At 71.2% G+C, this 56,195-nt stretch carries 54 protein-coding genes and 1 tRNA gene (2 of these 55 running past the window's edge); 34 read left to right on the forward strand and 21 right to left on the reverse strand.

Features of this window, described 5'->3' with window-relative positions; all coding sequences use genetic code 11:
• Positions 1-1,156, forward strand: partial view of a helicase-associated domain-containing protein gene (locus ACIA8L_RS05500; RefSeq protein WP_395900690.1) — the 3' portion only. Its footprint begins 719 nt before the window's first position; the window shows 1,156 of its 1,875 coding nt (coding positions 720-1,875); its start codon lies beyond the left edge, outside the window; its stop codon occupies positions 1,154-1,156.
• A gap of 100 nt (positions 1,157-1,256) precedes the next feature.
• On the opposite strand, the gene ACIA8L_RS05505 is transcribed toward ACIA8L_RS05500, so the two are convergent.
• Complete coding sequence (locus ACIA8L_RS05505) at positions 1,257-2,066, reverse strand: alpha/beta hydrolase family protein (RefSeq protein ID WP_395900692.1); 810 nt, start codon at positions 2,064-2,066, stop codon at positions 1,257-1,259.
• 48 nt (positions 2,067-2,114) lie between these two features.
• Between ACIA8L_RS05505 and ACIA8L_RS05510 the strand changes: the two genes are divergently transcribed.
• Together ACIA8L_RS05510 and ACIA8L_RS05515 are read left to right on the forward strand one after the other, a co-directional pair.
• The gene (locus tag ACIA8L_RS05510; RefSeq protein WP_395900694.1) at positions 2,115-2,510 is read left to right on the forward strand and encodes a cupin domain-containing protein; all 396 of its coding nucleotides are present in this window, start codon (positions 2,115-2,117) and stop codon (positions 2,508-2,510) included.
• Complete coding sequence (locus ACIA8L_RS05515) at positions 2,507-3,622, forward strand: epoxide hydrolase family protein (protein ID WP_395900696.1); 1,116 nt, start codon at positions 2,507-2,509, stop codon at positions 3,620-3,622. The genes ACIA8L_RS05510 and ACIA8L_RS05515 overlap by 4 nt, the downstream gene beginning before the upstream one ends.
• A 100-nt stretch (positions 3,623-3,722) precedes the next feature.
• Here ACIA8L_RS05515 and surE read toward each other — a convergent pair whose 3' ends face one another.
• Positions 3,723-4,511 carry a 5'/3'-nucleotidase SurE gene (gene surE, locus ACIA8L_RS05520; protein ID WP_395900698.1) on the reverse strand — a complete coding sequence of 263 codons (789 nt, stop codon included), beginning with the start codon at positions 4,509-4,511 and terminating at the stop codon, positions 3,723-3,725.
• Between the two features lie 18 nt (positions 4,512-4,529).
• Here surE and ACIA8L_RS05525 point away from each other — a divergent pair, with 18 nt between their 5' ends.
• Entirely contained in the window at positions 4,530-4,832 is a 303-nt protein-coding gene (locus ACIA8L_RS05525; RefSeq protein ID WP_395900700.1) for an MTH1187 family thiamine-binding protein, read from the forward strand.
• A gap of 27 nt (positions 4,833-4,859) precedes the next feature.
• Here ACIA8L_RS05525 and ACIA8L_RS05530 read toward each other — a convergent pair whose 3' ends face one another.
• The 4 genes from ACIA8L_RS05530 to ACIA8L_RS05545 all read right to left on the reverse strand — a co-directional run bounded on the left by ACIA8L_RS05530 (position 4,860) and on the right by ACIA8L_RS05545 (position 8,818).
• Entirely contained in the window at positions 4,860-5,027 is a 168-nt protein-coding gene (locus ACIA8L_RS05530; RefSeq protein WP_395900702.1) for a hypothetical protein, read from the reverse strand.
• A 138-nt stretch (positions 5,028-5,165) separates the two neighbouring features.
• Positions 5,166-5,714, reverse strand: coding sequence for a Uma2 family endonuclease (locus tag ACIA8L_RS05535; RefSeq protein ID WP_395900704.1), 549 nt, complete (start codon positions 5,712-5,714; stop codon positions 5,166-5,168).
• 102 nt (positions 5,715-5,816) lie between these two features.
• Complete coding sequence (locus ACIA8L_RS05540; protein ID WP_395900706.1) at positions 5,817-8,135, reverse strand: FtsX-like permease family protein; 2,319 nt, start codon at positions 8,133-8,135, stop codon at positions 5,817-5,819.
• Positions 8,132-8,818 (reverse strand): ABC transporter ATP-binding protein, encoded by a 687-nt coding sequence (locus ACIA8L_RS05545; protein ID WP_395900708.1) that lies wholly within the window; start codon positions 8,816-8,818, stop codon positions 8,132-8,134. The genes ACIA8L_RS05540 and ACIA8L_RS05545 overlap by 4 nt, the downstream gene beginning before the upstream one ends.
• Positions 8,819-8,958: 140 nt before the next feature.
• On the opposite strand from ACIA8L_RS05545, the gene ACIA8L_RS05550 reads away from it, so the two are divergent.
• From ACIA8L_RS05550 to ACIA8L_RS05570, 5 genes are all read left to right on the forward strand, one after another.
• Positions 8,959-9,783 carry a sensor histidine kinase gene (locus ACIA8L_RS05550; RefSeq protein ID WP_395900710.1) on the forward strand — a complete coding sequence of 275 codons (825 nt, stop codon included), beginning with the start codon at positions 8,959-8,961 and terminating at the stop codon, positions 9,781-9,783.
• Positions 9,784-9,815: 32 nt separating this feature from the next.
• Positions 9,816-10,475 carry a response regulator gene (locus ACIA8L_RS05555; RefSeq protein WP_395901744.1) on the forward strand — a complete coding sequence of 220 codons (660 nt, stop codon included), beginning with the start codon at positions 9,816-9,818 and terminating at the stop codon, positions 10,473-10,475.
• 144 nt (positions 10,476-10,619) lie between these two features.
• Positions 10,620-10,925: a hypothetical protein gene (locus ACIA8L_RS05560; RefSeq protein ID WP_395900712.1), complete on the forward strand. Its 306-nt coding sequence runs from the start codon at positions 10,620-10,622 to the stop codon at positions 10,923-10,925.
• Positions 10,922-12,589, forward strand: coding sequence for a C1 family peptidase (locus ACIA8L_RS05565; RefSeq protein ID WP_395900714.1), 1,668 nt, complete (start codon positions 10,922-10,924; stop codon positions 12,587-12,589). The genes ACIA8L_RS05560 and ACIA8L_RS05565 overlap by 4 nt, the downstream gene beginning before the upstream one ends.
• A gap of 107 nt (positions 12,590-12,696) precedes the next feature.
• Entirely contained in the window at positions 12,697-14,031 is a 1,335-nt protein-coding gene (locus tag ACIA8L_RS05570; RefSeq protein ID WP_395900716.1) for an aminotransferase class I/II-fold pyridoxal phosphate-dependent enzyme, read from the forward strand.
• Here ACIA8L_RS05570 and ACIA8L_RS05575 read toward each other — a convergent pair.
• The gene (locus ACIA8L_RS05575) at positions 14,020-14,439 is read right to left on the reverse strand and encodes an ASCH domain-containing protein (RefSeq protein ID WP_395900718.1); all 420 of its coding nucleotides are present in this window, start codon (positions 14,437-14,439) and stop codon (positions 14,020-14,022) included. The genes ACIA8L_RS05570 and ACIA8L_RS05575 overlap by 12 nt on opposite strands.
• Positions 14,440-14,486: 47 nt before the next feature.
• On the opposite strand from ACIA8L_RS05575, the gene ACIA8L_RS05580 reads away from it, so the two are divergent.
• Both ACIA8L_RS05580 and ACIA8L_RS05585 read left to right on the forward strand, forming a co-directional pair.
• Positions 14,487-14,630: a hypothetical protein gene (locus tag ACIA8L_RS05580; RefSeq protein ID WP_395900720.1), complete on the forward strand. Its 144-nt coding sequence runs from the start codon at positions 14,487-14,489 to the stop codon at positions 14,628-14,630.
• Between the two features lie 295 nt (positions 14,631-14,925).
• Positions 14,926-16,083: a HoxN/HupN/NixA family nickel/cobalt transporter gene (locus ACIA8L_RS05585; protein ID WP_395900721.1), complete on the forward strand. Its 1,158-nt coding sequence runs from the start codon at positions 14,926-14,928 to the stop codon at positions 16,081-16,083.
• A 548-nt stretch (positions 16,084-16,631) separates the two neighbouring features.
• On the opposite strand, the gene ACIA8L_RS05590 is transcribed toward ACIA8L_RS05585, so the two are convergent.
• Positions 16,632-17,375 carry a hypothetical protein gene (locus ACIA8L_RS05590; RefSeq protein ID WP_395900723.1) on the reverse strand — a complete coding sequence of 248 codons (744 nt, stop codon included), beginning with the start codon at positions 17,373-17,375 and terminating at the stop codon, positions 16,632-16,634.
• Between the two features lie 835 nt (positions 17,376-18,210).
• On the opposite strand from ACIA8L_RS05590, the gene ACIA8L_RS05595 reads away from it, so the two are divergent.
• From ACIA8L_RS05595 to ACIA8L_RS05610, 4 genes are all read left to right on the forward strand, one after another.
• On the forward strand, positions 18,211-18,429 hold the full coding sequence (locus ACIA8L_RS05595) for a hypothetical protein (protein WP_395900725.1): 219 nt from the start codon (positions 18,211-18,213) through the stop codon (positions 18,427-18,429).
• A gap of 175 nt (positions 18,430-18,604) precedes the next feature.
• Positions 18,605-19,264: a sigma-70 family RNA polymerase sigma factor gene (locus tag ACIA8L_RS05600; protein WP_395900727.1), complete on the forward strand. Its 660-nt coding sequence runs from the start codon at positions 18,605-18,607 to the stop codon at positions 19,262-19,264.
• A gap of 9 nt (positions 19,265-19,273) precedes the next feature.
• Positions 19,274-19,519 (forward strand): hypothetical protein, encoded by a 246-nt coding sequence (locus tag ACIA8L_RS05605; RefSeq protein ID WP_395900729.1) that lies wholly within the window; start codon positions 19,274-19,276, stop codon positions 19,517-19,519.
• Positions 19,520-20,143: 624 nt separating this feature from the next.
• A complete protein-coding gene (locus tag ACIA8L_RS05610; RefSeq protein ID WP_395900731.1) occupies positions 20,144-20,377 on the forward strand; it encodes a hypothetical protein in 234 nt (77 codons plus the stop codon).
• A 275-nt stretch (positions 20,378-20,652) separates the two neighbouring features.
• On the opposite strand, the gene ACIA8L_RS05615 is transcribed toward ACIA8L_RS05610, so the two are convergent.
• The 3 genes from ACIA8L_RS05615 to ACIA8L_RS05625 all read right to left on the reverse strand — a co-directional run bounded on the left by ACIA8L_RS05615 (position 20,653) and on the right by ACIA8L_RS05625 (position 22,596).
• Positions 20,653-20,724, reverse strand: a tRNA-Arg gene (locus ACIA8L_RS05615).
• Positions 20,725-20,987: 263 nt separating this feature from the next.
• Entirely contained in the window at positions 20,988-21,611 is a 624-nt protein-coding gene (locus tag ACIA8L_RS05620) for a DUF305 domain-containing protein (protein ID WP_395900733.1), read from the reverse strand.
• Positions 21,612-21,615: 4 nt separating this feature from the next.
• Positions 21,616-22,596, reverse strand: a complete 981-nt coding sequence (locus ACIA8L_RS05625; RefSeq protein ID WP_395900735.1) for a DUF3105 domain-containing protein — start codon at positions 22,594-22,596, stop codon at positions 21,616-21,618.
• Between the two features lie 176 nt (positions 22,597-22,772).
• Here ACIA8L_RS05625 and argS point away from each other — a divergent pair, with 176 nt between their 5' ends.
• From argS to ACIA8L_RS05680, 11 genes are all read left to right on the forward strand, one after another.
• Complete coding sequence (gene argS / locus ACIA8L_RS05630; RefSeq protein WP_395900737.1) at positions 22,773-24,431, forward strand: arginine--tRNA ligase; 1,659 nt, start codon at positions 22,773-22,775, stop codon at positions 24,429-24,431.
• Between the two features lie 8 nt (positions 24,432-24,439).
• Positions 24,440-25,825 (forward strand): diaminopimelate decarboxylase, encoded by a 1,386-nt coding sequence (gene lysA / locus ACIA8L_RS05635; protein WP_395900739.1) that lies wholly within the window; start codon positions 24,440-24,442, stop codon positions 25,823-25,825.
• A gap of 15 nt (positions 25,826-25,840) precedes the next feature.
• Positions 25,841-27,112 carry a homoserine dehydrogenase gene (locus ACIA8L_RS05640; protein WP_395900741.1) on the forward strand — a complete coding sequence of 424 codons (1,272 nt, stop codon included), beginning with the start codon at positions 25,841-25,843 and terminating at the stop codon, positions 27,110-27,112.
• A 6-nt stretch (positions 27,113-27,118) separates the two neighbouring features.
• Positions 27,119-28,168: a threonine synthase gene (gene thrC, locus ACIA8L_RS05645; RefSeq protein WP_395900743.1), complete on the forward strand. Its 1,050-nt coding sequence runs from the start codon at positions 27,119-27,121 to the stop codon at positions 28,166-28,168.
• Between the two features lie 171 nt (positions 28,169-28,339).
• Entirely contained in the window at positions 28,340-29,554 is a 1,215-nt protein-coding gene (locus ACIA8L_RS05650; RefSeq protein ID WP_395900745.1) for an MFS transporter, read from the forward strand.
• Positions 29,555-29,663: 109 nt separating this feature from the next.
• On the forward strand, positions 29,664-31,895 hold the full coding sequence (locus tag ACIA8L_RS05655) for a hypothetical protein (protein WP_395900747.1): 2,232 nt from the start codon (positions 29,664-29,666) through the stop codon (positions 31,893-31,895).
• A 103-nt stretch (positions 31,896-31,998) separates the two neighbouring features.
• Positions 31,999-32,850 carry an SPFH domain-containing protein gene (locus tag ACIA8L_RS05660; RefSeq protein ID WP_395900749.1) on the forward strand — a complete coding sequence of 284 codons (852 nt, stop codon included), beginning with the start codon at positions 31,999-32,001 and terminating at the stop codon, positions 32,848-32,850.
• 4 nt (positions 32,851-32,854) lie between these two features.
• Complete coding sequence (locus tag ACIA8L_RS05665; protein WP_395900751.1) at positions 32,855-33,055, forward strand: hypothetical protein; 201 nt, start codon at positions 32,855-32,857, stop codon at positions 33,053-33,055.
• Positions 33,056-33,085: 30 nt separating this feature from the next.
• On the forward strand, positions 33,086-33,979 hold the full coding sequence (gene thrB / locus ACIA8L_RS05670; protein ID WP_395900753.1) for a homoserine kinase: 894 nt from the start codon (positions 33,086-33,088) through the stop codon (positions 33,977-33,979).
• A gap of 714 nt (positions 33,980-34,693) precedes the next feature.
• Positions 34,694-36,919, forward strand: coding sequence for a transcription termination factor Rho (rho, locus tag ACIA8L_RS05675; protein WP_395900755.1), 2,226 nt, complete (start codon positions 34,694-34,696; stop codon positions 36,917-36,919).
• 65 nt (positions 36,920-36,984) lie between these two features.
• Positions 36,985-37,185, forward strand: a complete 201-nt coding sequence (locus tag ACIA8L_RS05680; protein WP_395900757.1) for a DUF2945 domain-containing protein — start codon at positions 36,985-36,987, stop codon at positions 37,183-37,185.
• On the opposite strand, the gene ACIA8L_RS05685 is transcribed toward ACIA8L_RS05680, so the two are convergent.
• Positions 37,182-37,514 carry an STAS domain-containing protein gene (locus tag ACIA8L_RS05685; protein WP_395900759.1) on the reverse strand — a complete coding sequence of 111 codons (333 nt, stop codon included), beginning with the start codon at positions 37,512-37,514 and terminating at the stop codon, positions 37,182-37,184. The two genes, ACIA8L_RS05680 and ACIA8L_RS05685, sit on opposite strands and share 4 nt — an antisense overlap.
• 238 nt (positions 37,515-37,752) lie before the next feature.
• Between ACIA8L_RS05685 and ACIA8L_RS05690 the strand changes: the two genes are divergently transcribed.
• Both ACIA8L_RS05690 and fxsT read left to right on the forward strand, forming a co-directional pair.
• Positions 37,753-39,156, forward strand: a complete 1,404-nt coding sequence (locus ACIA8L_RS05690; protein ID WP_395901746.1) for a hypothetical protein — start codon at positions 37,753-37,755, stop codon at positions 39,154-39,156.
• Entirely contained in the window at positions 39,153-42,782 is a 3,630-nt protein-coding gene (fxsT, locus tag ACIA8L_RS05695) for an FxSxx-COOH system tetratricopeptide repeat protein (RefSeq protein WP_395900761.1), read from the forward strand. The genes ACIA8L_RS05690 and fxsT overlap by 4 nt, the downstream gene beginning before the upstream one ends.
• A 44-nt stretch (positions 42,783-42,826) precedes the next feature.
• Here fxsT and ACIA8L_RS05700 read toward each other — a convergent pair whose 3' ends face one another.
• From ACIA8L_RS05700 to ACIA8L_RS05730, 7 genes are all read right to left on the reverse strand, one after another.
• Positions 42,827-43,447: a restriction endonuclease subunit S gene (locus tag ACIA8L_RS05700; RefSeq protein ID WP_395900763.1), complete on the reverse strand. Its 621-nt coding sequence runs from the start codon at positions 43,445-43,447 to the stop codon at positions 42,827-42,829.
• Positions 43,435-45,075, reverse strand: a complete 1,641-nt coding sequence (locus ACIA8L_RS05705; protein ID WP_395900765.1) for a class I SAM-dependent DNA methyltransferase — start codon at positions 45,073-45,075, stop codon at positions 43,435-43,437. The genes ACIA8L_RS05700 and ACIA8L_RS05705 overlap by 13 nt, the downstream gene beginning before the upstream one ends.
• Before the next feature lie 20 nt (positions 45,076-45,095).
• Positions 45,096-45,329: a hypothetical protein gene (locus tag ACIA8L_RS05710; protein WP_395900768.1), complete on the reverse strand. Its 234-nt coding sequence runs from the start codon at positions 45,327-45,329 to the stop codon at positions 45,096-45,098.
• A gap of 105 nt (positions 45,330-45,434) precedes the next feature.
• On the reverse strand, positions 45,435-46,586 hold the full coding sequence (locus ACIA8L_RS05715; RefSeq protein WP_395900771.1) for an aKG-HExxH-type peptide beta-hydroxylase: 1,152 nt from the start codon (positions 46,584-46,586) through the stop codon (positions 45,435-45,437).
• Between the two features lie 80 nt (positions 46,587-46,666).
• Positions 46,667-46,942: an FxSxx-COOH cyclophane-containing RiPP peptide gene (gene fxsA / locus ACIA8L_RS05720; RefSeq protein WP_395900773.1), complete on the reverse strand. Its 276-nt coding sequence runs from the start codon at positions 46,940-46,942 to the stop codon at positions 46,667-46,669.
• 290 nt (positions 46,943-47,232) lie between these two features.
• Positions 47,233-48,135, reverse strand: coding sequence for an AAA family ATPase (locus ACIA8L_RS05725; RefSeq protein WP_395900775.1), 903 nt, complete (start codon positions 48,133-48,135; stop codon positions 47,233-47,235).
• The gene (locus tag ACIA8L_RS05730; protein ID WP_395900778.1) at positions 48,136-49,209 is read right to left on the reverse strand and encodes an RNA ligase; all 1,074 of its coding nucleotides are present in this window, start codon (positions 49,207-49,209) and stop codon (positions 48,136-48,138) included.
• A gap of 174 nt (positions 49,210-49,383) precedes the next feature.
• Here ACIA8L_RS05730 and rpmE point away from each other — a divergent pair, with 174 nt between their 5' ends.
• From rpmE to ACIA8L_RS05745, 3 genes are all read left to right on the forward strand, one after another.
• Positions 49,384-49,617, forward strand: a complete 234-nt coding sequence (rpmE, locus tag ACIA8L_RS05735; RefSeq protein WP_223101569.1) for a 50S ribosomal protein L31 — start codon at positions 49,384-49,386, stop codon at positions 49,615-49,617.
• A gap of 119 nt (positions 49,618-49,736) precedes the next feature.
• Positions 49,737-50,831 carry a peptide chain release factor 1 gene (prfA, locus tag ACIA8L_RS05740; protein ID WP_395900783.1) on the forward strand — a complete coding sequence of 365 codons (1,095 nt, stop codon included), beginning with the start codon at positions 49,737-49,739 and terminating at the stop codon, positions 50,829-50,831.
• Between the two features lie 127 nt (positions 50,832-50,958).
• On the forward strand, positions 50,959-51,174 hold the full coding sequence (locus tag ACIA8L_RS05745) for a hypothetical protein (protein WP_395900786.1): 216 nt from the start codon (positions 50,959-50,961) through the stop codon (positions 51,172-51,174).
• A gap of 290 nt (positions 51,175-51,464) precedes the next feature.
• Here the strand turns inward: ACIA8L_RS05745 and ACIA8L_RS05750 are convergent, their stop codons facing one another.
• Positions 51,465-53,006, reverse strand: coding sequence for a diguanylate cyclase domain-containing protein (locus ACIA8L_RS05750; RefSeq protein ID WP_395900789.1), 1,542 nt, complete (start codon positions 53,004-53,006; stop codon positions 51,465-51,467).
• 34 nt (positions 53,007-53,040) lie between these two features.
• Between ACIA8L_RS05750 and prmC the strand changes: the two genes are divergently transcribed.
• From prmC to ACIA8L_RS05765, 3 genes are read left to right on the forward strand one after another with little or no spacing between them, the layout of a single operon-like run.
• On the forward strand, positions 53,041-53,913 hold the full coding sequence (prmC, locus tag ACIA8L_RS05755) for a peptide chain release factor N(5)-glutamine methyltransferase (RefSeq protein WP_395900792.1): 873 nt from the start codon (positions 53,041-53,043) through the stop codon (positions 53,911-53,913).
• A 9-nt stretch (positions 53,914-53,922) separates the two neighbouring features.
• On the forward strand, positions 53,923-54,567 hold the full coding sequence (locus ACIA8L_RS05760) for an L-threonylcarbamoyladenylate synthase (protein ID WP_395901748.1): 645 nt from the start codon (positions 53,923-53,925) through the stop codon (positions 54,565-54,567).
• Positions 54,568-54,573: 6 nt separating this feature from the next.
• A complete protein-coding gene (locus tag ACIA8L_RS05765) occupies positions 54,574-55,152 on the forward strand; it encodes a phosphotyrosine protein phosphatase (RefSeq protein WP_395900795.1) in 579 nt (192 codons plus the stop codon).
• Here the strand turns inward: ACIA8L_RS05765 and ACIA8L_RS05770 are convergent.
• Positions 55,079-56,195, reverse strand: partial view of a DUF2867 domain-containing protein gene (locus ACIA8L_RS05770; RefSeq protein ID WP_395900798.1) — the 3' portion only. Its footprint extends 218 nt past the window's final position; only the last 1,117 of its 1,335 coding nucleotides appear in the window; its start codon lies off the right edge, out of view; the stop codon is at positions 55,079-55,081. The two genes, ACIA8L_RS05765 and ACIA8L_RS05770, sit on opposite strands and share 74 nt — an antisense overlap.

The following is a 56,195-nucleotide window of genomic DNA, read 5'->3' on the forward strand; positions in this document are numbered from 1 at the left end:
GATCGCGTCCGTCGAGACGCTGCTCGACGAGCTCGGCCGCACCCCGGTGCCGATCCTCAAGGCCGGCGGGATCAGCGCGCGGGAGCTGCGCAAACTGGCCCGGCTCACCGGCACCGACGAGGAGGGGGCGCGGTTCTGGCTCACCGTCGCCGGCATGAACGGGCTGATCGGCATCGCCGCCGCCCGGGTGGCCCCGGCGGCCGAGTACGACAACTGGCTCAAGCTGGAGCCGGCCGAGCAGTTCGGGTGGCTGCTCGACGGCTGGTACCAGATGCCGGCCGCGCCGCTGCTGCTCGACGGCCGCCCCGCGCTCGTCGGCTCCGAGCACGACGCCGGCAGCGCGCTGCTGCGCACGACCCTCGCGGCGATCCTGGCGTCGCTGCCGCCCGGGCGCGGCGCGGCCGACCTGGCCGGACTGGCGAGCATGCTGGCCTACCTGCGCCCGCTGATCGCCGGCGACGCCGACGAGGTGGCACCGCTCGCCGCCGCCCTCTGGCGCGAGTTCGAGCTCATGGGCGTCGGTGACCGCTTCGCCCCCACGGCGCTGTGCCGCGCCCTCGCGGCCGGGGACCCGGGCCGGCTCTTCGACACCGTGCACGCCTTCGTGCCGGCGGCCGTGGAGACGGTACTGCTGCAGAGCGATCTGACCGCCGTGGCCACCGGCACCCCGTCGTCGTCGCTCAGCGCCCTGCTCAACCTGGCGGCCGAGCGCGAGTCCCGGGGCGGCGGCTCGACCTGGCGGTTCACCTCGTCGTCGGTGCGCCGCGCGTTCGACGCCGGCTCGAGCGCCGAGGAGCTGCTCGCCCGCGTCCGCGCGGCCGCGGCCGGTGGGCGGGTGCCGCAGCCCCTCGAATACCTCATCGCCGACATGGGTCGCAAGCACGGCCACGTGCGCGTCCGCGCGGTCGGGTGCGTGCTGCGCAGCGACGACCGGGCGCTGCTGGGCGAGCTCCAGCGGGTCCGCGGCCTGGCCGGGCTGGAGCTGACCGAGCTGGCCCCGACGGTGCTGGCGAGCGCGCGGCCGCCGGCCGAGACCATGGCCGCGTTACGCGACGCCGGCTACGTCCCGGCCGGCGAGCACCCCGACGGCACGCTCGCGGTCGAGCGGCCGGTGCGCCACCGGGCGTCTACAGTGAGCGATCCAGAAAGTCGATGACCGCGCGGTCGGGCACGCCGACGGCGCGCTCGATTCTGCGGCCGGTGTGCCACCGCGCGCTTGCGGCGAGCGATTCTGCGGCCGGTGTGCCACCGGGCGTCTACAGTGAGCGATCCAGAAAGTCGATGACCGCGCGGGTCAGGGCGATCCGGTGGTCGGAGAAGGCGTGGTCGGACGGCAGCGTCAGGGCGGCCAGGGTGCCGGCGGCTCTCGTGCCGTAGGCGGCGGCGACGGGGGCGTGGTGGCGGACCGGGGGTGCGACCGTGTCGCGCTCGCCGGCGACGAGCAGCACGGGGCGGTCCGCGAGCCGGGGCGCCAGGTCGGCCAGGCGCCACGCGGGGCCGTTGGCGAGCATCTCCTCATACAGCGCGTCGCCGCTGGTGCCGTGCAGTGGCAGCAGATCCGAACCGAACATCGCGCGGGTCTGCTGCAGTACCCCCGCCGGCTCTTCCGCCGTTGCACCGAAGTCGAAGGAGGCCAGCGCCGCGACCGCGCGTACCGCCGGGTCGGCCGCCGTCGTGTGCAGGGCCGCGAACCCGCCGAGGCTGTGCCCGACGACCGCGACCCGTCCCGCGTCCAGCGACGGGTCCAGAGACGGTGCGACCGCGACCGCGCGGGCGGCGTCGGCGAGGACGTTCGACCAGGAGTAGGCGCCGCCGACCCCCCACGACCCGCGGTAGTGGAAGACGAGCGCCGCGTAGCCGGCCCGCCGCAGCGCCTGCGCGAGGTCGAAGTTGCGCTCGTTGCCGGGGAAGCCGTGCAGCAGCACGACCACCGGGTGCGGCCCGGGCCCGGCCGGCAGGTGCAGCACCCCCAGCAGGGGTACTCCGTGCGAGTCGAACCGCACCTCCGGCGTCCGCGCGACCGGGCGCAGCGCCGGGTCCGGATCCTGCTGCCAACGATCATCCATGTGCACTTTGTACAAGCGCGCGGGCGCGAGCGGTACCAGAATTGGCGCATGACCGCGAAGCCCGTGAACCTGTCCGAGGCGCTCCAGTCGTTCACCGAGGTGTACAGCCCGCGGATCGTCGCGCGCATGAACGACTACGACGTGCGCGTCGCCCACACCCGCGGCGAACACGTCTGGCACACCCACACCGACACCGACGAGTTCTTCCTCGTCCTCGACGGCCGCTTCGACATCGCCCTGCGCGACCCGGACGGCCACGAACACACCGTCGTGCTGCACCCGGGCGACACGTACGTCGTGCCGCGCGGTACCGAACACAAACCGTCGTCCCCGGGCGGCTCCATCCTCATGTTCGAACCGACCGGCACGCTCACCACCGGCGACGCCCGGGCCGGCGACATCCCGGGCCACGTCGACCGCACCGCCGGGCACGACCTGACATGACCCCGTTCCGCAGCGCGGTGCCGGAGGCGGCCCTGGAGGACCTCCGGCGCCGCGTCCGCGCGACCCGGTGGCCGGACCCCGCGACCGTGCCCGGGTGGGTGCAGGGCGTGCCGGTGGAGTACCTGCGCGACCTGTGCGCGTACTGGGCCGGCGGCTACGACTGGCGGCGCTTCGAGGCCCGGCTCAACGCCTGGCCGAACTTCCGCACCGAGCTCGACGGCCTCGCGATCCACTTCGTCCACGCGCGGTCGCCGCACCCGGGCGCGCTGCCGATCGTCGTCACCCACGGCTGGCCCGGGTCGATCGCCGAGTTCCTCGGCGTCGTCGAGGCGCTCACCCACCCCGAGGACCCGCGCGACGCGTTCCACGTGGTGCTGCCGTCGCTGCCCGGCTACGGCTTCAGCGCCGCGCCCACCGGGCCCGGCTGGGGCGTCGAGCGGATCGCCCGCGCCTGGGCCGAGCTGATGGCGCGGCTGGGCTATGCGCGGTACGGCGCGATGGGCAGCGACTGGGGCACCAGCGTCACCACCGCCATGGGCCTGCGGGACGCCGGGCACCTCGCCGGCATCCACGTCTGCCCGCCGATCGCCGCCCCGATCCTCGACGACCTGACCGCGGCCGAGCGGGCCACCCTCGACGAGCTGGCGGCGGCCCAGCGCGACGGCGACGGCTACTCCATGATCCAGTCGACGCGCCCGCAGACGATCGGCTACGCCCTCAACGACTCGCCGGCCGGGCTGTGCGCGTGGATCGCCGAGAAGTTCACCGCGTGGAGCGAGGAGCCGGCCCGGATCGGCCGGGACGCGCTGCTGGACACCGTGACCCTCTACTGGCTCACCGGGACGGCCGCCTCCAGCGCCCGCCTCTACTGGGAGAGCTTCCGCCAGGTCCAGGCCTGGTTCACGACCGCGACCGCGGACGTCGTCGAGGTGCCGGCCGCGTGCACGGTCTTCCCTCGCGACCTGCCGCGCCCTTCAAAGCGATGGGCTTTGCGGCGGTACCCCCATATCGTGCACTGGGGCGAGCCGCCGCACGGCGGGCACTTCGCCGCCCTCGAACGCCCCGACCTGTGGGTCGCCGAGCTGCGATCGGCCTTCCGCACGCTCCGCTGACCGTTTCCGGGCCGCGTGCCGCACGCGGCGCTGACTGTATTCGGCGGTGTTCGGTACGCGGCGCTGACTGTATTCGGCGGTGTTCCGTTCGTGGTGCTGATCAGGTGGGCAGGGGGACGTCCGGGTCTTCGGCGGGCGGGCGCAGCGCGGTCAGGGTCGCGTAGCCGGCGGTCAGCAGGGCCAGGTCGGTGCCCGGCGGGGACGACTCCTCGCGCACCTCGACCGTGATCCGGGCGAAGTCCGCGGCCGCCTCCGCCACCGCCATCCGCACCTGCCCGAACGGGGCCGGCGCGGCCCGGCGCAGCCCCAGGACCTCCGGCCGCGGCCGGTCCGGGACGTTGAGGTTCAGGACCGTCGCCGCGGGCGCGGACGCGAGCCACGGCAGGAGCTGGACGGCGTAGCCGGCCGCCGTCGACCAGTGCAGCACCTCACCCTCCCGCTCCCGGAACGCCTCCTGGACGGACTGGGCCGCGCCCGGGAGCGAGGTGAGGACGTCCAGCGAGACGGCCAGGGCGCGGAGGCCCTCGTTCGCGGCGGTCAGGGCCGCGCCGACGGTGCCCGAGTGCAGGATCGCGTGCCCGGCGTTCGCGCCGCGGTTGATCCCGGACAGCAGCGCGTCCGGGCGCGGCCCGAAGACCTCCAGGGACGCCAGGACCGCGATGTACGCCGGCGACGCCGCCACCGAGAACGCCCGCAGACCGTCGAACGGTACCGCCCGCAGCACCACCCGCCCCTGGTCGGTGACGGCCGCCAGGGCCGCGCCGGTGCCGCTCTGCTCCTGGTCCGGCGCGGCGACCGTCACCGCATGGCCGGCCTCGGCGGCGGCCAGGGCGAGGGCGCGCAGCCCGGGAGCGTCGATGCCGTCGTCGTTGGTGATCACCAGTCGCACAGGGCCGAGAATAAGCCCATGTCGGTACTTGTCGCGTTCAGCGTTACACCGCTCGGAGCCGGGGCGGACGTCGGAGAGCTCGTCGCCGAGGCGGTCCGGGTGGTGCGGGCCTCCGGGCTGCCCAACCGGACCGAGGCGATGTTCACCACGGTCGAGGGCGAAACCTGGGAGGAGGTCATGGGCGTCGTCCAGGCGGCCGTGGCGGCGGTACAGAGCCGAAGCCCCCGCACCAGCACCGTGATCAAGGTCGACTGGCGCGAGGGCCCGGTGGGGCGCCTGGAGTCGAAGGTCGCCGGCGTCGAGCGGTACTTGCGGGACTGACCACACGGCCGGGTCCGCGCGGTCGCGTTACAGGTCGTCCAGGAAGCGCAGGGCGGCACGGGCGTTCTCGTGCCGCCACGTGGCCAGGATCCCGTTGAAGCCCGTCGCGTCCGTGCGCTTGCGGGCCAGGGCCGGCTCCAGCGGGGCGATCACCTCCCGCTGGGCCGCCACCAGCGAAGCGCCTGAGCGCCTCATTCGCTTCGAGCCTCGCCGGCAAGGGGGTGCAGGGGGCGCGGAGCCCTCGGCCCGGGGCGGGAGCGAAGCGGCCTCGGAAACCGCGGTTTTTTCCTGGGCCGGCCGCGACCGGTTCCTGCGCGCGATGTCCGCCCGATCTCAGCCTCGCTCGGCGCGGTACTCCGCCTCGAGGTCGGACAGCGGCAGCACCCGCTCGCGCGCGTATGCCGGCAGCGCGCCGGAAAGCGTGAGGCGATGGATGAGCACGAGTCCGTCGTCGTCCGCTCGATCGGGCGTCTGGTCCACGATCCAGTACTCGGGGATGCCGCGCTGGGCGTACCAGGCCGCCTTGTCGGTGTATTCGCCGTTCTCCGAGTGCTCGGAGACGATCTCGACGACGAGGCTGTATGCCGAGCCGGGAAGGTTGGCGTACGACGACAGCCCGGGCGGCAGCTTCGTCACGACACCGAGGTCGGGCAGGCGGTTGTCGCGGGGCCGTTCGCCACGGACGCCCGGATCGGCGAATACGTTGGCGCCGGCGGCGTGGAGCATCAGCAGGAGACGGCGCGCCATCGCCTTATGCCAGAAGCTCGACGGCGTCATGATGAAGAGGTTGCCGTCGTGCAGTTCATATCGATATCCCTCGGGCAATGAGCCAAGGTCGTCGATGTCGATTTCTTCGATACGGGGCAGGTTAAGGCTGGTCATCGCGTCCACCTCCGACCTGACAAGCGTATCGGTCCATCGAGTACCTGGGCAGTACGTACTGGAGGTCACCCCGAAACCGTACCGTCATAGGGCCACTTGGCCCTATTCATTGTGCAGGACCTCGGCGATGGGGAGGCGGGCCGCCGTCCGCGATGGGATGAGGGCGCCCAGCACCGCGATCGCCACCCCGGTCAGGGCCATCAACGCCAGCGCCCCCGCATCCCAGACCTGGAACAGCGAAGCCGGCAGGTCGATCTTCGCCGCCCGCCCCGCCATGGGCAGGATCAGCCGATGCGCGCCGATCCCGATGGGGATCCCCAGGAGGCCGCCGACCACCCCGAGCGCCGCCATGGACGTCACCATCATCGCGACCACCTGCCGGGGCGTCATCCCGATGGACTTCAGCATCCCCAGGTCCCGCCGCCGCTCCCGCACGTTGAGCAGCACCGTGTTGAACACGCTCAGCGCCGCCACCGCCCCGATCATCAGCGAGAACACCACCGACACGGTGACGACGGAGACGGTGTAGGAGTTGCCGAGCCCGGCGACGGCCGACCACGCGTTGAGCCCGGGGTCGGCGGCGCGGACCGCCGCCAGGTAGGCGTCCACCGTGGTCGCGGGCGCGATCCGCACGTAGTACATGATCTCGTGGTTGACCAGCCGGTAGTCGGGGGCGAGGCGCTCGAAGGCGCCCCAGTCCGCGAACAGGTCCCCGTCGCCGACGCCGCCGTCGAGGGTGCGCCCGACGATGGTGACCGGGGCGGTGCGGCCGTCGTACGCGAGGGTGAGCCGGTCGCCGACGGCCAGGCCGAGGTCGTGCAGGGCGGCCGAGGACGCGACGACCTCGTCGGGGCCGGTGAGCCAGCGCCCGGCCGTGAGCTCCTGCTGGAAGCCGATCGTGGCCGCGTCCCCGCGCAGGAAGTTGACCGCCACCGGGCCGGGGTGGCCGGCCGCGGTGAGCTGGAGGTCGAGGTTCGCGGTGACGTAGACGGTGCCGGGCAGGCCGCGCAGGAGCGCCTCCACCTGCGGGTCGGTCTTCGGCGACGCGGGGACGCCGAGCTCGGGGTTGTTGGGCCGGACCTGCACCTGGACCGCGTCCGCGCGGTCGACGGCGTCGCCGTAGCGGATGACCGACGTGGCCAGGCCGCCGGCGAACGTGACCGTGGTGACGCCGAGCAGGAGGGCGGCGAGGGTGAGGCCGGTCCGGCCGGGGCGGGTGAACGGCAGGGCGAGGCCGAGGCTGACCGCGCGCGGGAGCCGGGTGCCGGCCAGGGCCCGCTGGACCCGCAGGCCGCGGCCGGGCTTCGGGGCGGAGCCGGCGCTGATCGCCTCGGCGGCCGAGAGCCGGTGGGCCCGCAGCGCCGGGACGAGCGCGGTGAGCACTACCAGCGCCGGCACGCCGAGCACGCCGGTCAGCGGTACCCACATCCCGGTCTGTAACGGCCCGGCGAAGCCGAGCCCCTGGAACGCGTTGGCGAGCAGCGGCCGGGCGGCGAGCGTGCCGAGGACGGTCCCGAGGGCGGCACCGGCGATCGACGGTACCGACACCATGACGAGATACACGAGGACCACTTGGCGCGGGGTGAACCCGATCGCCTTGAGGACCCCGATGTGCCGGAAGCCGGAGATGACGGCGCCGCTGACCACGTTGGCGACGATCAGGACGGCGACGACCAGGCCGAGGACGCCGAAGACGACCAGGAACGGCACCATGGTGCCGGGGCCGGCCGCGACTTCGGCCTTCAGCGCGAGGTACGACCGGGACCCGGCGAGACCGTCGCCCGGCAGGCTCGCGACGTGCGCGCGCATCGCGGCCGCGTCCGGGTCGCCCGGGAAGCGGTAGAGGACCTCGGACCCGGCCGTCCCGAGCCCGGCCAGCGTGGCGGGGGAGACCCAGACGTCGGCGGTGTGGCTGAGGCTGTACGCGAGCCCGACGATCGTCAGCGCCGGCCGCCCGGGCGCGGTGACGGTCTTGCCGAGCAGCGAGTCCCCGAAGCGGTGCGCGTCCGCGCGGTCGGCCGGCGGCAGCCAGTTGACGACGGCCTCACCGGCCCCGGTGGCCCACCGCCCGGCCCAGACTTCGACCCGGTCCACGGCGCCGCCGGGGTCGGCCCGCCCGACGACGGTGAGCGGCCCGGTGGCCGGCACCGGCCCCCCGTCGGCCGGCACGTCGAGCACCACGAGCGGGAAGACGGCCGCCGCCCCCGCGACCGTGCGCGGCCGCTCGTTGTCGTACTGCGCGATCAGGTGCGGCCCGAGCTGCTGCGCGAACGACCGCTCGAACGGCGCCGACGATGCGTCGAGCAGCCCGAGCGCCACCACGATCGTCGCCGTCGCGCACGACACGACGAGCCCGATCACCACGGTCTGCAGCCGCCGCCGCCGGACCGCCGCCCGCGCCGCCCGCCAGGTCGCTCTCATGCCGTCCGCTCCAGCGCCCGCTCGCCGACGACCCGCCCGTCGGCGAGCTCGACCACCCGCCCGGCACACCGCTCGGCCATCGCCTGATCGTGCGTGACCAGCAGCAACGTCTGCCCGATCTGGTTGAGGTCCAGCAACAGGTCCATGACCTGCTCCCCGGCCCGGCTGTCGAGCGCCCCCGTCGGCTCGTCCGCCAGCAGCAACGCCGGTCGATTCATCAGCGCCCGCGCGACCGCGACCCGCTGCCGTTCACCGCCACTGAGCGCCGCCGGATACGCGTTGCGCCGATCGGCGATCCCGAGCTCGTCGAACAGTTCCAGCGCCCGCCGCCGGGCCTGTTTGGCGCTGATGCCCATCAGCTGGGCCGCGAGCGCGACATTGTCGAGGGCCGGCAAATCATCGAGCAGATTGAAAAACTGAAAAATCATCCCGATCCGCCGCCGCCGAAACAGCGCGAGCCCCGTTTCCGTCAAACCGCCGAGATCCTCATCGTGTACCTCCACGACTCCGGAAGACGGCCGATCGAGCCCCGCGATCATATTGAGCAGCGTCGACTTCCCACACCCGGAAGGCCCCATGACCGCCACCGCCTCGCCCGCCTCGACGACAAGCGAAACCCCGTCCAATGCGACGGTGCCGCCGAATTCCTTGCACACCGAGTCCAGCCGCACCACCGTTGTCATGCCCCAAACCTATTTCGGGGGTACTGCCTGAGTCGTCCACTACGAGATGCAACCCCCGAGCACAGGTCATCCTGTGGATGTATACGGCTGGAACCGGGGACCGATGCGCCCACGCCCGGGTCTCTGGCATCGTGGCCAGGGTGACCGTGCTCATCGGCCTTCTGCTCGCGGCGCTGGTGCTGGCCATCGGCGCGGCGGCGGCGTTCGCGGTCACGGCCGTCCGCGCCCGCCACCGCCACCGCCGCGTGCTGGGCGAGCAGGGTTGGCGGCTGGAGCGCGAACGCCAGACCGCGGCGAGCGGCGCGGTGGCCGCCGAACGCGCCCGGATCGCCCGCGAGCTGCACGACATCGTGAGCCACAACGTGAGCGTGATGGTCGTGCAGGCCGCCGCGGCCAGCGAGGTCCTGGCCGCGAGCGTCGACGCCGTGCCGCCGGACGTGACCGCGGCCCTGTCCGCCGTGGAAGGCGCCGGCCGGGACGCGCTGAAGGAACTACGCCACCTGCTGGGCCTGCTGTCCCCGTCCGCCGACGGCCAGGACGGTTCGGACCCGGACGACTTCGCCCCCCAGCCGGGCCTGGACGCCCTGAGCCGCCTGGTGGACCGAGTCGCCTTCGCGGGCCTGCCGGTGGACGTCAGAATCACCGGCACCCCGAGACCGCTCCCGGCCGGCATCGACGTGACCGCATATCGAATTGTGCAAGAGGCGCTCACGAACGCCCTGAAACACGGCGACGCGGAACGAGCCGAGGTCTCGGTCCGCTACACCGAGACAGGCCTGCGCATCGAGGTCCTCAACACGTCCCGCCCGGGCGCGCAACCCGGCCTCACAACCGTCTCCGGCTCGGGCCGCGGCCTCCTGGGCCTACGCCAACGGGTGGCGGTCTACGGCGGCGACTTCGACGCGAGGCGCCGCTTCGGCGGAGGCTTCCGGGTCCGCGCCCGCATCCCCCTGGACCCGGCATGACCGGCCCGACCGAGCCGACCGGCCTGACCGGCCTGACCGGCCCGACCGTCCTGATAGCCGACGACCAGGCGCTGGTCCGGATCGGCTTCCGCATGATCCTCAACGCCCGTGGCGTGGAGGTCATCGGCGAGGCGGTCGACGGCGTGGAGGCGGTGACGGCCGCGACCCGCCTGCGCCCGGACGTGATCCTGATGGACATCCGGATGCCGAACCTGGACGGCCTGGCCGCGACGAGACAGATCGTCGCCCAGCACCCGACCTGCCGCATCATCATGCTGACGACCTTCGACCTGGACCGCTACGTCTACGCCGCCCTGGCCGCCGGCGCGAGCGGCTTCCTGCTCAAGGACGTGACCCCGGAACACCTGGCGAACGCGGTCCGCCTGGTCGGCACCGGCGACGCCCTCCTCTCCCCATCGATCACCCGCCGCCTGGTGGAACGCTTCGCCGCCGAGTCCACACCCCCTCCACTGCACCGCGACCTGACCCCGCTGACCCCCCGCGAGCTCGAGGTCCTGACGTTGATGGGCCAGGGCCTCTCCAACGCCGAACTGGCCGCCGCCCTGACACTGAGCGAGGCGACCGTCAAAACCCACGTAGCCCGCATCTTCACCAAGCTGGAACTCCGCGACCGCGCCCAAGCGGTGGTCCTGGCCTACGAAACCGGCCTGATCCGCCCGGCCAACTCCTAGCCTCCGCCGCCTGCCGTTGCTGTCCACGGGGGCGACGGCGCATTCCCGGCGTGTCCGATCGAGGACTCCGAAACTCCGGTCCGTGCCGTCGCGCCCACCATGAAGGTGCGTCCTTGGGTGCCCGCTGACATCGAGTGAGGCGACATGCGATACGGCGAGATTCGGGAAATGCTGGAGAGCGACGACTTCGGCTGGCGGGTGCTCGCCGAGGTCGATGATGCGGCCGAGCCGCCCTCGCCTCCGGTCACCGGCCAGGACACCCCCCTCGCCGAGGGGGAGACGCCGCCGGCCGATGTCCGCGCGGCCGCGATCCGCGCGTTGGGCGACGACCCGCGGCGACTGGTCGAAGCCGTCGAACGAGGGCTGCTCCCGGCCGATGAGGCCCAGCGGATGCTGGAAGGCGCCTGGGGACCGCAGGTTCGTCTCGGTGACTTCGGGGAACCGCGATGAGCATCGACTGGAGCAATTACCAGGGCAACAGCTATGTGACCGGCCCGCGGGATCAGGGCGGCAGCAATTTCTGCTGGGGGTTCGCCAACACGGGCCTCGTCGAGTCCATGGTGCGGATCGAGCACGGCGTCTGGTGTGAACGCAGCGAGGGCGACGTCTTCACCGGCCTCAACTACTACTCGTTCCTCGGCGGCGAACCGAAGACCTCCGGTGACTTCATCGCCTCCAACGGGATCGCCGACGCCGGCTGTCTGCCATGGTCCGGGCGGGAGCTCAACTACACGTATCCAGCGACGGCATCGGCCGACCGCTCCGGCCGGGTGGTCCACACGCCGGCGTTGACGTCGATCGTCGGCCTGCAAGCTCAGCAGACGTGGCTGGACAGCGTCGGGCCGCTGATCGGCACCTTCGATGTCTACGCCGACTTCGACGTCTTCTGGTACGGCGGCACCGGCGTCTACCACAACACTGCTCCGGCGGGCCTGCGCGGGCAACACGTCGTGCTGCTCATCGGCTATGACAATGCCACCGCGTGCTGGATCGCCAAGAACTCCTGGGGCACGAGCGTCGCCCATCCCGACGGAATCTTCCGCATCGGCTTCGGCGAGGTGCGCATCGACGCCTTCGAGAAGTACGGGCTGCAGGGCACGAACCCGGACCCGTCGACGAAACGCCGCCATCATGCGGGCGGGCTGGTGGTCAGCGGCAACGGTGGCCGGCACGCCAACCTGGAGTTCACGGCGGCCGGGCCGAAGGGCGCCGTGCGTTGGTGGTACAAGGACTCCGGAGCCATCACGTGGAACCACATCGGCGATTTCGGGCTCGGCCACCCCTTCGTGACCGGGTCGGTCGCATCGCCGGTGGGCCTCACCCAGACCACCTTCAACCGCAACTTCGACGCCGTCTGGCTGACCGACCCGTCCGGCCCGAGCGGCCCGCTGCAACATTGGGTGTTCAAGCAGGACGTCAAACAGTGGCATCCCGACGTGCCGACCGGGTTCGGGCCGGCCGACGCGGTCGGTGCGCCGGTGCTGATCCAGAGCAACTTCGGTGAGCCCGGCAGTCTGGAACTGCTGGTCGCCACCGGAGCCGGCCAGATCAGTCATTGGACGCGGCGCAATGCCCGGCCGTGGCTGGGCGTTCCCCCGGGCACCTGGCAGGAGCGGGCCCGGTTCGGCACGGGTGTCCGGCGGTGCGGCCAGGCTTTCGTGCAACTGCGGGCGGGCGCCTGGCCGTGGGGCGAACAGGGCGCCGGCGACCTGGTGACGGTGCTGGTCGCCGACAGCGGCCGGTTGCAGCATTGGCAGCGGCAGAGCGGCGTGTGGTCGCTGGTGGACGAGTTCGCCGGCGGCGTCGACGGCGCTCCGTGCCTCATCGAGGCGTTGGACTCGTCCAGCGAGTGGGCGGCCGGATCGCTGGTGTTGTTCGTCGCCGTCGACGGTGCGATCGAGCACTGGGTCCGGCCGCCGGGGCCCGGGACGCCATGGCAGCGGCTCGCCCGGTTCGGCGGCGGCATCGCCGACGTGCGGGGCGTGGCGCAGGGGCACGCCGGGATCGCCGCCGTCGAAGTGATCGCGGAGACCACGACGCACGTGTTCCAGCATTGGCGGGTGGCGCCGACGCCCGGCGGCTGGACGCAGACGTACCTCGTCGACCTGCCCTGACACCGCCTGCACGCGGTCGACTACGCCCTCGGCCGGGGCCGGCATCAGTGTCGGCGGTCCGGTGCCGCTTGTACTCATCTCGGCTGAGTGTCGCTTAGGGTCGGAGCATGAACTCGGGCTTCGCACTGGCGGGACGGACGGCGAGTGAGATCTCCGCCGCCGTCGAGGCCGGCGTGCGCTCGGGTGCGCTGCCCGCGGGGGCCGCGCTGCCGCCGATCCGCGCGGCCGCGACGCAGCTCGGGGTCAGCCCGGCGACCGTTGCCGCGGCCTACCAGGCGTTGCGGCAGCGTGGGATCGCGGAGTCGGCGGGCCGGCAGGGGACCCGGGTGCGGCCCCGGCCGGCGATCGCGCCCGCGCGGGGGCAGTTCCGGCTCGAGGTACCGCCCGGCGTGCTCGACCTGGCCACCGGCGGCCCCGATTCGCGGTTGCTGCCGGACATCGGCCCGGCCCTGGCTCGCATGGCCGCCGAATCAATGCCCACGGGGTACGGTGCGGCCGCCGGATTCCCGCCATTGCTCACGGCGGCGAAAGCGTCGCTGAGCCGGGACGGCATTGACGCGGGTGAACTGGCGGTGGTCGGCGGCGCGCTGGACGGCATTGAGCGGCTCCTGCAGGCGCACGTGTTGCCCGGCGATCGGGTCGCGGTCGAGGACCCGGGTTGGGCCAACCTGCTCGATCTGGTGGCGGCGTTGGGATTGCGGCCGGTGCCGGTACCGGTCGACGAGTCCGGGCCCGATCCGCAGCGACTCGCTGACGCATTGCGGGCCGGGGCGCGGGCGGTCGTGGTCACCAGCCGCGCGCACAATCCGACCGGTGCCAGTGTGACCGCCGCACGCGCGAAGGAATTGCGGTCGGTGCTCGGGGCCCATGCCGACGTGCTGGTCATCGAGGACGACCACGCTGCGGAGTTGTCGGTCGAACCGCTGTTTCATGTGGGGGGTACTACGCATTCGTGGGGCTTCATCCGCTCGGTCAGCAAGCCCTACGGGCCGGATCTCAGGCTGGCCGTCGTCGCCGGTGACGCCACGAGCATCGGGCGGCTCACCGGCCGGCAACGGCTCGGGACGGGCTGGGTGTCGCTCGTCCTCCAGCGTCTCGTCGCCGACCTGTGGGCCGATCCGGTCGTAGCCGCCACGGTTTCGTCGGCTGCTGCGGAGTACGAACAAAGGCGCTCGGGTCTTGTTCTTGCCTTGCGCGCCGAAGGCCTTTTGGTGACCGGCCGCACCGGATTGAATGTGTGGGTCTCCGTGCCCGACGAAACGGTGGCGGTGGCGAGGCTGCGCGAAGCCGGCTACGCGGTGGCACCGGGAGCGCTGTATCGCCTCGCCACGCCCCCCGCGATTCGCATCACCATTTCGGCCCTGTCCACGGACGTCATTCCCGCACTCGCGGCGGCCACCGCGGCGGCGGTCGCCGGGCATTCCCTGATCTCAGGCGTCTGACCGCGGCATGAGCCGGAATCGCAGCAGTACCGCCGGAGTCTCGTCCCGCACCGTGAACCCGGGATCGCCGAGCCAGCCCCGATAGTCCTCGCCGTGCCAGAACCCCTCGTGACCGCGCCGCCACGCCGCCACCGACGTGTCCCCTTCCCCCTCATCGACGGCGTGCCGGAGATCGACCTCGGCCACCGGCAGGACCCGCACGTCCACTATCTCGATGACCGCCACCCGTTCCCCGGCCGAGTCAACGACCGCGGCTCTCCGGCCCATCACCGGCAGCGGCTCCCCGTCGATCTCATAGTCCTGCAGCAGCCCGGTGGTCGTCGTCTTGCTGCCATCGAGCACCGCCGCCACCAGCCGATCGCGCAGCGGCCCCGGGAACCCGAGCTCGAACACGGGAAGATCGTCCACGTCCCACCCCCGATTTCTTGTCGTACCCCCGAACCTAGGGTGTGGGCATGGTAAGGAGCGAGTCGTTTACGAAGACCCTGGGGGACCGTCGCATCAAGGCAACCGCGGCGGCGTTCACGTCGGACGAGGTCGACGTCGTGGTGCGGCTGCTGTGCAGAATCGACAATGGCGGCGGCGCCCAGACTGGCTGAGGACTATCGCGCTGGGCGCCGCCTGACCCGACGGGCACGGCCACCCGGCGAGCGTCCACTGGCGAAGCCGTCAACTCCGCCGCCACGGCGTCCGGATGCCTGCCCGTGGGCAGTTCGCTCCCGACCGGCCGCTGGTGCACCGCCCCGTCGCGAGCCCCCTCGATCAGCACCTCGACCCGGATTGGCCGCGATCGTGCGCTCCACCACTGACACTGTGCGGTATTTGCCAGTAAGTTGCAACAGTGGAGCGCGATCGGCTCCTAGGCGTTCACCCCTCATCCGTAAGAAGGTCCGCATGACGACGCGCGACACCATGGCCGTGGACGGTTCGGGGCTGACCCGGTTCCGCCGCAGCCTCAACCGCCAGGACTGGCGATCCCTGAGCGGCATGGCCGCGTTCATCGCACTGCTGCACGTCGTCGGCTTCGGGGTGCTGTTCGGCCTCGTCGCCCCGGAGCACTTCCAGCTCGGCGGCGACCACCCGGTCTTCACCGTCGGCGTCGGCCTGCTCGCCTACACCTTCGGGCTGCGCCACGCGTTCGACGCGGACCACATCGCCGCCGTCGACAACACCACCCGCAAACTCATGGCCGACAACACCGGCGTCCCCGACGCCCGCAAACCGCTGTCGGTCGGGTTCTGGTTCTCCCTCGGCCACTCCACCATCGTGTTCGCCTTGGCGTTCCTGCTGTCCGTGGGCGTGAAGACCCTCGCCGGTCAGGTCGAGAACGACGACTCCGAACTGCACTCCGTCACCGGGGTGATCGGGGCGTCGGTGTCCGGGGTGTTCCTGTGGATCCTCGGCATCCTCAACCTCGTCGTGCTGCTCGGCATCATCCGCGTCTTCCGCCGGATGCGCGCCGGCGACTACGACGAACAGGAACTCGAGGACCAGCTCAACAAGCGCGGCTTCATGAACCGCATCCTCGGCGGCCTCACCAGGTCCGTGCGCAAGTCCTGGCACATCTACCCGATCGGCGTGCTGTTCGGCCTGGGCTTCGACACGGCCACGGAGGTCGGACTCCTCGTCCTCGCGGGCGGCGCGGCCGCGTTCAACCTCCCGTTCTACGCCATCCTCATCCTGCCGATCCTCTTCGCCGCCGGCATGTGCCTCATGGACACCATCGACGGCGTGTTCATGAACGCCGCCTACGGCTGGGCGTTCGCCAAACCCGTCCGCAAGGTCTTCTACAACATCACCATCACCTCGATCTCCGTCGCCGTAGCCCTCATCATCGGCACGATCGAACTCATCGGCGTCCTTGCCGACCAGGCCGGCATCACCACCGGCCCGCTAGCCGCGATCGCCGACATTCCGCTCGACTACGCCGGGTACGCCATCGTCGGCCTGTTCGTCATCGCCTGGGCCGTAGCGATAGCCGTCTGGAAGTTCGGCCGCGTCGAGGAGCGCTGGACCGGCCACCTGGCCACCACGCCGGACGACGCCGCCTGAGCGCGACAGACGAGCAGCAACGCCACCACGGCGCGTCGCATGTCGAAGTATTGATGCCCCAACCGCTGAAGGTTGGGGCATCATGCATTCGGGCTGTTCAGGCAGCTATAGCCCAGCACTCGCGGCCGGCAGCGGATAGGCAGCTTCGACGATCAACACACCTGACGATTTGGCGGGGGTTCCTTTTAGCGCCCCGCAGGATTCGAACCTGCGCCCCCGCCTCCGGAGAGTCGGGGAATCCGCTTCGGATGTATGGCATCTGAGCAGCCAAAACACTTCACGGTCATGCGGCTTTGGACCAAGCTTTGGGGGCATATTTGGGGTGGTGTCTGTCTTCCCTGCGATCGACCGCCCGAACAGGACCAGCGTTACGCCCTGTCCCCGCCGCGTTCGGTTCGGTCGCGAACTCCGCGAGCAGCCCTTCTGTGGCCGCAATCGAAAGTGTTTCCGCTGTGCCGAGGCTTCATGTGGCCTGAAGAGGGCGAGGTCTCATCAGTGCGCGCAGCGGGTCTCGAACCTGCACCCTAAGCCCGGTGAGAGGGATTCTTCTACCAAAGCGGCAATTGGCCATCTACGGTAGGATCGTCTAGCTGGCTTCCGAGCTTCCGCATGCGCTCTTGTATAATTGGAAGTTGCTCCTCGATAAACTCCTCCGTGTCTGAGTTCCATTGTTGCTGCTTTTTGTCGGAAAAGAAGAGCGATAGAGAGCGGCGTCGGCCGGTCATCCAGCTCTCCTTTCCATTAAGTTCCGCGCGTATCTGTTGCTTCAATAGGCTGGCTGATCCGGCTGACAAAATAGCCGAGTCTGAGTCTAGCCTCTTGGACAGTTTGAATTCTTCAGAACTTGGGTGCTCGATGCCGGGAATTTCTAGCAGAGTCTCGCACAGTACCATATTTAGATGTGCATTCACGTTAAGCGAATATTGATAGTACCAATGAATAAACAAGACCTCGACCAACATCGAAGAAAATGTCGCGAGCCTTGCTTCCAAATCCCCATCTGAGCCGATTTGCGCCACGCTGGGCTCGGCGGCATGCTCTTGGTGGTTATTCGGCAAAAAGTCAAGAGACTTGTAGACGCTAACGTGGCGGTTCTGCCGACTCTCCATGTTTGAGACATAGCCAAGCACTGAAATGTAAAGCTCGGCCCGCTTTTCGGCTACTGCGTTCTCAAAGACCATCGCACGCTGACGCTTCATGCCGGCGCTGGAGCTGAGGCTCTGGACGATGGAGCCAGCAACTACACCGCCGAGCCCGATCGCAGCAACCCAATCCTCAGTCGGAATACTCAATTGACCATTCTCCTGGGACGGCGTCTCGCTGCCACCCGAGTGTCACACAGGCACGCCACCGGGGGGCCGGAAGCTTCACCCGCCCGGGTGTCTTTACAAGGTCGCCGGTCAATGCCGTCCTAACGGTCGACGGATGTGCGCAGGCTGGGCGCATCTATTGAGGGCGGCTACCGGCCCGCCGTTCGCGCGGTCCTAAGGGCGGCCGGGCACCCTTGCGCGCCGCCGGCCCGCGAGCCGCGCCAGTCGCCGGGCGTCGGCTTGGTCGGCGTGCGGCGAGGCAGCCGCTGGCCGATGAGGCGCACAGACGGCATTGCGTTCGGCCCGTTTCGGCTGCCTTGAAGACGGTACAGAAAGTTTGCGCAGCAACGGAACCATTTCTCGCAAAGCGCTCCTGCGCAGCCACCAAAGACATATCCCGTTCGTCGTGAGCAGGCGGATGGTCGCCGTTGAGCCGCCGGTGCTCGCTTGGCGGCATTCTTCGGCTGCCTGTATTTCGCCGCTATAAGGCCGGAGGGGGCGGTTGCTCTAACGCTCTCCAATCTGAATCTCCCTGAGGAGGGTTTGGGAGAGTTTGATTTCGGCAACGCTGAGCCGCACGCCGGGAAGGAGCGGACCGACAGCGGGGGAAATCGCGACTGTCGGCAGCTGAAGCAACGGGAGGTGGGGGAGCGGCGTACGGCGCCGTGTCCGCCGGAGTTGACCGCGCTCATCCATTGGCACATCGGGGAATTCGGCACTGACGCCAAGGGCGGGCCGTCTGTTCGTCGGGTAGCGCGACAAGCAGGAGCTACCCAAGCGGACCATAACCGACACTTGGCATCTGGCCCGGGAGCACGTGTTCACAGCAGAGGTGCTGGCGACCCAGCTGGCGAAGCGGCCGTACGACCTCCGGCATGCGGCCGTCTCGACCTGGCTCAACGGTGGGGTGCCCCCAACCGACGTCGCCGAGTGGGCGGGCCAGTTGGTGGAGATCTTGTTCCGGATCTACGCCACCTGTCTCGACAAGGGGACGGGGGTGTTGCGCCGTCGAGTCAGTGTCGTACTGGGATACTGATCCCACCGGGGTGGGGTTCCCGCAGTTCAGGAGCCGACCTACATCGCCCGGAAAAATCTTGGAATATTTCGGCAGATTTGAGCCTCAGTTTCGTGTCATCCCCAGAGTAAGGCCACGCGTTTCCGCTCCAGCACCCTGGAGCTGGAGCCGCGTGTATCGAACGAAGGGCACTCGGATGAGCGCTCCGGAGGGCGGTTACCAGCCCCCCGAACCTGAGGACACGGACCCGGTCTTGTCAGAGTCTGCGACGGAGCACGAGCCCGTTGAGAAGCTGGCGGAGCGGGAGCCGGCGGTCACCTGGGATTACATCGACGAAGATCAGGCCAAGCTCCTCAAGCTGGACTTCGTCAAGTGGTTCCAGGAGGAGGGTCGTCAGGCCCTCCTCAAAGCCGGCCATAGCCTTTGCGGTCGAGACGGCAATGAGATCGCTTTCGACGCCGCGGTCAAGTGCTATGACCAGTGGCCGAACCCGCGGAAGCGGGAACTGTTCAAGGAGAGCCCGCGGTATGTCTTCACGACCGTCAGGAATCTGTTACTCGATGGTCTGGGCACCAGCTACAAGCGCCGGGAGAAGCCTTTGGGCTTGCCGGGCCATCATTCGGAAGAAGATGGTGCTTCGGCGTCTGTCTGGGACAAGCTTGCCGTGGACGATCCTGGGTGGGAGGTCAGGAATGCCATGCGCAGTCTCAATGAGGCGCAGAGTGAATTCCTCTTCCTGCGATTCTGGTTCCGAATGAGCCAAGTCAAAGCCGCGGAGGAAATGGGGATCACCCGCTACAAGGCGGGACTTCTTTACCAGTCCGCAATCGAGAAACTACGAAACCTCCTGGAGTAGGAGGCCAAGGTGGACCTTGAAAGCCGTCTACTGAAGTTGGCCGACTCCTTTGCGGAACAAGCGTCCAGACAAGATCTGGACGACTTCAGCGTCCGGGTGTTCACCCATCTGGGACTGGCCGTTCCGAGCGAAACCGTCGCAGAAACCGGAGGGTCCGACCGCCCTGTGCGTGTCGGCCCTCCGGGCCTGGACGGCGAGCATGAAGGAGAGCAGATCATCGGCACGGTGCCGGAGGAAGGGGTAGGTAGACACTAGTTTTGATTTCCGCGTGCAAGCGCGATGGTAGTAAGCGAACCGGCGCAACGGTGCTAATCGATCGATCCACCACCCCGAGCAACGTGGGTGTCAACCAGACGGCTTGGTAACGGCCGAACGGAGGTGGACGACCGGGTGCCTCGTCCAGGGAGAGGGGCCTAGTGCATGCAGCTGCGCGATCTGTGCCTCGCAGAAAGCGAGGGCAAGTCTATGACACCAAAGGTGGGTGAATTGGAAGTCGATCACCAACCACCTGCTAGACGAGCGATGCTCTTTCTGGCAGTGCGGTTGTCCGCGATCGTCGCAGTCTCTGCAACGATCGGATTGGCGCTTGCCGCCGTCTTCAGCCTCATCAGTGGGGCTGGAACCGCTCGACCGCTCGATCGGCCAGCGCTGTAGCTGTAATAGCTGGCTATAGGTGGGGCGGGCGCTTCGTGTGACGGAGCGCCCGCCTCCCGGGGCGCCCCGGGAACGACCTCCCGGGGCGCCTTTTTGTGCGCAGCAGCCATGGCTACCCGGGGCGTCGGCAGAAATCGGCGGTCCTGTCGTGTCATGTCTGGAATCGGCGGCGAGCTTCGCCAGTGTGGCGTTCAAGCTGCAGGCCGATCGAGACTTGGAGTAGTGATGCGCGACAAGCTGGTCTTTTTTGCCCTTGCGGTGCTCTTCGCACTGATGACGTCCGGGCTGATCGCTGGCATGGCCGTGGTGGTGGCGTCGCTCGTAGGTCTGGAGGGGGGCGCACTTCTTGTCGTCTTCGGCAGCACGATGGCCGGCGTCTTCGGCGGAGTCATCATGCTGGCCGCCCTGGCGGCGAACCTGTTCTTCCGGCCGCCGAGTGACAGCGACAGTCGGTCATGATGGGTAGGGTGAGCAGGTGTGCGGACGTGCTGGCCTCCGAGGCCCACGAGTCCGTCTCGGTGAATCGCTAGACTTCGCGGAGCAAGCTGCTGGCCGCTGGAGACCTTTCCGAGCCTGGCCCGGCGAACTACCGAGAGAGTCACCCAACTTCGGGGTGGCTGGCCGATCATGGTCGCAAATCGCCGGTGACAGCCGGACGTACGAACGAAGCCCTGGACCGCGTTGACGCTGATCCAGGGCTTCACTTTAGCTGGTGAGAGGTTCTCTCTAACCCGTGCCCCCGGCAGGATTCGAACCTGCGCCCCCGCCTCCGGAGGGCGGTGCTCTATCCCCTGAGCTACGGGGGCCTGTCTTACGGCCACGCAAAGACTAGCAGAACCCCGCCGACCCCTGCGCACTGGTTCCGGTGTGGCGGATGTGGCGTTCGGGGGTCGCTCCTGGAGGGCGCTCAAGGAGCGGTTCCGGCCGGTGCGCGGTGGTCCGGCAGGGGGCGGCTGAGCGTCGGCCCGGGCGAGGGCTTGAAGGGTGACCCAATTAGGCCCGCACCCAGGGCGGCGCACGTGAGGGGTTGCAGGTGGAGTCCTCTCCCCTGCCGCGAGCTTGCTCGCCGTTATATGGGCTTGGAGCCCAGGTCGGTCAGTTTCTCCGTCAGTTGGGAGATGTCGTAGGACTGCGAGACGCGGATTTTTTCGGCGGCGTCGCGGACTTCCTGGTCTTCGGCGTTTTTGGCGGCTACTTCGGCCATGTGGATGCCGCCCAGGTGGTGGCGGAGCATCAGTTGGCACCAGAGGATGTCGAAGTCTTTGCCGGTGGAGGACTTCAGTTTTTTGAGTTCGTCGGCTGAGGCCATGCCGGGCATGCGGCCGTCGGGCTGGAGGGTGTTCTGGCCGTCGGGCATCCAGGTCATGGGGCGGTTGCCGGAGGTGGGGGAGAGGTGCCACTCCGTGAGCCAGGTCTGCATCTGGCCGATCTGCCACTGCTGGCTGGCGGCGATGTCGTAGCCCAGGTTGCGGATGTCGTCCGTGGTGCCGAGGCGGTAGGCGAACATGCCCATCTCGACGGCCTGGGCGTGGTGGACGCTCATGTCGCGGGCGAAGCCGGCGTCGATGGAGTCGTCGCCCGGGCGGTTCCAGAAGGGGATGAGGTAGCCGATGGCTACGCCGGTGACCAGCAGGAGGACGGCGGCGAGCACGCCTGTGGTGAGGCGTGCCCGCCGTGAAAGTTGCGCGAACACGGGGCTAGTTGCCCCCGCCCATCTCGGTTGCCGAGCCGTCCTTGCCCAGGTCGCGGGGCGTGGTGCCGGTTTCGGTGATGATGTCGCCGCTGGAGCAGGGGGTGCCGGCCTCGAGGCTGGCGTTCTGGCGCAGGGCCTTGATGAACTCGTCGATGCGCTTGTCGTCAGCGTTGTCGACCTTGAGCTGGAAGCCCCACGCCTGCAGGGAGATGGGCTTGTCCAGGTTTTCGAACGGGCTCATCAGCATGTAGTCGTTGCCGCGGACCTTCTTGGCCAGCTTCTCCACCTGGTCGGCGGGGAGGCTCGGGTTGTACGTGATCCAGACGGCGCCGTGCTCCATGCTGTGCAGGGCGTGCTCGCTGGCGATGGGGGCGGTGTAGACGTCGCCCAGGCAGCGCTGCCAGTTGGCGTTGTGGTTGCCGGCGACCGGCGGGTTGACCTTGTAGGTCTGCGGGCCCCACACGTGCTCGCGCTGGCCGACCATGGCCTTGTCGATCTTGTAGTAGTCCTGGATGCCGCTGATCTGGTCCGCGCGGTCCTTCCAGCCCAGGCCGTTCTCGTAGACCTGGTAGCCGGCGAAGCCCACGATGCCCAGGGCCAGCACGCCGACCGTGGTGAACAGGGCGATCGGGCCCCAGGAGACGCCCTGTTTGACCTTGACCGGGGCGATCTTCTTGGCGGCCGGGCGGCTGGCGGGCCGCTTGCCGGCGGTCGTGGCGGTGGTCTTCCGAGCCGGGGCTGACTTACGGGGATTCGCCTTGGGCTTGGCCGGCGTCGCGGGAGCCTCGTCGGCCTCCTCGAGAGCGTCCTCCTCGAGAGCGTCCTCCTCGAGAGCGTCCTCCTCGAGAGCGTCCTCCTCGAGAGCGTCCTCTACGAGGGCGTCCTCCTCGAGAACCTCGTCCTCGTCGCCGCCCTGCTTCGGCTTCGCGCCGGAGACAGCCTTGGTGGACGGCTTACGGTTGCCGCCACTGTGCTGGGTGCTCATGCTCATCTCGTCGCCTCGCAACGCTCAGCGTTGTGCTCGCTCATCGGGCCTCGTCTGGTCAACGGTCGGGGGTCGCGGCAGGTAGTGCTCGGCCGAAAGGAAAAGCCGTCCCGCATTGTGACCAGCACAACGGGCCGCCGCCAAGTACCGGAGTCTACCCCCGATAGCATTTGTCGGTGACTCCCGCTGAACTCGCCGTAGCAGTCCTCGCCGCCGCCCGGGCGGCCATCACCGAGCGTGAGCTCGATGTCTCCGTGCTCCCGGCGGCGACCAGCGTGGAGCGACCCCGAAACCCGGAGCATGGTGACTATGCGTCCAATATCGCCTTGCAACTGGGCAAGAAGGTCGGCCTGAATCCGCGCGAGATGGCGGCCGCGGTCGCGAAAAACTTGCAGGAAACTCCCGGCATCGCCAGTGTGGAGATCGCCGGGCCGGGCTTCCTGAACATCCGGCTCGCGGCGGAGGCCGTCGGTGAGCTGGCCGGGTTGATCGTCCGGGCCGGCCGGCAGTACGGCCGCAGCGAGACCCTGGCCAAGGAGAAGGTCAACCTGGAGTTCGTCTCGGCGAACCCCACCGGCCCCGTCCACCTCGGCCACACCCGCTGGGCGGCGGTCGGCGACGCGCTGGGCCGGATCCTCACCGCGGCCGGCGCCGATGTCACCCGCGAGCACTACATCAACGACGCCGGCGTCCAGATGGCGCGGTTCGGCGAGTCGGTCATGGCCGCCGCGCACAACCAGCCGACCCCGCAGGACGGCTATCCCGGCGAATACATCCAGGACGTCGCGAAGGCCGTAGTACGCGCAAATCCTGACATTCTGCAAATGTCGGAAAGCGAGCAGCGAGACAAGTTCCAGAGCGAAGGCTACAAAGCCATGCTCAAGGAGATGCAGGACAGCCTCGAGCGCTTCGGCGTCCACTTCGACGTCTGGTTCTCGGAGCGGACCCTGCACGAGGGCGGCGCCGTCGAGCACGCCCTCGACGAGCTGCGCAAACAGGGCCACGTGTTCGAGCAGGACGGCGCGGTCTGGCTACGCACCACGGACTTCGGCGACGACAAGGACCGGGTGCTGATCCGCTCCAACGGGGAGAAGACCTACTTCGCCGCCGACGCCGCGTATTACATCAACAAGCGCGAGCGCGGCTTCGAGCGCTGCATCTACATGCTGGGCGCCGACCACCACGGCTACATCGGCCGGCTCAAGGCCATCGCGGCCTGCGCCGGTGACGACCCGAAGCGCAACATCGAGGTCCTGATCGGCCAGCTGGTCAGCCTCCTGCGCGGCGGCGAGCCGGTCCGGCTCAGCAAGCGGGCCGGCACCCTGATCACCCTCGACGAGTTCATCGACGCCGTCGGCGTGGACGCGGCCCGATACTCGCTGGCCCGCTCCTCCACCGACTCCCCCCTGACGCTGGACATCGACGTCATCACGCGGCAGAAGAACGACAACCCGGTCTTCTACGTGCAGTACGTCGGGGCCCGGATCTCGTCGATCGCGCGCAACGCGGTGGACCATGGATACGAGCGCTCGGACACCTACGACGCGGCTCAACTGGTACACGAGAAGGAACTGGATCTTCTGAAGGCGCTCGGAGATTTTCCGGGTATCGTCGCCACCGCGGCGGAGCTGCGGGAACCGCACCGGGTGGCCCGCTATCTGGAGGACCTGGCCGGGGCCTATCACCGGTTCTACGACAACTGCCTGGTGCTGCCCCGGGGTGACGAGGAGTTCACGGAGACGCACCGGGCCCGGCTCTGGCTCAACGCCGCCACCCGGCAGGTCATCGTCAACGGCCTGGACCTGCTCGGCGTCTCCGCGCCGGAACAGATGTAGAGGAAGCCATGCGCGCACACGAGGCCGGGACGCTGCACGCGGATCTCGGCTCCAACGGTCCCTCCTGGCTGCGCACGCCGGGTGATGTAAACGCATTAATCCCGATTTTGTGGCCCAAAACGGTCACTCGCGGACAAGGCGGAGCGCTGACCGTCGGTGGCGTCGACGTCCACCAGATCAAGCAGGACCACGGCACCCCCGCGTACGTCTTCGACGAAGCGGACTTCCGGGACAGATGCCGAAATTTCCGGACCGCGTTCGGCGGCGCTGACGTCTACTACGCCGGCAAGGCCTTCATCGCCACCGCGATCGTCAAGATCCTGGTGGAAGAAGGACTGAGCCTGGACGTGTGTACCGGCGGCGAGCTCGCCATCGCCATCAGGGGCGGCATGCCACCGGAGCGCATCGGCCTGCACGGCAACAACAAGTCGGTCGAGGAGCTCACGCAGGCGGTCGAGCATGGCATCGGCCGCATCATCGTGGACTCGTTCGACGAGATCGACCGGCTCACACAAATCGCCCAGAAGGCGCAAAAGCGCCCAGCGGTCATGGTCCGCGTGACGGTCGGCGTCGAGGCGCACACGCACGAGTTCATCGCCACCGCGCACGAGGACCAGAAGTTCGGCTTCTCGCTGTCCGGCGGCGCCGCGGCCGCGGCCGTCGACAAGATCGAACAAGACGGCGTCCTGGACCTGCGCGGCCTGCACTCGCACATCGGCTCGCAGATCTTCGACGCGGCCGGCTTCGAGGTCGCCGCCCGCCGGCTGCTGAAACTCCACGCCGAGATCGCCGTGAAGCACGGCCGCGAGCTGCCCGAGCTGGACCTCGGCGGCGGCTTCGGCATCGCGTACACCACGCAGGACGAGCCGGCCGACCCCCACCAGCTCGCCGGCGACCTGCTGCGGATCGTCAAGCAGGAGTGCGCCGCGCTGCACCTGGCCGTCCCGCACCTGTCCGTCGAGCCGGGCCGGGCCATCGTCGGACCGTCGATGTTCACCCTCTACGAGGTCGGCACGGTCAAGGACGTCGACGGCATCCGCACGTACGTTTCAGTCGACGGCGGCATGAGCGACAACATCCGCACGGCGCTCTACGACGCCGCCTACTCGGCCACGGTGGCCGGCCGGGCATCCTCCGAACCGCCGATTCTCGCCCGGGTCGTGGGAAAACATTGTGAGTCCGGGGACATCGTCGTGAAAGATGAATTCCTGCCGGCCGACGTCAAGGCCGGAGATCTTCTCGCGGTCCCGGGCACCGGAGCCTACTGCCGCAGCATGGCGAGCAACTACAACCACGTCCCCCGCCCGCCGGTCGTGGCGGTGGCCGACGGCGCATCGCGCGTCATCGTCCGCCGGGAGACCGTGGACGATCTGCTGAGACTGGACGTGGGGTGACAGATGCCGCAATCGGTGAAGGTAGCGCTGCTGGGCTGCGGGACCGTCGGTTCCGAGGTGGTCCGACTGCTGCACGAGCAGGAGGACGACCTCACGGCCCGCATCGGCGCGCCGCTGGAGCTCGTGGGCGTGGCCGTCCGCCGGCTCGGCAAGACTCGTGAGCTGCCGATCGACCCCAGCCTGTACACCACGGATGCTCTGGGCCTGGTGACGCGGGACGACGTCGACATCGTGGTGGAGGTCGTCGGCGGCATCGAGCCGGCCCGCACCTGGCTCCTCGAGGCCCTGCACGGCGGCAAGAGCGTGGTCACCGCCAACAAGGCGCTGCTCGGTGAGGACGGCGCCACGCTGCACAAGGCGGCCGCCGACTGCGGCGCGGACCTCTACTACGAGGCGTCCGTCGCCGGTGCCATCCCGCTGCTGCGACCCCTGCGCGACTCGCTGCACGGCGACCGCATCACCCGGGTCACCGGCATCGTCAACGGCACCACCAACTTCATCCTCTCCTCAATGGACGAGACCGGGGCCGGCTACGCCGAGGCCCTGGAGGAGGCGACCGCGCTCGGCTACGCCGAGGCCGACCCGACGGCCGACGTGGAGGGCTTCGACGCCGCCGCGAAGGCCGCGATCCTGGCCTCGATGGCGTTCCACAGCCGCGTCACCTCGGCCGACGTCTACCGGGAGGGCATCACCGAGGTCACCGCGGCCGACGTCGCCAGCGCCCGGGCGATGGGCAGCACCATCAAGCTGCTCTGCATCGCGTCCAAGGCCAACGGCGCGGTCTCGGTACGCGTCCACCCGGCGATGATCCCGCGGACCCACCCCCTCGCCGGCGTGAGCGACGCCTTCAACGCCGTGTTCGTCGAGGCCGAGGCCGCGGGCCAGCTCATGTTCTACGGCCGCGGCGCGGGTGGTGCCCCGACGGCGTCCGCGGTGCTCGGGGACGTGGTCGCCGTGGCCCGCAACCGCCTCGCCGGTGTGCGCAGCGCCTCCGAGTCGGCCTACGCGGACCTGCCCGTCTCACCGATCGGGGACGTCCTCACGAGGTACCACATCAGCCTGGACGTCTCCGACAAGGCGGGCGTCCTCGCGGCGGTCGCGGGTGTCTTCGCCAAACACGGTGTCAGCATCGCGACCGTCAACCAGTCCGGCCGCGGCAACCAGGCCGTGCTCGTGATCGTCACGCACGCCGCGCCGGATCGGGCCCTCGCCGCGACCGTCGCCGAGCTGCGGGGCCTGGACATCGTTCGTGCCGTCGCAAGCGTTCTGCGGGTCGAAGGGGAGTAAGGCGCCATGTGGCGTGGGTTGATCGAGGAATTCCGGGACCGCCTGCCGGTCGGGCCGCAGACCCCGGTGGTAACACTGCACGAAGGCAACACGCCGCTGCTGCCGGCGCCGGAGCTCTCCGCGCGGACCGGCTGCGACGTCTACCTCAAGATCGAAGGGGCCAACCCCACCGGCTCCTTCAAGGACCGCGGCATGACCGTCGCGGTCTCCAAGGCCCTCGAAGAGGGGTCGAAGGCGATCATCTGCGCCTCGACCGGCAACACGTCGGCCTCGGCCGCCGCCTACGCCGCCCGGGCCGGCATCACCTGCGCCGTCCTCGTCCCCACCGGCAAGATCGCGCTGGGCAAGCTGGCCCAGGCCCTCGTCCACGGCGCCCGCCTCCTGCAGGTCAGCGGCAACTTCGACGACTGCCTGGCCCTCGCGAGCAAGCTTGCCCTGGACTACCCGGTCGCCCTGGTCAACTCGGTCAACCCGGACCGGCTGCAGGGCCAGAAGACCGCCGCGTTCGAGATCGTGCGGTCCCTCGGCGACGCCCCGCACATCCACTGTCTGCCGGTCGGCAACGCCGGCAACATCAGCGCCTACTGGATGGGCTACCAGGAGGACCACGCGGCCGGCAACGCCACCCGCAAGCCCCGCATGTTCGGCTTCCAGGCCTCCGGCGCCGCCCCGATCGTCAACGGCGCCGTCGTGCGCGAGCCCAGCACGATCGCCACCGCCATCCGCATCGGCAACCCGGCCAGCTGGACGAAGGCCACCGACGCCCGCGACGAGTCCGGCGGCCTCATCGACGCCGTGACCGACCGCGACATCCTGCGGGCCTACCGGCTGCTGGCCCGCTCGGTCGGCGTGTTCGTCGAGCTCGGCAGCGCCGCCAGCGTGGCCGGCCTCCTGCAGGCGACCGAGCAGGGCCGCATCGACCCGGGCCAGACGATCGTCTGCACGGTCACCGGCCACGGCCTCAAGGACCCCGAATGGGCGATCTCCACCGCGCCCGCGCCGACGACGATTCCCGCCGATCCGCTGGCCGCCGCCAAGGCGCTTGACTTGGCTTAAGGCTTTGTGGCCAAAGGGCCACAACAGGAGAAAGGCCTGAAAGCTGCGGACTCGGGTCCGCCGTGGGCGCGACCGTTGCTCCCGCCAGACAACGGTCGGCCCTGGGGGGCCGACCTTCCACGTCCGCGGTGCGGACGGTAGAAACCGCAGAACAACCACTACGGTGTGCAGGTGCCGCCAGCGCTTTCGGTCCTTACCCGCAACCGTGATTTCCGGAACCTGTTCACCGCCGACCTGATCGGTCTCGGGGCCGACTGGTTCGTGATGATTCCGCTGCTCACGCTGCTGCCCCACCTCACCGGCTCCGGCCTGTGGGGTGGCCTGGCCCTGGCCGCCGACACCGGGCTGATGGCGCTGCTGCTGCCATACACCGGGACCGTCGCCGACCGCTTCGACCGCCGCCGCATCCTCATCGCCGCCGACCTGGCGATGGCCGCCTGCGCCCTGCTCCTGCTGCTGGTCCGCACGCCCGCCACGGCCTGGATCGCCCTGGTCGGCGTGGGGGCGATCGCGGTGGCCAAGGCGTTCTTCAGCCCCGCCGCTCAGGCCGCCCTGCCCAACGTCGTCGACGCCGAGGACCTGCCGGCGGCCAACACCCTGGCCGGCTCGGCGTGGGGGACGATGCTGGTCATCGGGGCGTCGCTGGGCGGGATCGCGTCGGAGGCGTTCGGCGCCTACCCGTGCTTCGCCCTCGCCTCCGCCCTGCTGCTGTTCTCGGCGGTGCAGGTCTGGCGGGTCCGCCGCCCCCTGCAGGCCGAGCGCACGAAGGAGCCGGCGCCGACGTTCGCGGCGATCGGGGAGTCGCTGCGCTACATCCGCCACAACCCGCGGATCGCCTCGCTCGTCACCGTGAAGTCCGCGGTCGGGCTCGGCAACGGCGTGCTGACGGTCTTCCCGCTGCTGGCCCCGCTGCTGGGGGCCGGCCCGCTCGGCACCGGCCTGCTGTTCGCGGCCCGCGGCCTGGGCGCGCTGATCGGCCCGGTCGTGCTGCGCAAGGCCCTGTCCCACCACAGCTGGCTGCTGCCGGGCCTGGCGCTGTCGATGTCCCTCTACGGCCTGGCCTATCTGGGCGTCAGTCTGACGACATGGTTCCCATTGGTACTGGCCGGCGTCGTGCTCGCGCATCTGGCCGCCGGCGGCAACTGGATGATGTCCAACTTCGTGCTGCAGGCGGAGGTCCCCGACGCCCTGCGCGGCCGCGTCTTCGCGACCGACTTCATGCTGGCCACGCTCTCGGTCGCGGTGAGCCAGCTGGCCGTCGGCGCGTTCATCGACCACACCAACCCGCGCCTGCTGATCGCCGCCTGCGGCGCGGTGACCCTGCTCTACTCGGGCGCGTGGGCTCTGGTCGCCCTGCGCCGCCCCCTGCCCAACCGCGCGACCTGAGCGTCGATCACCTGAGCGTCGATGACCTGAGCGTCGATGACCTGAGCGTCGATGACCTGAGCGTCGATCACCCGAGCGTCGATCACCTCTGCTCGATTAGGTTGGCTTGGTGGACGCCCCGGACATCCCCAGCTTCAGCAACCTGGGCGCGGGGTCGGGCCGGTTCGTGGGCCGCGACGAGGACCTGCGGCGGGCGGTCGAGTCCGTCGGCGACTCGGTCACACCGCGGAAGATCCTGCTCATCGGCGGTGTCGCCGGGATCGGCAAGACCGAGTTCGCCCGCCGGCTGGCCCGGGAGCTCGCGCACCGGCTCGGCCGCGAGGCCCCGGACCTGGTCTTCGCCTGCATCCGGTTCGCCGGGGCGGGCGAGGACGAGCTGCGCACCCTCCTGGCCGACCTGCTGCGGTCCCGGAAGGTCGACGAGAAGGAGCTCCCGTCCAGCCTCGGCGCCCGCTCCGGCCGGTGGCGGGCCGAGGTGGCGGGCCGGCTCGTGGTGCTCCTGCTGGACAACGTCATCCAGGTCGGCCAGGTCGGCCCGTTCCTGCCGGCCGACTCCGACCACGTCGTGCTGATCACCAGCCGCAAGCGCCTGAGCGGGCTGAAGGTCGACTGGCCCGTCGACCCATTGCCGCTGGAGGCCCTGCCGCCGCCGGCCGCCGAGGCCCTGATCCGCCAGATCGCCGGCCGCGAGCTCGACGACGAGCGCGACCGGGACGAGGTGGCCGCGTGTGCCGACCTGGCCGCCTTCTGCGCCTACCATCCGCTGGCCATCAAGATCGCTGTCCTGGGGCTCAGGGACACGCCGGTCACCCTGGCCGAACGCCTCGCCGACCTGCGCGAGGAGAGCAGCATCGTGCACGCGCTCGGCGAAGTCGACGAGGGGGAGATCAGCGTGGCCAAGACCTTCGCACGGTCCTACGAAGAACTCCGGCCGCAGCTGCGGGTGCTGCTGCAACGGCTGGCGGTGGCGCCGGTCCCGGCGATCGGCCCGGGCGCGGCGGCCGCGCTCATGGACGCCGGGGTGCGCGAGACCAGGCGGCAACTGGACGCGCTGACGGAGGAGGGGCTGATCGAGGGGGACGGCGCCGAGTACCGGCTGCACGATCTGGTCCGGCAGTTCGCCCGCAGCCTCGCCGAGCGGGGCGACACCACGGGGCACGACGCCGCGGTCGAACGGCTGCTGGCCTACTACCACCGGATCGCGACCCAGACCGACGCGATCCTCACGCGGCAGCCGTACCGGATCGAGCTCGACGCCCCCGCCTCGCCGGTCCCGGCCCCCTTCGCCGACGCCTTCGCGGGCGTCGCCTGGGCCCGCGACCACCTGGACGAGCTGCGGGCCTGCGCCGAGCACGCCCACCGCGACGACTCCGACCGCGGGCGGCGGTGGACGATCCGGTTCGGCCTCGCCCTGGCCGGGCTGCTGCGCAACGAGGGCCAGTGGACCGCCTCCCACGAACTGCAGACCAGGGCCATCGCCGCCGCCGAGGCCCTGGCCCTGCCCCTGGCCGCCGGCTACGCCCGGCACGAGCGCGGCCAGCTCAACCGCCTGCTCGACCGCCTCGACGAGGCCACCGACGACCTGCTCCGGGCCCAGGAGCTGTTCCGCGGCGCCACCGGCGAGGCCGCCGAGCTCGGCGCCGCGCACGTCCTCAACACCCTGGCCGTGGTCCTCGACCGGCAGCGGCGCCGGGAGGAGGCGGCGGCGACGTTCCGGGCGGCGCTGGCCGCCTACGAACGGCTGGACGACCGGCGCGGCCGGGCCAACGTGTGGCAGGACCTGGGCATGTTCGACTTCTTCGCCTCGCCGCCCGACTATGCCGGCGCCGCGGGGCAGCTCGCGCGGGCGCTGGCGCTCTACCAGGAGGCGGGGCCGCCGCTCGGGGAGGCCCACGCGCACATCAACCTCGCGCGGACGATGCGCCGGCTCGGGCTGGACGGCGAGGCGGCCGAGCACCTCGAGGCGGCGCAGGCGATCTACGGCCGGCTCGGCAACCGGCTGGGCCGGGCCACGCTGCTGCGGGAGCTCGGGTCCATCGCACCGGACCCGCAGCGGAAGCTCGAGGCGCTGACCGACGCGCTGCGCCTGAGCCGCGAGCTCAAGGACCGCTCGGGGGAGGCGGCCGCGCTGATCGAGCTCGGGGTGGTGCACGGGGCGAGCGGCCGGCCGCGGACGGCGGAGGAGAACCTGCGCCACGCCTACCGGATTTTGCACGATGCGCGAATCACCCGCGATCTGCAGCGCCCCGTCGACGAGCTGCGGCGGCTGGGGATCGAGCCCGGCGCGGACCCGGGACAGGGCCCCGCGGGCGACGCCGGGGTGGAACTTTCGCGGGGTTGACGGCCGGGGCTATCGTAGTGATATCACTTCGATAGCGATGGAAGCCGGCGCCGGCCGACTACGTCTTCACGGACGAGGCCGGTGCCGCCTGAGGGGAGCAGTCATGGAGCGACGGGCGTTTCGGGTCAACGGGTTCGTGATGGTGCTCGTGTTGCTCGTCCTGGTCGCCGCGGGCGCCGGGCTGGGGGCCGGGCTCGAGGAAGGGCCCGCGTCCGCCGGGATCGTGGTGCTGGCGCTGGCCGCGGCGCTGATCATGAGCGGGTTCGTCGTGGTCAATCCCAACGAGGCGCGGGTGATCCAGTTCTTCGGTCGCTACGTCGGGACCATCGCCGAAGCCGGCTTCCACTGGACGGTGCCGCTGAGCAAGAAGCGCAGCCTCTCGCGGCGGGTCCGCAACTTCGAGACCGACCGGCTCAAGGTGTCCGACGCCGACGGCAACCCGGTCGAGATCGCGGCCGTGGTCGTGTGGCGGGTCGTCGACACCTTCAAGGCCTCGTTCGGCGTCGACGACCACATCTCCTACGTCGCCGTGCAGTCGGAGGCGGCGGTGCGGCACCTGGCGACCAGCTACCCGTACGAGTCGCACGGCGACGGCCGGTCCAGCCTGCGCGCGGGCAACGTGGTGAGCGAGGAGCTGACGACGGAGCTGGGGGAGCGGGTCGCGCTGGCCGGGGTCGAGGTCCTCGAGTCGCGGATCACGCACCTCGCCTACGCCCCCGAGATCGCCCAGGCCATGCTCGCCCGCCAGCAGGCCAGCGCCATCGTCGGGGCCCGCTTCAAGATCGTCGAGGGGGCGGTCGGCATGGTGCAGAGCGCGCTGGAGCGCCTCGCCGAGCTGGACGTGGTCGAGCTCGACGAGGAGCGCAAGGCGCAGATGGTGGCCAACCTGCTGGTCGTCCTCTGCGGCGACCGCAACGTCCAGCCCGTGGTCAACACCGGCACCCTGTACGCCTGACGACGTGCCGGACCGCAAGAAGCTGCTGCTGCGGCTCGATCCCCAGGTCTACGACGCCGTGGCCCGCTGGGCCGGGGACGAGCTGCGCAGTGTCAACTCCCAGATCGAGTTCGCGCTCCGGCTGGCGCTGCGCCAGGCCGGGCGCGAACCCAAACGCGGCCGCGACGACGACGAGGAGCCGGACGCCGACGGTCCCGAAGGTTGAGAGCCGTCGTCCTCATGATGAGATGTCGGCATGGCCTTCCTGACCCGCCCCGTCGCCGTGCGCGTGCCGGCGACCAGCGCCAACCTCGGGCCCGGGTTCGACGCGCTCGGGCTCGCGCTGACGCTGTACGACGTCGTCGAGGCGCGGGTCACCGCCGGCGGGGTGACGGTCGAGGTGACCGGCGAAGGGGCCGGTGACCTGCCGTCGGACGAGAGCCACCTGGTCGTGCGGGCCATGCGGCGGGCCTTCGAGGTGCTCGGGGAGCGGCCGGCCGGGCTGGCCCTGCGCTGCCGCAACGGGATTCCGCAGGCCCGCGGGCTCGGCTCCTCCTCGGCCGCCATCGTCGCCGGGATCGTGCTGGCCCGGGGGCTCATCGAGGACGGGGCGGCGCGGCTGGACGACGCCGCCGCGCTGGTGCTGGCCGACGCGATCGAGGGGCACCCGGACAACGTGGCGCCCTGCCTGCTCGGCGGGTTCACCATCGCCTGGACCGGGGAGCAGGGTGCCTCGGCGGTGCGCCGCGAGCCCGCCCCCGGCATCCGGCCCGTCGTGTTCGTGCCGGAGGGGCGCGGGCTGACCGAGACCGCGCGGGCCGCCCTGCCCAAGACCGTCCCGCACGCCGACGCCGCGTTCAACGCCGGCCGGGCCGCGCTGCTGGTCCACGCGCTGACCACCGACCCGGCGCGGCTGTTCGCGGCCACCGAGGACCGGCTCCACCAGGACTACCGCGCCGACGGCATGCCGCTCACGGCCGACCTGGTCGGGCGGCTGCGCGGGCAGGGCGTCGCCGCCGTCGTGTCGGGGGCCGGACCCAGCGTCCTGGCGTTCGGGATCGGCGGATGGACGCCGCCGCCGGTGCCGGGCTGGCGGGTCCTGCCGCTGGACGTCGACGTCGCGGGCGCGCGGCTCGGCGATGTGCCATGAGCGGGCCGCAGCGGTGCGGTGCGGCGGGGTGGCGCGGAGGTGCGGCGGCGCGGAGGTGCGGCGGCGCGGAGGTGCGGTGGCGCGGTGGCGCGGTGCGTGTGTCGGCGCCGTAGGTGCTTTGGGGATGTGGCATGAGCGGGTCCGGAGCGCAGGGGTGCGGCTCGGCGGTGCGGAGGTGCGGCCTGTGTGTCGGCGCCGTAGGTGCTTTGGGGGTGGTGGCATGAGGTACGCTGGAACACGCCGAGCGGGGCCCTGTTGCCGCTGGCTGGCGGAGTTGATTACTCTCTAGTCTTAAGCAGCCGCTCTGTGCGGCGATCTCATGCGGGGCGGCGTGCTCCGAATTCCGTGGCACCCCTTTGCGCACGCCCGGCCGCCAACCCGCGTTTCCTGTGATCGCGCGCGCACGGCTGGGCCGATGACGCAAATTGTGGCGTCCAGGCCCACCGCCCAGCGCTGCAACACCTCCCTCGATTCGCACCGTCGATGCGAAGCGAGGCGCACAACCCCCGCATCCGGGGCCGACGCAAGACCCCCGCGCACACCGGGGCCGGCAAGACCCCCGAGCACCGGGGCCGACGCAAGACCCCCGAGCACATGCGTCACCGGGGAGCACAACCTTCCGCCTCGTCAGACGAGGTGGAAGTAGCCGTGGGCCGCCCGGCCACCGACTGTCGAACGCGGGCCGGCTCCGGACCTAACGAGGGAAGGAATCCATTGAGCGACACCACCGACGTCACGTCGGATGTCTCAACCGACCGCACCGCGGTCGAGGCCGACGGCGCCGAGGCCGGCGCGACGCGCCGGCGCCGCTCTGGCACGGGGCTGGCCGGCATGCTGCTTCCCGAGCTGCAGAGCCTGGCCGCCTCGTTGGGCATCTCCGGAACCGCCCGCATGCGCAAGGGCGAGCTCGTGACCGCCATCCAGGAGCGCCAGGCGGGTGACGCGCGCCCCGCGGCCGAGCCGAAGGCCACCGCGGCCCCGGCCCGGACCACCCGCGCGCGCAGCACCGAGGCCCGCGCCGCCGAGGCCCCCGAGGCCGAGTGGCCGTCGGCGACCGAGGTCACCGAGGCGCCGGCCCGCTCCCCTCGTCGGGCCACCCGCGCCGCCGGTCCGCCGGAGCCGCGGGCCACGCGCGAGGAGACCGCCGCGGCCCCGGCCGAGCCGGCCGCCCAGGCCGAGCCGGCGGCGGCCGAGCCGGTCGCCGAGCGGACCGAGCGGCCCCGCCGTGAGCGGGCCGACCGCGGCGAGCGCACCACCACCGACCGCGCGGAGCGCGCCGAGCGGGCGGACCGTGGCGAGCGCGCCACCACCGACCGCGCGGAGCGGGCCGACCGTGGCGAGCGGGCCGAGCGGACCACCACCGACCGGGCCGAGCGCGGCGAGCGCACCGACCGCGGCGAGCGTGCCACCACCGACCGGGCCGAGCGCACCGACCGCGGCGAGCGCGCCACCACCGACCGGGCGGAGCGCGGCGAGCGGGCCGACCGCACCGACCGCGGCGACCGGACCGAGCGGTCCGAGCGCAACGACCGGGCCGAGCGCACCGACCGCGGTGACCGCACCGAGCGGGCCGACCGCAACGGGCCGGACCGCAACGGGCCGGACCGCAACGACCGGGGCGACCGGGCCGACCGCGGTGACCGCAACCAGCGCGGCGGCGGCGGGTTCGCCGACGACGAGGACGACGACGGCACGGGCCGCCGGGGCCGGCGCAGCCGGTTCCGCGACCGCCGCCGGGGCCGCGACCGCGACGGCGCCGAGGCCCCCACCGCGAGCCGCGGCGGCAGCGAGCCGCAGGTCAACGAGGACGACGTGCTCGTGCCCGTGGCCGGCATCCTCGACGTGCTCGACAACTACGCGTTCGTGCGCACCACCGGCTACCTGTCCGGCTCCAACGACGTCTACGTCGCCATGTCGCAGGTGAAGCGCTACGGGCTGCGCCGCGGCGACGCCGTGACCGGGGCCGTGCGGCAGCCGCGCGACGGCGAGCAGCGGCGAGACAAGTACAACCCGCTGGTCCGGCTCGACACCGTCAACGGCATGGACCCGGAGGAGGCCAAGCGCCGCCCCGAGTTCTACAAGCTGACCCCGCTGTACCCGCAGGACCGCCTCCGCTTGGAGACCGAGCCGCACATCCTCACGACCCGCGTCATCGACCTGGTGATGCCGATCGGCAAGGGTCAGCGCGCGCTCGTCGTGTCGCCCCCGAAGGCCGGCAAGACCATGGTGCTGCAGGCGATCGCCAACGCGATCACCCGCAACAACCCCGAGTGCCACCTCATGGTCGTGCTGGTCGACGAGCGGCCCGAAGAGGTCACCGACATGCAGCGCTCGGTGAAGGGCGAGGTCATCGCCTCGACCTTCGACCGGCCGCCGACGGACCACACGACCGTCGCGGAGCTGTCCATCGAGCGGGCCAAGCGCCTGGTCGAGCTCGGCCACGACGTGGTCGTGCTGCTCGACTCGATCACCCGGCTCGGCCGCGCCTACAACAACGCGTCGCCCGCCTCCGGCCGCATCCTGTCCGGCGGTATCGACTCGACGGCGCTGTACCCGCCGAAGCGCTTCCTCGGCGCGGCCCGCAACATCGAGAACGGCGGCTCGCTGACCATCATCGCTACGGCGCTGGTCGAGACCGGCTCCACCGGTGACACGGTCATCTTCGAGGAGTTCAAGGGCACCGGCAACGCCGAGCTCAAGCTCGACCGGAAGATCGCCGACCGGCGCATCTTCCCGGCGATCGACATCGACCCGTCCAGCACGCGTAAGGAAGAGATCCTCCTCGCGCCGGACGAGCTCGCGATCGTCATCAAGCTGCGCAAGGTGCTGCACGCCCTCGACTCGCAGGAGGCGCTCAACCTCCTGCTGGACCGGCTCAAGAAGACCCGGACCAACGTCGAGTTCCTCATGCAGATCGCCCAGACCACGCCGGGCGAGTAAGCACCCGCACCACTCGAACGGCCCCGGAGCGCGTGCTTCGGGGCCGTTCGGGTATCTGGGACCGTATGAAGAACTTCCGGCGCGGGAACAAGGTCCGGTGGCGCTCGCACGGCGTCACCGTCGAAGGCACGGTCGAGCGGAAGCTGACCGGGCGCACGAAGGCCGCCGGGCGGACGGTCGCGGCGTCGAAGGACGAGCCGCAGTACCTCGTGAAGAGCGCGAAAACGGGCCGCGAAGCCGTACACAAGCCCGAAGCGTTGAGCTAATCCACTTCCGGCGGGTCGAGGATCTCGAAGATCTCCACCATGCCGCTCGTGCGCAGCAGGCGGTACACCCCCGGGCCCGGCTTCGACAGCAGCACCGGCACCCCGGCGCCCAGCGCGTACTTGTACCCGCTGATCAGCACCCCGAGCGCGCTGGAGTCCAGGAACGACACGGCGCCCAGGTCGATCACGACCCGCGCCGGGCGGCCGTCGACCGCGCGGACGATGGCCTCGCGCAGCGCGGGCGCGGTGGCCACGTCGACCTCGCCCTGCACGGCGAGGATCGCACCGCCCTGGAAGTCGGGCAGCACGCGGATCGGGAAGTCCGCCACGCCACCAGTATCGGACCTCTCGTCCACAGTGGCGAATCTGGGGCCTATCGGAATCTCCGCCGTTGGCCGACAGGCCGGCACGTGTCTGACGATTCCGGACTTTTTGCGCCCGTAGCACCACAGGCACGGGTTTCCAGTGACGCGAGTCTGGCGTACGGTGACGCAGATCAGTATGGACGCCCAGCCGAGCCGTTCCAGGGCTCGGCGCCGCGGACGAAGGGCAGGCGCGGCCGTGAGCATGCTGGGCGGATCCGTCCTGTCGGCGATGGCCGTGACCCTGCCCGGCGCCCACCCCGACCTGGCGTCCCTGCGCACCGCCCTCGAGGCCGAGCTCGGCCTGGACCTGCCCGGGCCGCCCACCGCGGAGGCCGAGGAGTTCGTGCGGCAGTGCGCGGCGGTTCCCGGCGCGCTGCACACGCTCGGGGACCTGCTGGGGCCTGATGCCGACGGGTTCCGGGTGCAGTTGCGGGCGGCACCGGTACCACTGCTGCAGGCTTTGGAACGCCGGCGCCTGCTGGAGTTGATCGCCCGGTCCGGCCACCTGCCCGTCGCCGGTCCCTATCGGGCCGCCGTCGGTGCCGCCGGGCCCGACCGGCCCCCGGGTGACACCGGGGCCGACCTGCTGGTGCACCTGGAAGGCCTGCTGCGACCGCCCGAGCAGCCACCGGCCCTGCTCGCCTTCGTGGCCGCGCTCGCCGCCGAGGCCGAAGCCGGGCTGCGGGCCGACCTGCGGGCCTGGCTGGAGGCGCACCTCGAGCGCACCGGCGCCCCGGCCGACTGGCTGGCCGCGCTGAGCCCCGCAGCGGCCCGCGGCTCCCGCACGATCCTGGTCCTGCGCATCGAACGCGACTGGGCCGGCCCCGGCTACCGCGTCTCCGCCTGGTCGCAGGCCGAGACGCAGGCCGGCGACGACCCCGGCCTGGCCCTCGCGGCCGCTGAGACCGCCGTCGCCGCCGAGGACCTGCCGGCCGAGGTCGACCGGCATCTGGCCGCGGTCCTCGCCGCCCACGCCTCCGACGCCAACGACGTGCTCGTCGAGTGCATCCTGCCCAAGGCCCTCGGCAACCTCCCCGTCGACCAGTGGCCGGTCGGGCCCGCGATGGGGGCCGGGCCGCTCCCGCTCGGCGTCCGGCATTCGGTGGTGCTGCGCTCGTGGGAGCGCGGGGTCAGCCGCGGGCTGCGGCCCTACTGGAACCGCAAGTCCAAACGCCTGCGCGCCCACGGCCATCTCAGCGACGCCAAGGCCGTGTTCTTCCTCGACCGGCCCGAGCCCAACCTCGCCGCGCTCGGCGCGCAGCTGTGGGAGGAGCCGCGGATCTGCTTCATGCAGGAGTTCCCGCCCAGCGAGGAGCCGGGCCTGGCCGCCGACGAGCTCGGCGTCGCCCTGACGATGGGCCTGCCGGTGGCGGTCTGGTGCCGGCCCGGCTTCGACTGGCACACCGCCGGCCGCCTGGATGAGATCCTCGACGTCTCCAGCGTCGCCGAGCTGCCCGGCCTGGTCCACCGGCTGCGCCGGGAGGCGTTCGGCAACGCCGAGCACCCCGGCCACCACCTGGCCCTGCTCTGGGACGAGGCCGGCCGCTGGCCCGACGACGCCGCGGCTCGCTGGCGGGCCCCCGACGCCGACGAGGACCGGGGATGAACCTCGCCGACCTGACCCCCCTCACCGCGCTGGGCTTCGACGAGCTCACGCTGCTGGTCGACGCCGCCCCGTCGATGGTCCTGCACGAGCACACCCTCGCCGAGCTGCGCCAAGCCCTCGACGGCGGCATCGAGCACCCGCTCGACCCCGGCCTGCGACTGCCGGCCGCCCGGCGCCTCACCCTGATCGTCACCGACGGCGTGAGCCCGCAGTGGGAGGGCGCGCTGCACCCGCTGCTGGAGCGGCTGGCCGGCGAAGGACCCACGGCGATCCTGCACCTGCTGCCGTCGCGCATGTGGCGCCGCGGCCGCCAGCCCCTCGACCGGGTCGAGCTGACCGCGCCCAACACCGCGCTCGACGGCCGGCTCGCGGTCCCGGTCCTCGACCCGCGGTGGGTCGCGCTCGTCACCGGCACCGCCGCGGGCCCGTTCCCCACCGCCGCGCTGCTCCCCGGCCGCCCCGCGGACGCGCCCGCCGAGGAGTCCGTCCCGGCCCCGCTCGCGCCGCTGCCCGCCGATCGCCGGGTGAAGGCGTTCCGGGCCACGGTCTCCCCGACGGCCTACCGCCTCGCCGGTCTCCTCGCCGCGGCGCCCCTCACGCTGCCGGTCATGCGGCTCGTGCAGGCCGCGCGGCTGCCCGAGGCCCGCCCCGACCACCTGGCCGAGGTCTTCCTGGGCGGCCTGCTCCGGCACACATCGGCGGAGCCGCCGGCAGACTACGACTTCCACCCCGGGGTGCGGGAGGCGCTGCTGGCCGCCCTGCAAAGCGCGGAAGCCTTGGCGGTGGTACGTCTTGTCGCCGATCACCTCGCGGGAGCCGACCTCGACCAGGCGGTCGTCGCGGGTGACCCGGCCCCGCTGCGCCCGCTCGGGCCGGCGTTCGCCGCGGCCGCCGCGCCGGTCCTGCGGGTTCTCGGCGGCGCGCACGCCGAGCTGGCCGAGGCGCTGACGGCGGCCTGGAGCGCGGCCGGCGGTTCTGGCCCTCTGGCCGGAAGCGGAGCGCCGGACGGTAGCGGCAGTGTGACCGAAGTCGATATCGCGGACCGGTTCGCCGGGCCGGGCGCCGAGCGCGAGGGGGACGGTACAGCTGGTGGCGGGGCAGCAAGCCGCTCGGATGCGGCCGGGGAGCGACACGTGCACGTGAGGACACCACATCAGGTGCGCAATGCCGTGCCGCAACGCAACTCCGGCTTCGTCGGCCGCGACGCGGTCCTCGACGAGATCGGCCGCAAGCTCGACTCCGGCATCGTCACGCTGCTGCCGGACGCCCGGCACTCCCTCGGCGGCACCGGCAAGACGCAGCTGGCGCTGGAATACACGCACCGCTACGCGGGGGAGTACGACCTCGTGTGGTGGGTGCCGGCCGAGCAGGTGGCGCCGATGCGGGTGGCCCTGGCCGGCCTCGCCCGCGCCCTCAAGCTCCGCGAGAGCGGCGACCTCAACCGGACCCTCCAAGCACTTCGTGAGACCCTCGAGCGCGGGTCACCGTACCGACGCTGGCTCCTGATCTTCGACAACGCCAGCCGGCCCGAGGATCTCGACCCGTATCTGCCCCGCGGCACCGGCCACGTGCTCGTCACCTCCCGCAACCCGCGCTGGGCCGACATGGGCCACGCCATCGAGGTCGGCGCGTTCACCCGGGCCGAGAGCGTGCTGCTGCTGACCCGGCGTACCCCCGCCGTCAGCGGATCGCAGGCCCACACCCTCGCCGCCCGCCTCGGCGACGTGCCGATGGCGATGGAGCAGGCCGCCGCCACCCAGAACGCGACCGGCTGGGCCGCCGCCGACTACCTGCGCCGCTACGACGAGCTGCGCCGGGACATGGGCGGCACCGCGGACCGGCCCGAATACCCGAGCCCGATCGTGGTCACCTGGAACCTCGCCTACGCCGAGCTCGCCGAGCGCAACCCCGGCGCGGCCCGGCTCCTGGACGTGTGCGCGTTCCTGGCCGGCGAGCCCGTCTCGTGGAACGTGCTGTGGGAGAGCCGCGGCGCCGGGCTGCCGGCCCCGCTCGGCTCGCTGGTGCGGGTCGAGAAGGCGCTGCGCACGGCGCTGCGGGAGCTGGCCCAGTTCGGCCTCGCGCAGGTCGACCCGGCGCTGCAGTCGGTCCAGGTGCACCGCCTCGGGCAGCTGCTGCTCCTGGAGCGGCTGGGGGTGAAGGAGTACCCCATCTATCAGCAGGCCGCCCACGACGTGCTCACCGCGGCCGACCCCGCCATCCCCGACGACCCGGCCTCGTGGCCGCGTTATGAGGAGCTCAGCGCGCACCTGCTGTACTCCGACCTGCTGGCCGGCGCGACCGACGAGTCCCGGCAGCTGATGCTGCACTACGTCCGGTTTCTGTTCGTCCGCGGCGACCACGACAGCAGCCGCACCGTCGCCCAGCACGCCTACGACCGCTGGCGCCTCGCCCTCGGCGAGGAACACGAGGACACCCTCGCCGCCGCCTACCACCTGGCCAACGCCCTGCGCGCGGGCGGCGACGCCGGCGAGGCGGCCAAGCTCAACCAGCAGACCCTGGCCAGCCTCCGGCGCGTCTTCGGCGACGACGACGAGAGCACCCTCATGACCGCCAACAGCGTCGGCGCCGACCTGCGCCTGCGCGGCGAGTTCGTGGCCGCCCGCAACGTCGACCTGGACAACCTCGACCGCTACCGCCGCCTCTTCGGCGAGGCCTACCCCCGCACCCTGCGCTGCGCCAACAACCTCGCCGTCGACATGCGCCTGCTCGGCGACTTCAAACAGGCTCGAGTCATCGACGAGCAGACCCTGATGCACCGCCGGCGGGTACTGCCCCACCCGCACCCCGAAACGCTGTGGTCGCTGATCAGCCTCGCCCACAACCGCTTCGGCCTCGGCGAGCACGAGGTCGCCATCGAGATCCTCACCGGCGCGCTGCCGGCCTACAGCGACGCGTTCGGCGAGGACCACCCGGGCGTCCTGACCGGCATGCGCTACCTGGCCATGGCCCTGCGCCGGGCCGGGGCCTATCCGCGGGCCCGCAAAGAGGCCGAGGCGACGATGTCCCTCTGGCTGGAGAAGTACGGCGACCACAGCGCCGACTCCCTCTCCGCCGTGCTCACCTACGCCAACTGCATCCGCGCCTGCGGCGAGTTCGCCCTGGCCCGCGCGGCCGCCCAGCAGGCCGCCGACGGCTTCACCACCATCCTGGGCGAACGCCACCCCTTCACCCACGCCGCCCAGGCCGCCCTCGCCGCCGCCCTGCGGGCCGAAGGCGACCCGTCCGCGGCCGCGGAACTGGACCGCCACGCCCTCGTCGGCCTCGCCCACTCCGTCGGCGCCGAGCACCCGTTCGCGGTCGCCTGTGCCATCGGCTACGCCTCCGACCTGGCCATGGCCGGCCAGACCGCCGGCGCCGTCATCGCCTCCCGGGACACGGTCCGGGTGGCGCAGTCGGCGTTCGGGGTCTCGCATCCGGCGCTGCTGGTCGCCTCGTTCAACCACGCCCTCGACCTGCGCGCGGCCCACCCCCAGGGCGACGACCGCGGCACGGTCGCCGCGGCCGCCGAGGCCCTGCGGCGCCGCTTGGGCGACACCCATCCGGCGACGTTGACCGCGTTCGCCGGCCGCCGGCTCGAGTTCGATGTCGAGCTGCCGGCTACCTGATCTCCACGAGGCCGCCACGGTCGAGCGGACCTGACCGCCGCGGGTCAGTCCGCCGACTCGCCGGCGATCAATCTCGGCAACAGCAGTTCTCGCAGCTCTCGGGCCCCGCGGATGACGTCCTCGTGCGCGCGGATCTTCGTATCAATGGCCGAAGCCACTTCGAGGATGTCCTGCTGGACCGCAACAGGTGGGATCACCAGGGGCAGCGCACCGATGATGGCATTGTTGACGCTCGGCTTCACGCCCGGCCGAGTATGGTCGGCGACCCATTCCCGCACCGCCGGATGACTGAGGTAGCAGGGCAGATACCCGGGTAGGAGACCCTGCACCACACGGATGCGGACGCAGGACCCGCCAAGCAGCCAGCCGGCCTGATCATCGGCGACAGTCGCGTGCCGCGTGGTCAGGCCGACGCGGACGAACACTACGTCAGCCCGAGCCAGCTCGTAGCGGGCAAGTCGCTGGGCGGTCGCCTCGGACACGGTGAACTCCGGGCGAATGATGCCGTGCGGACCGATATCCGTGGCGTTGAGGACCGGAATGCCGTTGCTGACGTGCGCGGAGCGGCTCAGTGTCGTTCCGGATGGCCCTGAGATCACCTGACAACAGGCTTTGACGGTCCGAACTTGCCAGCCATCCGGGAGCTGCCCGATCAGCGAATCCATGGCGCGATCCTCTCGAGGTGCTGGTCCAGCGCCCGGTCAGCTTCCCGGGCGGCGGCTGCCAGCCGCGCCAGTTTCCCGGGCAATGTCTGGAACCGGCGCGCTGCGCTCGCTTGCACCGCCGCTTCCCGGCCCCGTCCCAGGAGCGCGCTCGGTTGTAAGCCGTATCCATGGATGCGGACCTCGGCAACGGGGACCGCGGCGACGTGGACATCGTCGACGATGACCGGCGGGGTAGCTGAACCGCCGTCCCAGCCGTGAAAGACTTTCCGGATGGTGTGCAGTCCTTGATCGGTGAGTACACGGTGTGTCGATCCGTCCTTGCGGGTCGCGGCCGTGGCGTCGATCAGGAGGATCTCTTCGTGTGGTGCCTGTCCAGGAACGGCCAGTACCCATACGGTCACCGGCGTCCTGGCCTCCCGGAACATCAGGCCAGGCAGTTCGATCACACAACGCACCAGGCCACGCTCGACCATCGCCTGCCGGATCCCTTGTTCACTCGGGGCACTGGCGAAAGTGGCGCTGGCCGGCATGATCACCACTGCTCGTCCGCCCGGCGCCAGTGCCAGCGCGGCCGTCTGTAGCCAGGCAAATGCGGCGCTGTGCCGCGAAGGTCGGCCGTATGGCCACCGACGCTCGGCCTGCGACGCTGGGAGGAGCCACTCCTGCCGGGCGAACGGCGGATTGAGCAGCACGACGTCAAATCGCCCCGCCGGAGCGGCCACCTCTCGTGGATCACCGGCGGGTTCGCTGAGATCGAGGTGCAGGCCCCGCACCGCAAAGTTGACCCTGGCCAGATCGAAAGTCCTGGAAGTGGCGGCGCGGCCCGTGACATGTGCCAGCGCCGCCGGGGAGCCGGCCGTTCCGGTCATGTACTCGGCGGCCGCGACGAGCAGCTGGCCAGGGCCGCAGCAGGGGTCATGCACCCAGCTTCCGGGCCGGGGGTCGGCCAGCTGGACCATGAGCCGCACGAGCTCGGCCGGTATGACGTACTGATCCGGACTGCTCTGGCGGTATCGCGCGAACCGGTCCAGGATGTGGTCGACGATCAGATATGCGGGCACGTCAACGCTGGCCAGCAGCCGAACGATCTCGTGGAGCCGAGACCGCCATGACTGCGAGCGGCCAAGCCTGCCCAGCACGGCCGTCACTTCGCCGGTGCGGTCACGGTGCTTCTCGCCGATCTGCTCGAGCGCTTTGCCGATGGCTTCGACCTTTATCCGTTGCACCTGTGCAAAGGCCCACGGGTCGGCGTGCCGCAGGCAGACGAGCGCGAGGACAGCCGCTTCGAAGTCTGCGGAATTCTCGCTGTTGCGCAGCAACGTTTCGAGTGGCTGCCACAGTCGCTGGTCGAGCATCGCCGTGGGGCGCTCGTCCGGCCGCGGAACCGACTGCGGCTCGAGGCCGGTGGCCGCCCGGAAGCGTGCGCCATAGGTCGACCCCGCTTGCTCGCCCGGGTCCCGGGACGTCGCCCGTATCAGCCGGTCGTCAAGCCATACGGCTACCGCAAGCGGCGGGTAGCCGACCAGCGATCCGTGACGAACTTTCGCCGGAAAGTCGGCGTGCCCGATCCAGTTGCGCACCGCTCGCGAGGTGACCCCGGCCGCGCGGGCAATATCCCGCTCGGTCACGACGGATCGGGAAGCCTCTGTCACCGGTCACCCCGGCGCCCGGCACGACCAGTACGGCCCGAACCGCGTGGCCCGCGCAGCGCGAGAATCAAGTGGACCAGGTGCCGGGTCCGCCGCTCGCTGACGATTACCCACCCGACGAACAGCGCCCCCAGTACCGCGGTGGCGAACGCCAGATACGACCCGGTCAAGCTGCCGATGACGCTCGTCAGCCAGGTGAACACGTGGCCCTCGCGCCACTCCTGCTTGTCCATGCGGCTGACGTTAGAAGGTTCGCGGCCGGGTTAGCGAGCGCGTACGTGCCGTACGCGAAATCTCGTTCCGCGCATCGCCCTTGCTCATGCGAACTGGGGGATGGATCAGGGTTGGGCGTACTGGGTGCGGTGGGCGGCCAGGGTTTGGCGGGCGCGGTGGCCGGCGTCGGCGGGGACGTGGTCGGGGAGCCAGGAGTCGAGGCGGGCGCGCATGCCGTCGACCAGGCGCTGGCCGGCCGGGCCGAGGGAGTCGGCGGCGTCGAGGGTCTCCAGGGTCTCGGCGACGGCGACGCGCCAGCGGGTGAACTCGACCGCCGAGAGGTCGTCGGCGGTGCGGATGAACTCGGTGCGCCAGAAGTCGGCGATGGCCAGGTGGGCGTAGCAGCCGTGCAGGAGCGCGCCCGCGGGGCGGGGGTCGGTGCGCCACGGGGCGTAGTAGCGGCGGGCCGGCGGGTCCGGGCGCAGCATGTCGTGGAAGAGCAGGAGGGCGTTGAGCTTGCCGTGCTGCTGCTCGTGGACCAGGCCGGCGGCCAGGCGGCGCGGGTCCGGCGGGCGGGCCAGGGCGGCGGCGCCGAACGCGTCGCGGGAGGTGGCGCTGCGGCCGGCTGAGGAGAGCGGCACCACGGAGGTGAGGCAGCGGGACATCGACCGGATGTGCCACGGGTGGTGGGCGGCCAGCAGGGCGCCGGCCGCGGCGGTGTCCGTCTGCCAGTGCCCGGCGTCCTCGGGGGAGAGGCGGCCGGTGAGGGGGAGGTCGTAGACGTCGCGGTACGGGTCGAGGTCGTCGAGGTACACCCGCAGCTCGCCGGCTTGGAATGACCGCAGGCCCAGCCAGCCCGGTGCGTCGGCCGAGGGGTCGGCCGGGACGTGGACGGCGCCGGCTCGCACGCGGCCGGATCGCACCGTCACCGTGGTCGCCGGATCGACCAGGGCCGTGCCGAGCGCCGGGATCGGGAGGCGGGCGCGGGGGAGGTGGGCCGGCCAGGTCGCGTCGAGTCGCGCCCGCGCGGCGGCGGCGGCGGCGATGCCGTGCAGGTGGTCCAGGTCCTCCGGGGTGACGGCGCCGGTCAGGCAGTGGATCGCCCACGCGCCGATCTGCGGATGGCCCAGCAGTGCCCTGGTCGCGGCCGGGTCCTTGGCGTCCGCGGCGGCCAGGACCGCGACGGCCTCGGGGGCGCGGGTGCGGGCGGCGTCGGCGGCCTCGCGGACCAGCAGGACGTGCTTCGTGATCTGGCCGGCGCGCAGGGTGTCGAGCACCCGCTCGCCGCCGCGGCCGGTGGCGAGTTCGTCGAGGTCCTCGGGGCCGATGACCAGCGGGGTGCTCAGGGCCGGCCGTTTCAGATGCTCGAGTTGAAGCCGGCGACGGTCTCGTGGGGCTCGTCGACCTCGCCCAGGACGCGGCGGATCGTGTGAGCCAGGACACCGTCGCCCAGCGCCGCCAGTCGGGCCGGGTCGCGGAACGCATCGACGAGCGAGTCGTTACGCTGCGCAATCAAAGTGATCGTGCCGGAGTGCCGTGGGTCGTCCGGATTGCCGGAAAGATCGGCTATTGCCGCATGTAGACGGTCCGGAGTGTCCGATTTGCTGCCATCCCCCACAAGGCCTGCCTTCACTGGGCGTCACCTATGTCTATCATCCGCCGCGCCGCGCCGCGCGCCCGCGGTCGGCGTCAGGGCCCGAGGATTGTGCATGAACGGCCTCCCCACAGCAATCGACGCACGTGGCCACGAGCGGGTTGTGCCAAAAAAACTTTAGGACCTGGCAACAACAAGTCGCCCCCGGTTGAGTGACCCCTCCCGCCGCCCCGTGGGCAGCACATGTCCTACGGGAAAGACCGGCCGGAGGCTCCTCGAAGTTGTCCCCGAGCGCCTGGGAGATGGCTGAGAGATTGTGCAATTGCCGCTTAAAAATCACCCTCGGCCACCTGGAAGACGGTCAGGCCCAGCGCCCGCCACATGCGCACGACCTGCTGACGGTCGTCGAAGACGCCGATCACGTGGTAGCGGCTGCGGATCTCCTTCTCGAAGATCTCCGCCTTCACGACCGAGTCGCGGCGCATGTCGCCGAACTGGCGCATGAACAAGCCGCGGTACGGCACGCCGACGTGCTCGGCCAGCCATGCCTCGGTCGCCTCGCGGGAGTCGTCGCCGCGCCCGGAGCAGAACACGATCGCGTAGCCGGCCGCGTGCATGGCCCGGACGGCGGCGATGACCGGCTCGTTGGGGCGGTCCTCACCGACGCGGGACATGTCGTAGGGGCTGCGGCCGTTGAACAGGGCCACGGTGCCGTCGATGTCGACCAGGACGGTGCGCGGCGCGTCCGGCGGCGGCTCGTACGCGACACCGATCGTCTCGTCGATGACCGGCAGGGGCAGCGGCAGGGCGCGTCCGGCGAGGTACCGCTGATGCATGGAGCGGATCACCTCCTCGCCGACGTGCCCGTCGCCCGTGCGCAGCGCGTCGCGGCGGATGCACTCCTCCACCGGCACGTCGGTGAAGTCGCGGACCGCGAACCGCGCCCCGCACCGGGCGGCCAGCTCGGCGAACTCGCGCACGACCCGGCCGCGCAGGTTGGTGTCGTCGCAGACCACCGAGGCGCCCGCGCGCAGCAGCGCCTCGACCGCGGCGTGGTGGGCGGTGGTGACCTCGCGCTCGGCCCGGTTGCGCAGCCGCTCGTCGTCGACCCGGCCGCCGTGCATCATGCGGCGCAGGTCGTCGCGGTTGATCCGGGTCAGGTGCGGCTGCTCCTTGGCCCAGGTGGTCTTGCCGGACGCGGGCAGGCCACGCGTGATCGTCAGCGTCGCCATCTACGCGGCCTCCTCGTCGTCGCGCGGTGTGCTCACCGTCGGGCGCACCTGCTGCCAGAGCAGCGGAGCGTAATCCTTGCCGTCCAGGCGCAGGAACAGGCACCCGCGCCGCGGGCTCTTCGCCACCGCCAGGGCGAAGTCCTTGCGGGTCCAGCCGGCCGGCAGGGCGGTCACGACCTCGGCGTACTCCTGCTCGACGGCCTTGCTCAGCGCCTCCACCTCGGCGGTGAGCCGGGCCGCGATGCCGGTGGCCCAGGCGTGGAACTCGTCGGGCAACGGCTCGAGCAGCTCGTCGAGCCCGCCCGCGAGCATGGCCTCCCAGACGACCCGGGCGTTGAGGCCGGTGACGATCCGGTGCAGGCGGACGTACTCGCTGTACTTGATCTTCAGTCGGGCGTCCGACGCTGTGAAGTGCACCACCAGGCCCTCCCGGTTGTCCCGGGGCGGCGCGGCGAGCGCCTCGGCCAGCGTGGCGTATGCGAACGACTCCACCACCGGCCCCGGCCAGCCCGCCACCGCCGACGGCCCGTAGCTGCGACCGGTCGCGATGTCCACCGCGCCGAGCAGCACCAGATCGTCCAGGTCGCCGTAGTCCAGCACGATCCGGTTGGTCGGATAGATGATCTCGAAGAGCAGGGTCAGCCCTGCGGGCGGCTCGAAGCGGCGACGGTACCGTGTGCGAAAGAGCTTCGTCGCGTGCCGCGCCTGCTCCGAGTCGAACGAGCCGCGGGTCGCGACCGCCCAGCCGTCCGGCGTCGGGAAGAGCACGCCGAGGGAGCCGTCGGCCTTGTCGGTCACCGCCACCGGGCCGTCGAGGTCCAGGTCGGGCGCGCCGGGCTGGCCGTGGTTGAAGAACTTCGCGAACGGCCGCGCCAGGACCCGCCCGTCGGCGGACACGACGAGCCCGCGGCACGCGAGCGTCGCCGCGTTCCACACGCCCTCATACTGCGCCTTCTCCGTGTAGTTGTGGATCAGCAGCGGCAGCGTCGGGTGGGTCTGGGTGCGGATGTACCCGCCGCTGACCATCTCGGCCAGCAGCTTCGGGTCGCAGAGTTCGTCAATGTAGAGGTCCATAGCGCGGACCAGAGTAGGTGAGCCGCGCTCGGGAATGCAGTCGGTTTGTTCGGCGTTGTACGGCCCGGTTGGGTTGTCATGGTGACCGCATGGCAGACTTGACCGACGGCCAACCAGGTTCCGGTTCACGTCCTCGCGACGACCCGGCGACCGCCTACGGAAAGGACCACGGCCATGAAGCCGGACATTCACCCGCAGTATGCGACCACCGAGGTCACCTGCTCCTGCGGCAACTCCTTCACCACCCGCAGCACCGCCAAGGGCGGTCAGATCCACGTGGAGACGTGCTCCGTCTGCCACCCGTTCTACACGGGCAAGCAGCGTGTGCTCGACACCGCGGGCCGGGTCGCGAAGTTCCAGCAGAAGTACGCGAAGGCCGCGGCCAAGAAGGCCGAGTCCGGCAAGTAGCTGCGCTTCCGGCGCCCGCTCCGCGACCCCTCCGGGGGTTCCGCGGGCGGGCGCCTCTTTTGTGTGCTGCCTAGCGGTTCCTGCTTGCTGCCCGGTTTTTTCCGTTTTGTGGAGGGGACATGACCGCCGACAACCGGCTCGCCACGCTGTTGGCGGAGTACAACGAGGTCGAGCAGATGCTCGCCGACCCCGGCATCCACGCCGACCAGGCCCTGGCCCGCAAGACCGGCCGCCGCTTCGCCGAGCTGTCGCCGATCGCGAAGACGTCCGGCGAGCTCGACCAGGCTCGCGAGGATCTCGCCGCCGCCCGCGAGCTGGCCGCCGAGGACTCCGGGTTCGCGGCCGAGGCCGACGAGATCCAGGAGCGCATCCCGCAGCTGGAGGAGCGGCTCGCCGAGCTGCTCGCCCCGCGCGACCCCAGCGACGCCAAGGACGTGATCCTCGAGGTCAAGGCCGGCGAGGGCGGCGAGGAGTCGGCCCTGTTCGCGGGCGACCTGCTGCGGATGTACCAGCGGTACGCCGAACGGCACGGCTGGAGCACCGAGATCCTCGACTCCCAGGAGTCCGACCTCGGCGGCTTCAAGGACGTCGCCATCGCGATCAAGACCCGCGGCATCCCCGACGGTGGCAACGGCGTCTGGTCCCGCCTCAAGTGGGAGGGCGGCGTCCACCGCGTCCAGCGCGTCCCCGCCACCGAATCACAGGGCCGCATCCACACCTCCGCGGCCGGCGTCCTGGTCACCCCCGAGGCGGAGGAGACCGGCGACGTCGAGATCGACCAGAACGACCTGCGCATCGACGTGTTCCGCTCCTCGGGCCCCGGCGGCCAGAGCGTCAACACCACCGACTCGGCGGTGCGGATCACCCACCTGCCCACCGGCATCGTGGTCTCCTGCCAGAACGAGCGCTCGCAGCTGCAGAACAAGGACCGCGCGATGCGGATGCTGCACGCGAAGCTGGTCGCCCTGGCCGAGGAGCAGGCCGCCGCGGCCGCCGGGGACGCGCGCCGCTCCCAGATCCGCACGGTCGACCGCTCCGAGCGCATCCGGACGTACAACTTCCCGCAGAACCGCATCTCCGATCACCGAATCGGCTACACGGCGTACAACCTGGACCTGGCTCTCGGCGGTGACCTGGACAGCGTCCTGGACGCCCTGGCCGACGCCGACCGCAAAGCCCGCCTCGCGGGCGAGGACCAGCTCAGCCGCGGGTGACGGGCGTCTAACGCGGACGTCACATTCCCGAAATGGTGCAGGGGCACGCTGGGTTCCGGTAGCGTTTCGCGCGAACCAAACCGCAACCCAGCGTGATCACCGCCACACTCACTCGGGAGGGTCAGCCATGCCATCAACGACGACGCCCGTGGACATCTCCGCGGCCCCGCGCGCCGTGGTGAGCACCGCCGCCGAGCTGATCTACAAGGTGGGCCGCTCGGTGCTGGGCGCCGACCGGGTCCCGACCGCGAAGGCGAACGCCTGGGCCGCCGTCTGCGCCGACCAGGAACGCGCCCGCATCCGCGAGGAGAACGCCCGCATCATCCTCGCCCCCGCCCGCTGACACTGCGTGATTGACCCGTCCTGTTGCGGTGACAATTGATCGCCAGATTTGAATGGGCGTGTTAAGCTAGGTCTGGGAAAAGGGGGCGGCCGGCCGACTTCCGCCTTCTGCATTCCGCATTCGCTATCGGCCACTGCGGCATCCGCTCGGGGAATCCGCTCGGCCACTGCGGCATCCGCTCGGTCGCTGCGGAACGAACGTCCGAACGGGCCGATGTCGCCTCGATCGTCAATGTGGCGCCGGCGTTGCCCACGCGCGAAGCCGGCGAAGGCCCGCCATTCCTGTGGGGCCTACGAGGCGGCTCTGGGGCGGGGGGTTTTGGCCCTGAGCATGGCGTGATCGGCGGCTTCGAACGCTTCGGCCACCGTTTGGAAGTCCTCGCCCGACAGGCCCGCCCAGCCGATCGTCACGCCCACCGGGGTGCCGGGGACCAGAGCATGCCAGTCCTCGCCGGCCACGGCGGCTTCGATGCGGCGGGAGATTTCCCGGGCCTCGCCGGCGGCGGTTGTCGGCAGGACCACCACGAACTCGTCGCCCCCGTAGCGGGCCACGAAGTCGCCCTTGCGCATGACGCGGTTCAGGACGCCCGCCACGCGTTGCAGCACCAGGTCGCCGGACAGGTGGCCGTGGATGGTGTTGACCTCTTTGAAGCCGTCCAGGTCGCACACGCCGATCGCGGCGTGGTTGCCCGCCGCTACCAGCTTGGTGATGTGTTCTTCCAGATAGCGGCGGTTCGGCAGGCCCGTCAAGGGGTCGGTCTGGGCCTCGCCCCGGTGGAAGTCGACCTTGCGGACCAGGTCCTCGTGGTCGAGCAACGCGGCCACGCCGTCCACGAAGAGGTCTCGTAGGAGGTCCAGCTGGGCGTTCGCGGCCCGGTAGGCCAGGCGGTCGGCGTGGTAGGCGGAGCGGTAGTCGGCCGCGCCCAGGTGGGCCAGCGCGCGGAGGCGGGGGAGTTCGGCCGGGCCCAGGGAGTCGTCGCTGACCTTCGCTGTCTCCAAGCGGGCCACGGCTTCGATCGGGCGGCGTTCGGCTATCGCCTGGCAGGCCAGGCCCAGGGTGCGGAAGTCGGTGGCTCGCGTCGACAGGCCGGCCGACTCCAGCAGCGGCCACGGGTCGACCGCCGGCAGGGCGCCGCCCAGCGTGCCCAGGCGGACCATCGCGTAGCCCATCGCGCCGCGGGCTATCGGGCGTAGCCGGTCGACCTCGTCGGCCTTGACCCGGCGCTCCAGGTCGGTGGCGATGTCGCGCAGGATGCGCAGGCAGGCCTCGCTGTCGCCGCGGTGGTCGAGGTCGACGGCCAGGCGCAGGCGGATCTGGGGTGCGGCGAAGTCGGTGCCCGCGGTGGGTACTCCCACCTGCACCGCGACCTCGCGAGCCCGCTCCATGGCGCTCAGCGCGTGGCCGTGAAACCCCGTGTACGAGTACGCCATCGCCAGGTTGTGCCAGCCCCACGCCGTCGTCTCGCTCAGCAGCTCGACGGCGCCCAGGGCCCGGGAGCCGTGCACCAGTGCGCGCACGCAGCGGTCGAGGGAGCCCGCCCGCAGGGCCACGATCGCGGCCAGGGCCTGCAGCTCGCCGTACTGCCCGGGGTCCTGCAGCACCCGGGCGGCGGCCAGGCCGGCGTCCAGGGCGGCGGCGTACTCGTCCGACCGGCCCAGGTTGATCAGCGTGATGAGCCGCAGCTTGAGCGCCTCGACGCGTTCGGCCGGGGAGACGGCCGCGGAGGGTGCGGCCAGCACCAGCTCGACGACGGTCAGCGCCTCGCCCAGGCGGTCGTTGAAGATCAGTCGCCGGGCGCGTGTCAGCTCCGACGCGTGGTCGCCCACCGCCATCCGGCCCCCTTCCCGCGCGCCCCATGATTATGAGGTGCACCGACTCGAAGATGACACGCCGGAACGCGAGTTGCCCACGCTTTCGGCCGCGCTCACCGCCGCGGCCGCGAAGCTGGCCACGGCCGGCGTGGCCTCGCCGCGGGTCGACGCCGAACTGCTCGCCGCGCACGTGCTCGGCATCCCCCGGTCGCGCCTGCTGACACAGACGTCTACAGCGGAGCAGCTGGCCGAGTTCAACGCTTTGGTGGCCGCGCGGGCTCAGCGAGTACCACTGCAGCATTTAATGGGGAATGCGCCGTTCTGGGATCTCGAACTGGCTGTCGGGCCGGGGGTCTTCGTGCCCCGGTTCGAGACCGAACTGCTGGTCGAGTGGGGGCTCGGGCAGCCGGGGGCGGTCGTCGTCGACCTGTGCAGCGGCTCCGGCGCCATCGCGGTGACGGTCGCCCGCAAACGCGCGGGCGCGGCCGTGGCCGCCGTCGAGCGGTCCCCGGAGGCGCTGGTCTGGCTGCGGCGCAACGTGGCCGCGCTCGCCCCGGGCGTGCGAGTGGTGGAGGGGGACGTCGCCGACCCGGCGGTGCTCGCGGATCTCAACGGCGCGGTGGACCTGGTGCTGTGCAACCCGCCGTACGTGCCGGCGGCCGCGCCCGTCGACGTCGAGGTGGCGCAGCACGACCCGCACGAGGCCGTGTTCGCGGGCGCGGACGGGCTGGAGCTGATGCCGGCGGTGGCGCGGGCCGCGGCCCGGCTGCTGCGCCCGGGCGGGCGGGTCGGGATCGAGCACGACGACACGCACGGTGAGACGCTGCCGGCGCTGCTCGCGGCGACCGGCTGGTTCGACGGGATCGAGGACCGCCGCGACCTGGCGGGGCGCCCGCGGTTCACGGTCGCGCGGCGGGTGGCAGGATAGCTCCTCGTGATGCTCTACGACTGCAGCGTGCTCGCCGAGCGCGAGCGCGGGATCGCCGCCGCGATCGAGGCCGTTGGCCGCGGGGATCTGATCGTCATGCCGACCGACACGGTCTACGGCATCGGCGCGGACGCGTTCAAATCCTGGTCCGTGACCGCGTTGAACAACGCCAAGGGGCGCACGACGCCGGTGCCGGTGCTGGTCGGGTCGCGGCACACGCTCGACGGGCTGGTGTTCGGGCTGCCGCAGTCGGCGCGGGACCTGGTCGACGCGTTCTGGCCGGGTGCGCTGACGATCGTGGTCGAGCACGCGCCGAGCCTGCAGTGGGACCTGGGCATCGACGACGGGACGGTCGCGGTGCGCATGCCGCTGCACCCGATCGCGCTGGAGGTGCTGCGGGAGACGGGGCCGATGGCGGTGTCGTCGGCCAACAAGCACGGGTCGGCGCCGGCCGAGACCGCGGCCGAGGCGCGTGACCAGCTCGGCTACTCCGTGAGTGTGTATCTGGAGGGCGGCCCCTGCCCGGAGCCGGTCCCGAGCACGATCGTGACGCTGGTCGGCGAGCGGCCCCGGGTGCTGCGCGCGGGCGCGATCCCGCTGGAGAAGCTCCGCGAGGTCGTCCCCGACATCATCCTGCCCGACGACGAGGCGTAGCCGCCGATGGCGCCGTTCAGCGTGCTGTGCGTGTGCATGGGCAACATCTGCCGGTCGCCGATGGCCGAGCGGCTGCTCGTCGCCGACGCCCTCGCGCTGGGCGGGAGCGCGGACGAGCTGTACGTGCACGGGGCGGGCGTCGGGAGCTGGCACGTCGGGCAGCCGATGGACCCGCAGGCGGCCCGGCAGGTCGAGGCCCGGGGCGGCGACGTGACCGGGTTCAAGGCCCGCAAGCTGCTCGCGGAGCACGTCGACGCGTCCGACCTGATCCTGACCGCGACGATCGAGCAGGTCGAGTACGTCGTGGAGCTGCGCCCGGACGCGGCCGCGCGCACGTTCGTGTTCGGGGAGTTCGGCCGACTGATCCGACAAATACCAATAAAAAGCGATTTGCCCGATGTGTACGGCCGGGGCGTCGCCCTGGTCGAGGCGGCCGACAAGCTCAGGTCCGGTGCGCCGCCCACCGAGGCCGACGAGCTCGACGACCCCTGGGGCCGCCCGGACGCCTACTTCAGCCGCGTCGCGGACGAGATCCACTCGACGACGCGACCGCTGGCGCGGGCACTCTTCGCACGACCGCGGTAGCGACCCGGCCGAAGATCCAGCGGTGCAGGGGTGCCACCGCCCGCCAGTACAGGTGCCCGGCCAGGCCGTGCGGCACGAAGACGACCCGCTGCTCGTAGACGGTGCGGCCGTCCTCGTCGACCGCGCACCACAGCTCCAGCCAGGCCTGCCCGGGCATCCTCAGCCGGGCCCGCAGCCGTACGACCTCGACCGGGATGACCTGCTCGACCGCCCACGTGTGCCGGTGGGCGACGTCGACGGTGTCCTCGATGGCCACCCACAGCTGCTCCGGGGTGCCGTCGACGTAGTGGGCGCGCTCGTCGCGGTAGGCGGTGCCGCCGGACCACTGCGGGTCGCTGGGCAGCGGGTCGCTGGGCGCGGCGCCGGACCAGTGGGTCTCGACGTCGGCCGCGCGGATGCGGCGCAGGGCCAGCCGGACGGCGGCGTCGAAGCCGGTCAGGCCGTCGTGGGGGTCGGGGACGTAGCCGGCGATGTCGTGCTCGGCGCAGACGGCGGCCCGGCACAGGCCGCCGACGAGCGGGCGGGCGACCCGGCCGGGGACGGGGGTGACCAGGCCGATCCAGTGTGACGACAGCACGGGCGCGGCGGCCGCCACGGGCACGAGGACCCGTTGCGGAAGTTCGGCGATCCGGCAGTACCGCTGCAGCAGCTCTTCGAAGGCGAAAATGTCCGGCCCGCCGATGTCGAAGGCCCGGTTGACGGGGGGCGGGAAGACGGTGGCCGCCGAGACCAGGTATCGCAGCACGTCCCGGATGGCGATCGGCTGGACCCGCGTGCGCATCCAGGCCGGCGCGAGCATGGCCGGTAGGCGCTCGGCGAGGTGGCGCAGCATCTCGAACGAGGCCGAGCCGGAGCCGATGACGAGCGCGGCCCGCAACACCGTCGCCGGCACCGCGCAGCGCAGGAAGATGTCGCCGATCTCGGGCAGGAGCGGGCCGCCGAGGTGCACGACCCGGTCGACCCCGGCGGCCTCGGCGGCGATGGCGAAGTTGAGGGCGCTGAGGCGGTCGGCGTCCTCGTAGTCCTCCCGGCCCTGGGCCTGC

Source organism: Dactylosporangium sp. NPDC051541, from assembly GCF_044454505.1.
GTDB lineage: Bacteria > Actinomycetota > Actinomycetes > Mycobacteriales > Micromonosporaceae > Dactylosporangium.

Bases quoted from the DNA above. Each gene is read 5' to 3' on its own strand.
- ACIA8L_RS05505 (WP_395900692.1), bottom strand. From the start codon at position 2,066: ATGGATGATCGTTGGCAGCAGGATCCGGACCCGGCGCTGCGCCCGGTC.
- ACIA8L_RS05510 (WP_395900694.1), top strand. From the start codon at position 2,115: ATGACCGCGAAGCCCGTGAACCTGTCCGAGGCGCTCCAGTCGTTCACC.
- ACIA8L_RS05515 (WP_395900696.1), top strand. From the start codon at position 2,507: ATGACCCCGTTCCGCAGCGCGGTGCCGGAGGCGGCCCTGGAGGACCTC.
- ACIA8L_RS05525 (WP_395900700.1), top strand. From the start codon at position 4,530: ATGTCGGTACTTGTCGCGTTCAGCGTTACACCGCTCGGAGCCGGGGCG.
- ACIA8L_RS05530 (WP_395900702.1), bottom strand. From the start codon at position 5,027: ATGAGGCGCTCAGGCGCTTCGCTGGTGGCGGCCCAGCGGGAGGTGATC.
- ACIA8L_RS05535 (WP_395900704.1), bottom strand. From the start codon at position 5,714: ATGACCAGCCTTAACCTGCCCCGTATCGAAGAAATCGACATCGACGAC.
- ACIA8L_RS05540 (WP_395900706.1), bottom strand. From the start codon at position 8,135: ATGAGAGCGACCTGGCGGGCGGCGCGGGCGGCGGTCCGGCGGCGGCGG.
- ACIA8L_RS05545 (WP_395900708.1), bottom strand. From the start codon at position 8,818: ATGACAACGGTGGTGCGGCTGGACTCGGTGTGCAAGGAATTCGGCGGC.
- ACIA8L_RS05560 (WP_395900712.1), top strand. From the start codon at position 10,620: ATGCGATACGGCGAGATTCGGGAAATGCTGGAGAGCGACGACTTCGGC.
- ACIA8L_RS05565 (WP_395900714.1), top strand. From the start codon at position 10,922: ATGAGCATCGACTGGAGCAATTACCAGGGCAACAGCTATGTGACCGGC.
- ACIA8L_RS05570 (WP_395900716.1), top strand. From the start codon at position 12,697: ATGAACTCGGGCTTCGCACTGGCGGGACGGACGGCGAGTGAGATCTCC.
- ACIA8L_RS05580 (WP_395900720.1), top strand. From the start codon at position 14,487: ATGGTAAGGAGCGAGTCGTTTACGAAGACCCTGGGGGACCGTCGCATC.
- ACIA8L_RS05585 (WP_395900721.1), top strand. From the start codon at position 14,926: ATGACGACGCGCGACACCATGGCCGTGGACGGTTCGGGGCTGACCCGG.
- ACIA8L_RS05600 (WP_395900727.1), top strand. From the start codon at position 18,605: ATGAGCGCTCCGGAGGGCGGTTACCAGCCCCCCGAACCTGAGGACACG.
- ACIA8L_RS05610 (WP_395900731.1), top strand. From the start codon at position 20,144: ATGCGCGACAAGCTGGTCTTTTTTGCCCTTGCGGTGCTCTTCGCACTG.
- ACIA8L_RS05625 (WP_395900735.1), bottom strand. From the start codon at position 22,596: ATGAGCACCCAGCACAGTGGCGGCAACCGTAAGCCGTCCACCAAGGCT.
- lysA (WP_395900739.1), top strand. From the start codon at position 24,440: ATGCGCGCACACGAGGCCGGGACGCTGCACGCGGATCTCGGCTCCAAC.
- thrC (WP_395900743.1), top strand. From the start codon at position 27,119: ATGTGGCGTGGGTTGATCGAGGAATTCCGGGACCGCCTGCCGGTCGGG.
- ACIA8L_RS05660 (WP_395900749.1), top strand. From the start codon at position 31,999: ATGGAGCGACGGGCGTTTCGGGTCAACGGGTTCGTGATGGTGCTCGTG.
- thrB (WP_395900753.1), top strand. From the start codon at position 33,086: ATGGCCTTCCTGACCCGCCCCGTCGCCGTGCGCGTGCCGGCGACCAGC.
- ACIA8L_RS05680 (WP_395900757.1), top strand. From the start codon at position 36,985: ATGAAGAACTTCCGGCGCGGGAACAAGGTCCGGTGGCGCTCGCACGGC.
- ACIA8L_RS05690 (WP_395901746.1), top strand. From the start codon at position 37,753: ATGCTGGGCGGATCCGTCCTGTCGGCGATGGCCGTGACCCTGCCCGGC.
- fxsT (WP_395900761.1), top strand. From the start codon at position 39,153: ATGAACCTCGCCGACCTGACCCCCCTCACCGCGCTGGGCTTCGACGAG.
- ACIA8L_RS05700 (WP_395900763.1), bottom strand. From the start codon at position 43,447: ATGGATTCGCTGATCGGGCAGCTCCCGGATGGCTGGCAAGTTCGGACC.
- ACIA8L_RS05710 (WP_395900768.1), bottom strand. From the start codon at position 45,329: ATGGACAAGCAGGAGTGGCGCGAGGGCCACGTGTTCACCTGGCTGACG.
- ACIA8L_RS05725 (WP_395900775.1), bottom strand. From the start codon at position 48,135: ATGGCGACGCTGACGATCACGCGTGGCCTGCCCGCGTCCGGCAAGACC.
- ACIA8L_RS05730 (WP_395900778.1), bottom strand. From the start codon at position 49,209: ATGGACCTCTACATTGACGAACTCTGCGACCCGAAGCTGCTGGCCGAG.
- rpmE (WP_223101569.1), top strand. From the start codon at position 49,384: ATGAAGCCGGACATTCACCCGCAGTATGCGACCACCGAGGTCACCTGC.
- prfA (WP_395900783.1), top strand. From the start codon at position 49,737: ATGACCGCCGACAACCGGCTCGCCACGCTGTTGGCGGAGTACAACGAG.
- ACIA8L_RS05745 (WP_395900786.1), top strand. From the start codon at position 50,959: ATGCCATCAACGACGACGCCCGTGGACATCTCCGCGGCCCCGCGCGCC.
- ACIA8L_RS05750 (WP_395900789.1), bottom strand. From the start codon at position 53,006: ATGGCGGTGGGCGACCACGCGTCGGAGCTGACACGCGCCCGGCGACTG.
- ACIA8L_RS05760 (WP_395901748.1), top strand. From the start codon at position 53,923: ATGCTCTACGACTGCAGCGTGCTCGCCGAGCGCGAGCGCGGGATCGCC.
- ACIA8L_RS05765 (WP_395900795.1), top strand. From the start codon at position 54,574: ATGGCGCCGTTCAGCGTGCTGTGCGTGTGCATGGGCAACATCTGCCGG.